At 57.3% G+C, this 49,153-nt stretch carries 56 protein-coding genes, 2 tRNA genes and 1 pseudogene; 47 read left to right on the forward strand and 12 right to left on the reverse strand.

Annotation, left to right across the window (positions count from 1 at the left end; translation table 11 throughout):
- The 5 genes and pseudogenes from Q0677_RS14730 to Q0677_RS14750 form a co-directional block, all read right to left on the reverse strand.
- Positions 1-77, reverse strand: a pseudogene (locus Q0677_RS14730) (electron transfer flavoprotein subunit beta/FixA family protein); the annotation flags it as partial.
- A gap of 258 nt (positions 78-335) precedes the next feature.
- Complete coding sequence (locus Q0677_RS14735; RefSeq protein WP_298911318.1) at positions 336-908, reverse strand: cob(I)yrinic acid a,c-diamide adenosyltransferase; 573 nt, start codon at positions 906-908, stop codon at positions 336-338.
- Positions 908-1,111, reverse strand: a complete 204-nt coding sequence (locus Q0677_RS14740) for a twin transmembrane helix small protein (RefSeq protein WP_133486108.1) — start codon at positions 1,109-1,111, stop codon at positions 908-910. Before Q0677_RS14740 ends, Q0677_RS14735 begins: the two co-directional genes overlap by 1 nt.
- Before the next feature lie 73 nt (positions 1,112-1,184).
- On the reverse strand, positions 1,185-2,015 hold the full coding sequence (locus Q0677_RS14745) for an SDR family NAD(P)-dependent oxidoreductase (RefSeq protein WP_298911320.1): 831 nt from the start codon (positions 2,013-2,015) through the stop codon (positions 1,185-1,187).
- Positions 2,016-2,128: 113 nt separating this feature from the next.
- Positions 2,129-2,689, reverse strand: a complete 561-nt coding sequence (locus Q0677_RS14750; protein WP_298911322.1) for an SH3 domain-containing protein — start codon at positions 2,687-2,689, stop codon at positions 2,129-2,131.
- Between the two features lie 132 nt (positions 2,690-2,821).
- Here Q0677_RS14750 and parC point away from each other — a divergent pair, with 132 nt between their 5' ends.
- From parC to Q0677_RS14775, 5 genes are all read left to right on the forward strand, one after another.
- Positions 2,822-5,155 (forward strand): DNA topoisomerase IV subunit A, encoded by a 2,334-nt coding sequence (parC, locus tag Q0677_RS14755; RefSeq protein ID WP_298911324.1) that lies wholly within the window; start codon positions 2,822-2,824, stop codon positions 5,153-5,155.
- A 6-nt stretch (positions 5,156-5,161) separates the two neighbouring features.
- The gene (locus Q0677_RS14760; RefSeq protein WP_298911326.1) at positions 5,162-6,337 is read left to right on the forward strand and encodes a DUF898 family protein; all 1,176 of its coding nucleotides are present in this window, start codon (positions 5,162-5,164) and stop codon (positions 6,335-6,337) included.
- Complete coding sequence (locus tag Q0677_RS14765) at positions 6,334-7,506, forward strand: M48 family metallopeptidase (RefSeq protein WP_298911328.1); 1,173 nt, start codon at positions 6,334-6,336, stop codon at positions 7,504-7,506. Before Q0677_RS14760 ends, Q0677_RS14765 begins: the two co-directional genes overlap by 4 nt.
- A 198-nt stretch (positions 7,507-7,704) precedes the next feature.
- Positions 7,705-8,880, forward strand: coding sequence for an elongation factor Tu (gene tuf / locus Q0677_RS14770; RefSeq protein WP_298911330.1), 1,176 nt, complete (start codon positions 7,705-7,707; stop codon positions 8,878-8,880).
- 190 nt (positions 8,881-9,070) lie between these two features.
- A complete protein-coding gene (locus Q0677_RS14775) occupies positions 9,071-9,688 on the forward strand; it encodes a hypothetical protein (protein ID WP_298911332.1) in 618 nt (205 codons plus the stop codon).
- A gap of 53 nt (positions 9,689-9,741) precedes the next feature.
- Here Q0677_RS14775 and Q0677_RS14780 read toward each other — a convergent pair whose 3' ends face one another.
- A complete protein-coding gene (locus Q0677_RS14780; protein ID WP_298911334.1) occupies positions 9,742-10,581 on the reverse strand; it encodes a hypothetical protein in 840 nt (279 codons plus the stop codon).
- A 101-nt stretch (positions 10,582-10,682) separates the two neighbouring features.
- On the opposite strand from Q0677_RS14780, the gene Q0677_RS14785 reads away from it, so the two are divergent.
- The 24 genes from Q0677_RS14785 to Q0677_RS14900 all read left to right on the forward strand — a co-directional run bounded on the left by Q0677_RS14785 (position 10,683) and on the right by Q0677_RS14900 (position 35,545).
- Positions 10,683-10,758: transfer RNA gene (locus Q0677_RS14785), tRNA-Trp, on the forward strand.
- Between the two features lie 92 nt (positions 10,759-10,850).
- Positions 10,851-11,510, forward strand: a complete 660-nt coding sequence (locus Q0677_RS14790; protein WP_298911336.1) for a DUF1007 family protein — start codon at positions 10,851-10,853, stop codon at positions 11,508-11,510.
- Positions 11,498-12,424: a hypothetical protein gene (locus tag Q0677_RS14795; protein WP_298911337.1), complete on the forward strand. Its 927-nt coding sequence runs from the start codon at positions 11,498-11,500 to the stop codon at positions 12,422-12,424. The genes Q0677_RS14790 and Q0677_RS14795 overlap by 13 nt, the downstream gene beginning before the upstream one ends.
- Before the next feature lie 69 nt (positions 12,425-12,493).
- Positions 12,494-12,685 carry a preprotein translocase subunit SecE gene (secE, locus tag Q0677_RS14800; RefSeq protein WP_133489713.1) on the forward strand — a complete coding sequence of 64 codons (192 nt, stop codon included), beginning with the start codon at positions 12,494-12,496 and terminating at the stop codon, positions 12,683-12,685.
- 155 nt (positions 12,686-12,840) lie between these two features.
- Positions 12,841-13,374, forward strand: coding sequence for a transcription termination/antitermination protein NusG (gene nusG, locus Q0677_RS14805; protein ID WP_133489712.1), 534 nt, complete (start codon positions 12,841-12,843; stop codon positions 13,372-13,374).
- Between the two features lie 164 nt (positions 13,375-13,538).
- Entirely contained in the window at positions 13,539-14,366 is an 828-nt protein-coding gene (locus tag Q0677_RS14810; protein WP_298911338.1) for a hypothetical protein, read from the forward strand.
- A 206-nt stretch (positions 14,367-14,572) separates the two neighbouring features.
- Positions 14,573-14,998, forward strand: a complete 426-nt coding sequence (gene rplK / locus Q0677_RS14815; RefSeq protein ID WP_133489711.1) for a 50S ribosomal protein L11 — start codon at positions 14,573-14,575, stop codon at positions 14,996-14,998.
- Between the two features lies 1 nt (position 14,999).
- A complete protein-coding gene (gene rplA / locus Q0677_RS14820) occupies positions 15,000-15,698 on the forward strand; it encodes a 50S ribosomal protein L1 (RefSeq protein ID WP_133489710.1) in 699 nt (232 codons plus the stop codon).
- Positions 15,699-16,151: 453 nt separating this feature from the next.
- The gene (gene rplJ / locus Q0677_RS14825) at positions 16,152-16,664 is read left to right on the forward strand and encodes a 50S ribosomal protein L10 (protein ID WP_298911342.1); all 513 of its coding nucleotides are present in this window, start codon (positions 16,152-16,154) and stop codon (positions 16,662-16,664) included.
- Between the two features lie 69 nt (positions 16,665-16,733).
- The gene (gene rplL, locus Q0677_RS14830; RefSeq protein ID WP_133489708.1) at positions 16,734-17,108 is read left to right on the forward strand and encodes a 50S ribosomal protein L7/L12; all 375 of its coding nucleotides are present in this window, start codon (positions 16,734-16,736) and stop codon (positions 17,106-17,108) included.
- Between the two features lie 245 nt (positions 17,109-17,353).
- A complete protein-coding gene (rpoB, locus tag Q0677_RS14835) occupies positions 17,354-21,490 on the forward strand; it encodes a DNA-directed RNA polymerase subunit beta (RefSeq protein ID WP_298911345.1) in 4,137 nt (1,378 codons plus the stop codon).
- Between the two features lie 50 nt (positions 21,491-21,540).
- Entirely contained in the window at positions 21,541-25,797 is a 4,257-nt protein-coding gene (gene rpoC / locus Q0677_RS14840; RefSeq protein ID WP_298911347.1) for a DNA-directed RNA polymerase subunit beta', read from the forward strand.
- Between the two features lie 101 nt (positions 25,798-25,898).
- Positions 25,899-25,997: transfer RNA gene (locus tag Q0677_RS14845), tRNA-OTHER, on the forward strand.
- Between the two features lie 111 nt (positions 25,998-26,108).
- Positions 26,109-26,975 carry a DMT family transporter gene (locus Q0677_RS14850; RefSeq protein ID WP_298911349.1) on the forward strand — a complete coding sequence of 289 codons (867 nt, stop codon included), beginning with the start codon at positions 26,109-26,111 and terminating at the stop codon, positions 26,973-26,975.
- Between the two features lie 310 nt (positions 26,976-27,285).
- Positions 27,286-27,657 (forward strand): 30S ribosomal protein S12, encoded by a 372-nt coding sequence (gene rpsL / locus Q0677_RS14855; RefSeq protein WP_008182915.1) that lies wholly within the window; start codon positions 27,286-27,288, stop codon positions 27,655-27,657.
- Between the two features lie 12 nt (positions 27,658-27,669).
- Positions 27,670-28,140, forward strand: coding sequence for a 30S ribosomal protein S7 (gene rpsG, locus Q0677_RS14860; RefSeq protein WP_133489703.1), 471 nt, complete (start codon positions 27,670-27,672; stop codon positions 28,138-28,140).
- Positions 28,141-28,161: 21 nt separating this feature from the next.
- Positions 28,162-30,279, forward strand: coding sequence for an elongation factor G (gene fusA, locus Q0677_RS14865; RefSeq protein ID WP_298911352.1), 2,118 nt, complete (start codon positions 28,162-28,164; stop codon positions 30,277-30,279).
- 60 nt (positions 30,280-30,339) lie between these two features.
- On the forward strand, positions 30,340-31,515 hold the full coding sequence (gene tuf / locus Q0677_RS14870; protein WP_298911354.1) for an elongation factor Tu: 1,176 nt from the start codon (positions 30,340-30,342) through the stop codon (positions 31,513-31,515).
- 180 nt (positions 31,516-31,695) lie between these two features.
- On the forward strand, positions 31,696-32,439 hold the full coding sequence (locus Q0677_RS14875) for a hypothetical protein (protein WP_298911356.1): 744 nt from the start codon (positions 31,696-31,698) through the stop codon (positions 32,437-32,439).
- Positions 32,440-32,702: 263 nt separating this feature from the next.
- A complete protein-coding gene (gene rpsJ / locus Q0677_RS14880; protein ID WP_085868478.1) occupies positions 32,703-33,011 on the forward strand; it encodes a 30S ribosomal protein S10 in 309 nt (102 codons plus the stop codon).
- 14 nt (positions 33,012-33,025) lie between these two features.
- Entirely contained in the window at positions 33,026-33,751 is a 726-nt protein-coding gene (gene rplC, locus Q0677_RS14885) for a 50S ribosomal protein L3 (RefSeq protein ID WP_298911361.1), read from the forward strand.
- Complete coding sequence (gene rplD, locus Q0677_RS14890) at positions 33,748-34,365, forward strand: 50S ribosomal protein L4 (RefSeq protein WP_163040950.1); 618 nt, start codon at positions 33,748-33,750, stop codon at positions 34,363-34,365. The genes rplC and rplD overlap by 4 nt, the downstream gene beginning before the upstream one ends.
- Entirely contained in the window at positions 34,362-34,658 is a 297-nt protein-coding gene (locus tag Q0677_RS14895) for a 50S ribosomal protein L23 (RefSeq protein WP_298911363.1), read from the forward strand. Before rplD ends, Q0677_RS14895 begins: the two co-directional genes overlap by 4 nt.
- 176 nt (positions 34,659-34,834) lie before the next feature.
- Positions 34,835-35,545 (forward strand): L,D-transpeptidase, encoded by a 711-nt coding sequence (locus tag Q0677_RS14900; RefSeq protein WP_298911365.1) that lies wholly within the window; start codon positions 34,835-34,837, stop codon positions 35,543-35,545.
- A 64-nt stretch (positions 35,546-35,609) separates the two neighbouring features.
- Here the strand turns inward: Q0677_RS14900 and Q0677_RS14905 are convergent, their stop codons facing one another.
- Together Q0677_RS14905 and Q0677_RS14910 are read right to left on the reverse strand one after the other, a co-directional pair.
- Positions 35,610-35,888 carry a hypothetical protein gene (locus Q0677_RS14905; RefSeq protein WP_298911367.1) on the reverse strand — a complete coding sequence of 93 codons (279 nt, stop codon included), beginning with the start codon at positions 35,886-35,888 and terminating at the stop codon, positions 35,610-35,612.
- Positions 35,889-35,988: 100 nt separating this feature from the next.
- Positions 35,989-36,804 (reverse strand): DUF2189 domain-containing protein, encoded by an 816-nt coding sequence (locus Q0677_RS14910; RefSeq protein WP_298911369.1) that lies wholly within the window; start codon positions 36,802-36,804, stop codon positions 35,989-35,991.
- Between the two features lie 348 nt (positions 36,805-37,152).
- Between Q0677_RS14910 and rplB the strand changes: the two genes are divergently transcribed.
- The 5 genes from rplB to rplP are packed head-to-tail and all read left to right on the forward strand — an operon-like array spanning position 37,153 to position 39,795.
- Positions 37,153-37,995, forward strand: a complete 843-nt coding sequence (gene rplB, locus Q0677_RS14915; protein WP_298911371.1) for a 50S ribosomal protein L2 — start codon at positions 37,153-37,155, stop codon at positions 37,993-37,995.
- A gap of 3 nt (positions 37,996-37,998) precedes the next feature.
- On the forward strand, positions 37,999-38,277 hold the full coding sequence (rpsS, locus tag Q0677_RS14920) for a 30S ribosomal protein S19 (RefSeq protein ID WP_108857556.1): 279 nt from the start codon (positions 37,999-38,001) through the stop codon (positions 38,275-38,277).
- A gap of 3 nt (positions 38,278-38,280) precedes the next feature.
- The gene (gene rplV / locus Q0677_RS14925) at positions 38,281-38,661 is read left to right on the forward strand and encodes a 50S ribosomal protein L22 (protein ID WP_133484953.1); all 381 of its coding nucleotides are present in this window, start codon (positions 38,281-38,283) and stop codon (positions 38,659-38,661) included.
- Entirely contained in the window at positions 38,661-39,368 is a 708-nt protein-coding gene (gene rpsC / locus Q0677_RS14930) for a 30S ribosomal protein S3 (RefSeq protein WP_108857554.1), read from the forward strand. The genes rplV and rpsC overlap by 1 nt, the downstream gene beginning before the upstream one ends.
- A 13-nt stretch (positions 39,369-39,381) precedes the next feature.
- Positions 39,382-39,795 (forward strand): 50S ribosomal protein L16, encoded by a 414-nt coding sequence (rplP, locus tag Q0677_RS14935; RefSeq protein ID WP_133484951.1) that lies wholly within the window; start codon positions 39,382-39,384, stop codon positions 39,793-39,795.
- Positions 39,796-39,915: 120 nt separating this feature from the next.
- Here the strand turns inward: rplP and Q0677_RS14940 are convergent, their stop codons facing one another.
- The 4 genes from Q0677_RS14940 to Q0677_RS14955 all read right to left on the reverse strand — a co-directional run bounded on the left by Q0677_RS14940 (position 39,916) and on the right by Q0677_RS14955 (position 42,344).
- The gene (locus tag Q0677_RS14940) at positions 39,916-40,398 is read right to left on the reverse strand and encodes a hypothetical protein (RefSeq protein WP_298911375.1); all 483 of its coding nucleotides are present in this window, start codon (positions 40,396-40,398) and stop codon (positions 39,916-39,918) included.
- A 181-nt stretch (positions 40,399-40,579) separates the two neighbouring features.
- Positions 40,580-41,161, reverse strand: a complete 582-nt coding sequence (locus Q0677_RS14945; RefSeq protein WP_298911377.1) for a hemerythrin domain-containing protein — start codon at positions 41,159-41,161, stop codon at positions 40,580-40,582.
- 57 nt (positions 41,162-41,218) lie between these two features.
- A complete protein-coding gene (locus Q0677_RS14950; protein WP_298911379.1) occupies positions 41,219-41,557 on the reverse strand; it encodes an excinuclease ABC subunit A in 339 nt (112 codons plus the stop codon).
- A 163-nt stretch (positions 41,558-41,720) separates the two neighbouring features.
- The gene (locus tag Q0677_RS14955) at positions 41,721-42,344 is read right to left on the reverse strand and encodes a TIGR02466 family protein (protein WP_298911381.1); all 624 of its coding nucleotides are present in this window, start codon (positions 42,342-42,344) and stop codon (positions 41,721-41,723) included.
- Positions 42,345-42,486: 142 nt separating this feature from the next.
- Here Q0677_RS14955 and Q0677_RS14960 point away from each other — a divergent pair, with 142 nt between their 5' ends.
- The 13 genes from Q0677_RS14960 (at position 42,487) to Q0677_RS15020 (ending at position 48,598) form a co-directional block, all read left to right on the forward strand.
- On the forward strand, positions 42,487-43,296 hold the full coding sequence (locus tag Q0677_RS14960; protein ID WP_298911383.1) for a restriction endonuclease: 810 nt from the start codon (positions 42,487-42,489) through the stop codon (positions 43,294-43,296).
- Between the two features lie 161 nt (positions 43,297-43,457).
- Positions 43,458-43,658, forward strand: a complete 201-nt coding sequence (rpmC, locus tag Q0677_RS14965; RefSeq protein ID WP_133484947.1) for a 50S ribosomal protein L29 — start codon at positions 43,458-43,460, stop codon at positions 43,656-43,658.
- 15 nt (positions 43,659-43,673) lie between these two features.
- Entirely contained in the window at positions 43,674-43,904 is a 231-nt protein-coding gene (gene rpsQ / locus Q0677_RS14970) for a 30S ribosomal protein S17 (protein ID WP_133484946.1), read from the forward strand.
- Positions 43,905-43,992: 88 nt separating this feature from the next.
- Positions 43,993-44,361, forward strand: a complete 369-nt coding sequence (rplN, locus tag Q0677_RS14975; protein ID WP_007118848.1) for a 50S ribosomal protein L14 — start codon at positions 43,993-43,995, stop codon at positions 44,359-44,361.
- A 1-nt stretch (position 44,362) separates the two neighbouring features.
- Complete coding sequence (gene rplX, locus Q0677_RS14980) at positions 44,363-44,668, forward strand: 50S ribosomal protein L24 (protein WP_298911384.1); 306 nt, start codon at positions 44,363-44,365, stop codon at positions 44,666-44,668.
- Positions 44,668-45,231: a 50S ribosomal protein L5 gene (rplE, locus tag Q0677_RS14985; RefSeq protein WP_298911386.1), complete on the forward strand. Its 564-nt coding sequence runs from the start codon at positions 44,668-44,670 to the stop codon at positions 45,229-45,231. The genes rplX and rplE overlap by 1 nt, the downstream gene beginning before the upstream one ends.
- Before the next feature lie 19 nt (positions 45,232-45,250).
- Positions 45,251-45,556 carry a 30S ribosomal protein S14 gene (rpsN, locus tag Q0677_RS14990; protein WP_247094563.1) on the forward strand — a complete coding sequence of 102 codons (306 nt, stop codon included), beginning with the start codon at positions 45,251-45,253 and terminating at the stop codon, positions 45,554-45,556.
- A 12-nt stretch (positions 45,557-45,568) separates the two neighbouring features.
- Complete coding sequence (rpsH, locus tag Q0677_RS14995) at positions 45,569-45,961, forward strand: 30S ribosomal protein S8 (RefSeq protein WP_133484942.1); 393 nt, start codon at positions 45,569-45,571, stop codon at positions 45,959-45,961.
- 10 nt (positions 45,962-45,971) lie between these two features.
- Complete coding sequence (gene rplF / locus Q0677_RS15000) at positions 45,972-46,505, forward strand: 50S ribosomal protein L6 (protein ID WP_298911388.1); 534 nt, start codon at positions 45,972-45,974, stop codon at positions 46,503-46,505.
- 12 nt (positions 46,506-46,517) lie between these two features.
- Positions 46,518-46,877 (forward strand): 50S ribosomal protein L18, encoded by a 360-nt coding sequence (gene rplR / locus Q0677_RS15005; RefSeq protein WP_298911390.1) that lies wholly within the window; start codon positions 46,518-46,520, stop codon positions 46,875-46,877.
- A 115-nt stretch (positions 46,878-46,992) separates the two neighbouring features.
- Positions 46,993-47,556 (forward strand): 30S ribosomal protein S5, encoded by a 564-nt coding sequence (gene rpsE / locus Q0677_RS15010; protein ID WP_133484939.1) that lies wholly within the window; start codon positions 46,993-46,995, stop codon positions 47,554-47,556.
- Positions 47,557-47,569: 13 nt separating this feature from the next.
- Positions 47,570-47,758 (forward strand): 50S ribosomal protein L30, encoded by a 189-nt coding sequence (gene rpmD, locus Q0677_RS15015; RefSeq protein ID WP_133484938.1) that lies wholly within the window; start codon positions 47,570-47,572, stop codon positions 47,756-47,758.
- 693 nt (positions 47,759-48,451) lie between these two features.
- Positions 48,452-48,598, forward strand: coding sequence for a hypothetical protein (locus Q0677_RS15020; protein WP_298911392.1), 147 nt, complete (start codon positions 48,452-48,454; stop codon positions 48,596-48,598).
- Positions 48,599-49,153 lie beyond the last annotated feature (555 nt).

Here is a 49,153-nt window from a genome sequence, read left to right on the forward strand (position 1 = left end):
ACACCGGTCCCGTCCGCTTTCACACGAACCTTCACGTTATAGTCGATCACGCGCTTCACAGGCACTAGCACCTTCATCAGCGGTATCTCCCAGTTATGCCCACGGGGGGCGGTAATGCTCTCGCGACACGTTTACCGAAATGCTGCATGTGAAAACAGCGCAAAATCGTCACGTCCGGGTCCACGGACGTCGCGTTCTTTCGTTTTGCGGGGGATTCTTTGCAAGAATGTTGCCGAGAGCACTAAGAGCGGGTGCTCGACGCCCATTGCGATCCGAGACCGGTCGGAATCGGTTTCTACTCTCTTTAATTGGGCCAGCCTAAGGGGCGCTGGGGGCTAGCGATTCGCCCCCGGAACCCACAGCACGTCCGCTTTGCCGCCGTCATTCGTCACGCGTGCGGCGACGAAGCACCAGTCGGACAGGCGATTCAGGTATTTGATGGCCACAGGGTTCACATCCTCAAACGTGGCCAGTTCAGTTGCCAGACGTTCGGCGCGGCGCGATACGGTGCGGGTCAGGTGCAGGTGGGCGGCAAGGGCCGAGCCGCCGGGCAGGATGAAGCTGCGCAGCGGTTCCAGCGCCTTGTTCATCGCGTCGATCTCGGCTTCCAGTCGATCCACCTGTTCTTGTGCCATACGCAGCGGCGGGTATTCGGCTTCGGCGTCTTTGGCCATGTCGGGGCGGCAGAGGTCCGCGCCCAGATCAAACAGGTCGTTCTGGATGCGGGCAAGTGCTGCGTCCATGTCACCGTCGGCGTGCAGGCGGGCCATCCCGATTGTGGCATTGGTTTCATCCACGGTGCCATAGGCGTCGACGCGCGCGTCATGCTTGGGGCGGCGCGAGCCATCACCCAACGCCGTTTCGCCTTTGTCGCCGGTTCGCGTGTAAATCTTGTTCAGAACAACCATCAGTTTCCTCCGCGCAGCCAGACAAACAGCAGGATCAGCGCGATGGCCACGGCCTGCGCCCCGATCCGCCAGCGCATCAGGCGATTCGAGTGTTTATGGGCAACTTTGCCACCGACCCCAAACGACCCAATGCCCAGCATCAGGATGATCAGAACGGCAGCGCAGGACAGCACTACGAGGATGAACAGGGGATCGTCGGCCATGATGTCTCTTTCTTACGTGTCCGCCATCAGATAGTCGCATTCCCCCCGATTTGCGAGGGGCATTTGGGCGCAGTCAGCCGTTGGGCGTCAGTCGGTCGCCCACGCGTGTCGACAGAAGTCGTCTGCCGATGCCTGCAATATAGGTGGCCGTGGTGACATAGTAGCGCGGCTTCGGCTTGGGGTGCTCCAGCGCGTGGATCAGCTTTTTTGTCACGGCAGACGGGGGCAGTTCGAACCTGTCCAAATCACCGCTGTCGTCATACAGGCGCTCGCGTAGTTTCGCATAAAGGTTCCGGCGTGGGCTGTTTTCCCAGTCGATCCAGCGCTCGAAATGCGGTTGGGCGTTTTGGCGGATCTTGGTGGTTACCGGGCCGGGCTCGATCAGGATGATGTCGATTGGCATGCCGCGCATTTCAAGCCGTAAGGTGTCCATCAATCCTTCAAGCGCGAATTTGGACGAGACATAGGCCCCGCGCCACGGCATTGCGGCAAAGCCCAGCACGGATGAGTTGTGGATCACGCGGCCATGCCCCTGCTTGCGCATGACGGGCAGGATCAGGCGAGTCAGGTGGTGATACCCGAAGAAGTTGGTCTCGAAGATGGTGCGCAGGGCGTCGGTGGGCAGATCCTCGACCGCGCCGGGGATGGCATAGGCGCCGTTGTTGAACAGCGCGTCCAGCGTGCCGCCAGTGCGCGACAGCACCTCGGTCACGGCAGCATCCATGCTGGCCTCGTCGGCGTGGTCCAGGCGCAGGCTTTCAAGCCCCTCATTGCGCAGCCGTTCGCAATCTTCTTCCTTGCGGCAGGTGGCAAAAACGCGCCAGCCGCGCTTGGCAAGTGTATAGGCTGCGTCGTGGCCGATGCCGGAAGAACATCCGGTGATCAGGATGGATTTCTGGGTCATATGTGTCTCCTGCCTCGCCCGGGAAGGGGTACGGGGTTGCTGCGGCGGGGGTCAACAAAAAAAGAGGCGCCACAAAGGGCGCCCAGTGGAACTCTTAAGGGAAGGGCCGCTTATTAAAGTTGCGGCTTCAGGAATTTCGAGGCGATGAACCCGCGCGTGCCGGTCTCGACCACTTTGATCTGGCTCCAGCCGTTTTCGGTCTGACCGGTTTCCAGCACTTCGGTGCCGCGGGTCAGGCGCGTCACCACGCCGAATTGGGTCGAAGGACCGCCACGCATATTCACGGTGCTGCCGCTGACGAACAGGGTGGGGAAGTCCGCGTCGTCTGTGGCCGCTTCGGGCGCAGTGGGTGTCGGGGCCGGGGCGCTGGCCGCCATCAGGCGCGCAGCTTCTTCGGCCTGCGCTGCGGGGCTGTTCGGGTCGCCGGCAACGGCGGCGGCTTTGATCACAAGGCTGGTCGGTGCAGGTGCTTCGACTGGTGCTGTGGCCACAATAGGCACAACAGCGCTGACGGGCGTTTCTGCCAGTTTCGCGGACACCGCAACGATGCTGTCTTGTTTCACGTCAGGCTCGCGGCCGATCCGATCGGTTGGCAGACCGTCGTCCCGTCCATAATGCATCATGGCGACGCCCATCACGCCGACCGTCAATAATGACATACGTACAATACCCATAGTATCCCCCTTAAATCATCACCAGTTAATATCTCGTGCTCATAAAATATCGCGGGGAATGTAATATGATTTTCCCCCAAGAAACCCGCATGGCAGCTTTACGCGAGTCCTCCTCAAGGATACACCAAATGCATGAATGACGTAACTGACAATTCCGAGATCAAGGGCAGCGAGCTGGCCGAACCGCTACGCCGCGCCATTGGTGATCGCTATCTGACTTATGCGCTGTCGACCATTATGCACCGCGCTTTGCCGGATGCTCGTGACGGCCTGAAACCTGTGCATCGCCGCATCCTGTATGCGATGAGCCGCCTGAAGCTGGCCTCGAATGGCAAGTTCCTGAAATCGGCTAAGATTTCCGGCGATACGATGGGGGATTTTCACCCGCACGGGGATGCCGCGATCTATGATGCGATGGCACGTTTGGCGCAGGATTTCGCAGTGCGCTATCCGCTGGTCGACGGGCAGGGGAACTTTGGCAATATCGACGGCGATAACCCTGCCGCCAGCCGCTATACGGAAGCGCGCATGACCTTCGTTGCCGAGGCAATGTTGCAAGGTCTGGACGAGAACGCGGTCGACTATCGCGATAACTATGATGGTCGCCTGACCGAGCCGGTTGTTTTACCGGCAGAGTTTCCGAATCTGTTGGCCAACGGTTCATCAGGCATCGCGGTGGGGATGGCGACCAACATTCCGCCGCATAATATCTCGGAACTGATCGATGCCTGTCTGCATCTGATCAAGACGCCGGACGCGCGCGACGACACGCTTCTGAACTATGTGCCCGGCCCGGACTTCCCGACCGGCGGCGTGATAGTCGAGCCAAAGGAAAACATCGCCACTGCCTATCGCACGGGCCGTGGTTCCTTCCGTCTGCGCTGTAAACACGAGATCGAGGATCTTGGCCGCGGGCAATGGCAGATCGTTGTGACCGAGATCCCGTATCAGGTTCAGAAGTCGAAGCTGATCGAGAAGATCGCCGAGTTGATCCAGACCAAGAAAGTTCCGATTCTGGGCGACATCCGTGACGAAAGTGCTGATGACATCCGTATCGTGCTTGAGCCAAAGTCCAAGAACGTCGATCCCGAGCTTCTGATGGGGCTGATGTATCGCAACTCGGACCTCGAGACGCGATTCAGCCTGAACATGAACGTGCTGATCGACGGGGTGACGCCGAAGGTCTGTTCGATGAAGGAAGTGCTGCGCGCGTTCCTTGATCACCGCCGCGATGTGTTGCAACGCCGATCGCGTCACCGGATGGACAAGATCGACCACCGTCTTGAAGTGCTTGAGGGCTTCATCGTTGCCTTCCTGAACCTTGACCGGGTGATCGACATTATCCGTTATGACGATGATCCCAAAGCCGCGTTGATGCGCGAAGATTGGGGGATCGAGCACGTCCGCGCCATGTCGGAAGACGACTATGTCAGCCCTGCCCCCGGCGAAGGCGAGCTGTCCGAGGTTCAGGCAGATGCGATCCTGAACATGCGTCTGCGCAGCTTGCGCCGCCTTGAAGAAATCGAGCTGGTCCGCGAGCGTGACACGCTGATGGAAGAACGTGCCGCGCTTGAGGATCTTCTGGACAATGAAGACCTGCAATGGGGCAAGATTTCTGAGCAGCTGAAAGAATCGAAGAAGCTGTTTGGCAAGGTCTTCGAGGGCGGCGCCCGTCGCACTCAGTTCGCCGAAGCCGGCGAAGTCGAAGAGGTGCCGCTTGAAGCCATGATCGAGCGCGAGCCGATTACCGTGGTCTGCTCGCAGATGGGCTGGATCCGCGCCATGTCAGGTCATATCGACCTGACTCGCGAGCTGAAATTCCGCGACGGCGACGGCCCGCGTTTCATCTTCCACGCGGAAACCACCGACCGTCTTCTGGCATTCGATTCCAACGGCAAGTTCTTCACCATTTCTTGCGCCAACCTGCCCGGCGGGCGCGGTATGGGCGAACCTCTGCGTCTGATGGTCGATCTGCCGAACGAGGCCGAGATCGTGGACCTGTTCATCCACACCCCAGATCGCAAGCTGCTGGTCGCCTCGAACGAGGGGAACGGGTTCATCGTCAACGAAAACGACGTGCTGGCCCAGACCAAAAACGGCAAGCAGGTTCTGAATGTGGGTGACGCGACCGCCAAGATCTGTGCGCCGATTGCTGGTGATCACGTGGCTATCATCTCGGAGAACCGGCGCCTGCTTGTCTTCCCGGTGGCCGAGATCAACGAGATGACGCGCGGCAAAGGCGTCCGGTTGCAGAAGTACAACTCGGCCCGTGGAAAGCAGGGGATATTGGAGCTGGACGGCGGTCTGTCGGATGTGAAGACTTTCAATCTGGAAGAGGGCCTGTCCTGGCCCGCCACCGGCGACCGCACCCGCACCGAAAGCGATATGTCGCCTTGGCTGGGTAAGCGTGCTGGTGTCGGCAAAGCGCCGCCCCACGGCTTCCCGCGTAACAACAAGTTCGAGTGATCCGGTGTGCCGCCCAGTACTCTGAAGATCTCATATGCAGGTGAAAAGGGGCCGGTATTCTGGCTGGCCCTGCGCACCGGCATCCTGACGGTTTTGACGCTTGGGTTTTATCGTTTCTGGGCCAAGACCCGCCTGCGCCGCTATTACTGGAGCGCCATTCGCCCGGGCGGGGCACCACTGGAATATGTTGGAGATCCGCTGGAGAAGCTTCTGGGCTTTCTGGTCGCCGTGGTCTTCATGGCCTTCTACATCGGGGTTGTGAACCTGATCCTGATGTATTTCAGCTTTGCGCTGCTTAATGCCAACTTCGCGGCCTATGGGCTCAGCTTTCTAGGCCTCACCCCGATCATCTTCTTCGCGCAGTATCGTGCCCGCCGCTATATTCTGGCCCGCACCCGCTGGCGCGGCATCCGCTTCGGGCTGGAGCCCGGCGCATGGGGCTATAGCTGGCGGTCGATGGTCCACTGGATCGCGACCCTTTGCACCGCGGGCCTGACATGGCCGCTGACAACGCTGTGGCTGGAAAAATACCGCGTCTCGCGCACCTTCTATGGGGATCGGCGGTTCGTGCAGGGCGGGTCTAAGGGTCTGCTGTTTGGGGCCATGCGTCATGTCTATTATGCGCTTGGACTAAGTGCCGCTGCGACGGTGATGCTTGCCCTTTATGAAAACCCGGCTTGGGTGCTTGTTTATCTGCTGTCTGGGCCGTGGCTGATTTATGGCTGGGCCTATTGGAGGGCCGAAAGCTTCAAGCGCATGACCGAGGCGAAACAGCTGGGCGACATGCAGTTCACCGCCAAGCCGCGCCCATGGCGGATCATCGGCATCTACGCGCTGGGCGGTTTGATGATGAACATCGTCCTGTCGGGGGTGTTCTTGGTCGCCTTCATGGCCCTAGGTCTTGCCGTCGGCACGACTGATCTGGAAAACATCAATCTTGACGACATGGACATGGCGGCAACCGCCTTGGTTCCAGTCGGGGTGCTGATCTATTTCCTGTTCATCATCCTGACCCGCGCTATGACGCATGCATGGATCACGCTGCCTCTTGCCCAACATTTCGCGGAAGTGACTGAGGTCGTAAACACGCAGAACATCGCACAGATCGTCCAGCGTGACCGTGACGAGTTCGCCGAGGCCGAGGGCTTTGCCGAGGCGCTGGATGTAGGGGCCGCGATATGACGGGGCAGGACGTGAACTGGGTCTTCGCCGATCTGGCGCGGGGCGAACGGGCTCATCTGACCCGTGTGCAGATCGCCTGCTATCCCGAGGCGTTGATCATCGGCATGCCCGATGGCGCGCAGATCACATGGGGCTGGAACACCCTGCGTCGTGTGCGCGATCAGGCGGACCGGCGCCTCATGGTGCTGTCGCATCAGGGGGACCCGCTGACGCGGCTCTATCTGGCGGATCAAGAGATGCAGAAGGTTGTAACCCGGAACGCCAAATCGCTGGGGAAACGCGATCACGCGACGCCTCTGTCCAAGGTGCTGCTGTGGGCTGGTGGGGCTGTCGCCTCGGTCGCAGTGATCATCTTCCTTCTGGTGCCGCTTATGGCGACACAGCTTGCGGAAATCCTGCCGCCCGAGGGCGAGAAAGCGCTGGGTGACACTACGTTCGAGCAAATCCGCGTGGCACTGGACGAGACCGGGTTGGGTGGCGTTCGCATCTGCGAGGATCCAGCGGGCACCGACGCGATGCAGGCCATGTATACGCGACTGAACCCCGACGCGGATCTGCCCTATGAGGTCAAGATCCACATTCTGGACCACCCGATGGTCAATGCCTTCGCACTGCCGGGTGGGCGGTTGGTCTTTTTCCGCGGGCTACTGGAAGAGGCAGAAAATCCAGACGAGGTCGCCGCGGTCTTGGCGCACGAGATCGGCCATGTGGTCTATCGCGATCCCACCCGAGACGCGCTGCGATCCGCCGGATCGCTTGGGGTGTTGGGGCTTCTCTTTGGGGATTTTGCGGGTGGCACCGTCGCGCTGTTCATCGCCAACCAGCTGATCAATGCGTCCTACAGTCAGGCGGCCGAGGCGCGGGCGGATGACTATGCCCATGACCTTTTGGCGCAGGCCAATATCTCACCCGAGGCGCTGGGCACTTTCTTTGAGCGTTTGCATGAAGAACACGGGGACGCCGAAGGGATCGTGGCACATTTCGCCTCGCACCCGCAGATGACGGACCGGATCTCGGCGGCGCAGGATGCGGTGGATCCCACCCGCGATTATGACACGATTCTGGATGCGCAATCGTGGCGCGATTTGCAGACTGTGTGCGGTGGCCGGGAAACTTCGTCGTCAGACGGCCCGGCGCCATCGAAAAAGCCGTGGCAAAAGCCTGATTGACAGGTGTTGGGCAGCGAAGGCCAACCCCTTGGCAACCCGACGAAAAAACCGCTGGTGCGATTTGCGGCTGCCGGATTGTTACATTTCCTTGCCTTGGGCCTTACGCAAGCCTTGATTTTCTTTCGCCAAAGCTATAGCTAGCGCGCGATATTGAACCACGGGGTCTGTGACCCCCTCAGACACGAGGCGTAGGGCTTTATGGCTAAGGAAAAGTTTGAACGCGGTAAACCGCACGTTAACATCGGCACGATTGGTCACGTTGACCACGGCAAGACGACGCTGACGGCAGCGATCACCAAGTATTTTGGTGACTTCAAAGCCTATGATCAGATTGACGGCGCGCCGGAAGAGAAAGCCCGCGGCATCACGATCTCGACCGCACACGTTGAGTACGAGACCGAGAACCGTCACTACGCACACGTTGACTGCCCCGGCCACGCCGACTACGTCAAGAACATGATCACCGGTGCGGCCCAGATGGACGGCGGCATTCTGGTTGTGAACGCAGCTGACGGCCCCATGCCGCAGACCCGCGAGCACATCCTGCTGGCGCGTCAGGTTGGTGTACCTGCGCTGGTTGTTTTCATGAACAAAGTTGACCAGGTTGACGACGAAGAGCTGCTCGAGCTGGTTGAGATGGAAGTTCGTGAACTGATGAACGAATACGACTTCCCGGGCGACGACATGCCGATCATCGCTGGTTCGGCTCTGGCCGCTATGGAAGGCAACAACCCGGAAATCGGTGAGAACAAAATCCGCGAGCTGATGGCTGCTGTGGACGAGTACATCCCGACCCCGGATCGTCCGGTTGACGGCGACTTCCTGCTGCCGATCGAAGACGTGTTCTCGATCTCGGGCCGCGGTACCGTTGTAACCGGCCGTGTTGAGCGTGGCGTTGTGAACGTTGGTGACGAGATCGAAATCGTTGGCATCAAAGACACTCAGAAAACCACCTGTACCGGTGTTGAAATGTTCCGCAAGCTGCTGGATCGCGGTGAAGCAGGCGACAACGTTGGTGTTCTGCTGCGCGGTATCGACCGTGAGAAAGTTGAGCGTGGCCAGGTTCTGTGTAAGCCGGGTTCGGTAACCCCGCACACCAAGTTCGAAGCCGAGGTCTACATCCTGACCAAGGAAGAAGGCGGCCGTCACACCCCGTTCTTCGCGAACTACCGTCCGCAGTTCTACTTCCGTACCACCGACGTGACCGGTACTGTTGAACTGCCTGCTGGCACCGAGATGGTCATGCCGGGCGACAACCTGAAGTTCAACGTTGAACTGATCGCTCCGATCGCCATGGAAGAGAAGCTGCGCTTCGCGATCCGTGAAGGCGGCCGCACCGTTGGTTCGGGCGTTGTCTCGAAAATCGTTGAATAAGAACGCCTAGCGTTCTTATGGCGACAGGGTATTCGCGCCTCGGCGCGAATGTCCCGAGAGCCTGAGAGACTGAAGACTAAGAAAGGGGCGCTCGCAGGAGCGCCCTTTTTGTGTTTGGGGGGCATTGAGAGATATTGAAACTTATAGGTGTTCAATTTAAGCGTGTTGGGAATTTTGAACGGACACGAATATGCAGAAGCTCTTTTTGACAATTTACTATGTCGCAACGGTGTTCTCCGGCCTTTTCACCCTCGCCACGTTTCTTTTCGCTGATTGGGCCGACTATCTGATCATCTCTGCGCCGGTATTCGCGGCAAGCCTGTTTGCGCTTCTAAGGACGCTGCAGTCGAAAGATGGGCGCGCAAAACGAACCTCGCCGCGGGCGAAGCGGCAAGTGAAGCCGCGTGTGGTCGTCGACGGCTCGAACGTGATGTATTGGAAGGATAACACCCCCAGCCCAAAGCCGCTTCGCGATGTTGTTGAGCACCTGACACAGCTTGGATATGCACCACGTTTCTTCTTCGATGCGAATGCAGGTTACCTGCTGCTGGGAAAATACATCGGCGAACGAGAGTTCGAGCAGAGGCTGGGGCTGCCGAAGAATTCCGTCATCGTCGTGCCCAAAGGGACGATCGCGGATGAGGCGATTTTACGGGCTGCGCGGAGTTATAGCTGCCAGATCGTCACGAATGATCGCTACCGGGATTGGGCTGAACGGTATCCAGAAGTTAGCAAGCCCGGATATTTGCGGCAGGGAAAGTACAGGTCGGACGAGCTTGTTTTGAAGCTTGATCCAGTTCCTGCATAAGTGGCGGCATGGGCGCGTAAGGGGCAGTCGCAACAGTTGCGCCGAACGCGGCTTCACGTCTTCTGGGGGATGTGTCGCGCGTGTTGCGCATGTGGGTTTTTGACTTGTGTTTCGATCAGCGCGTTCATTGGCTGTTCGACCTCAAAACCCGCGGTAATCAAGCGGTGTTTGGCGCGCTCTAGAAGCTCCAGTCGTTGCTCGTGGGACAGCGGCGCGACCATTCCCAGTTTCAGCGCAGTGTCGTCGATCTGCTTGGTGTTCAGAAAGACCAACGTGTGCCCGGGCACGCAGGCGACCGGAGTGAAATAGTCGGCCAGAAGCTCCATCTGGATTGCGATCCAAGGCAAGCGCCAGAACAGATAGTCCTGCTGTACCACCAGCGCACGACCGGGGATCAGCGACGGAAAGAAGGTGCGCGTCATCGCGTCCATCGTCCGCGTGGATTTTGAGGCATCCATGACGAGGATCTCGATCGGACCATCTTCCCAGATCTGGTCCTCGATCTGGCCCGGATGCAGCGAGATACGCTCGGTCCAAGGGGTCAGAAGGTCGATCGCCAAGTCCAGCGTTTTGGTGCCCTCAAATGGAGCGATCCCACGTGGGTACAGGAAGTGTTCTTTGGCGGCTTCGTTGACGCCGAACCGGTCAAAGGCGTGGATCAGGCCAGAGTGGCCCGCATGTTGGTGCCCTGCCGCCAATCGCGCGGTCGATCCGCCGACGTAGCAGCCCAGATCAACGACGGCGCCTTTGTCCAGCATCCATTCAGACGTGGCCCAGAAATAAAAGCGCTGCTCTGCCGGGGCCAACATGGTCGGCACCTTTGCCGCTTGCGCCAGCAGGGCCGGGTCAAGCGCGTCCCACGGGGCGTCTTTGAAAATTGCTGGATCGGTCATTGCGGAACCTGTTTTTGGACTTACGTGGAAGATAGCACCAAAAATGTCAACGAAAGCTCTTGATAATCCGGGCGCGCTGGCATAATCGCTGTCTCGGTCCTAGGGGTATAGCTCAGTTGGTAGAGCGACGGTCTCCAAAACCGTAGGTCGCGGGTTCGAACCCTGCTGCCCCTGCCACCACCTTCACCAACATAGACGATCCAGCGAAGCCTCGCTTAGCGGTCCTGTGGCTGTTGTCGAGCTGCGTGGTCCGCGCTACATGCCATAGTATGACTTTTCTGCGTTCGACCTGCCTGTCCCTTCCGGTGATTGCGGCCTCGGCTTTGCCATTGGCCAGCCACCCGCATGTGTTCATCGATGCCGGCGCGAATCTGTTGTTCGACGACGCGGGGCAACTGGCCGGGGTACGGGTGTTCTGGGCCTATGACGAGTTCTATTCGCTTCTGCTGGTCGAAGATAACGGTCTGGATGCGGACGGGGATGGCATTCCCGAACAGGCTGCGTTGGACGCCTATGCGGGTCAGGACGTGGACTGGGCGGCGGGTTTTCCCGGTGATCTCTATCTGAAGACTGCGGACGCTGACGTGGCGCTTTCCGGGCCGGTCGAGCATGGCATGCGCTACGAGGATGGGCGCGTGATCAGTTGGCATATCCGCCCGCTGGATACGCGTCTGACGGTCGGCGCTGATCCCCTGTTGGTACAGATCTACGACCCCACCTTTTTTGTGGCCTATGACGTGGTTCTGCCCGTCACCGTTCAGGGCCGGGATGACTGCACGGTCGAGCAGGTGCCAGCTGATCTGAACGCCGCCTACGACAAGGTTGAAAGCCTGCTTTATGGCCCAGACAGTGTTGAGTACTCGGAAGACAGCTATCCCGAAGTGGGCGATTTGTTTGCGGATCAGTTGTTGCTGACATGCTCCGAGTAATCTCGATCCTGTCCCTTGTCATTCTGGTGGTCGGTGTCGCGCTGTGGGCCACCGGCGCGTTGGAGGGTGTGTCGGCATGGGCCGCAGATTGGCAGCGGCAAGTGCAGACCTCGATGGCACGCGGATTGCGCGCACTCAGGGCAGGGGAGCCGGGCGCGTTGCTTGCGCTTTTGACCATCTGCTTTTCCTACGGGTTCTTTCACGCAGTCGGGCCGGGGCACGGTAAGGTGTTGATCGGCGGGTATTCTCTGGCCTCGCGCGCGACCATGTGGCGGATGTCGACGGTGGCTCTGCTGTCCTCGCTTGCGCAGGGACTCAGCGCCATATTGTTGGTGTTTGCGGGCGTACTGGTCTTGAACCTAACGCGTCAGCAAATGGTCGGACTGGCCGAGGAGTGGTTTGCAGATGCGAGCTATGCGGCGATTGCTTTGATTGGCGTCTATCTGCTGGTGCGCGGGGCGCGGAAGCTGTACCGGGTATCTAGAAACGAAGCTCATTCGCATGACCATTCGCATAGCCATGACCGCCATGACGAACACACCCATTGCCACGACTGCGGCCACGCGCATGCGCCGGGTCTGCATGACGTGGAAGCCGCTGGAAACTGGCGCGAGTTAGCCGTTCTGATCGCAGGCGTCGCCATTCGTCCCTGCACCGGTGCGCTGTTCCTTCTGGTGCTGACATGGCAGATGGGACTGGTCTGGCAGGGCATCCTTGGCGTCGTCGCGATGGCGCTGGGAACTGCCAGCGTCACTATCGTGACCGCCATGGCGGCCGTTGGCCTGCGCGGAGGGCTTCTGGCGGGGCTTCTTGAGGGTGGCGGAACAATGGCCGCACGCGCGGTCCCACTGCTGGAAATCGCTGCTGGCGCGCTGGTTGTGATCGTCGCTTTGGGCCTTTTAGGCGTGGTTTGACGGTGAAGGCTTGAAAACCCCGTGCGCATTGCGTAATTGACCGGCTATCATATGAAAGGCCGAAAACAGATGACCAATCCGTTGCAATTCATCCAGCAAGTGCGCGCCGAGGTGTCCAAAGTCACCTGGCCGACCCGCCGTGAGGTTATGTTGACCACCGGCATGGTGTTCGTGCTGGCTGCTCTTACGGCATTGTTCTTTTCGCTTGTGGACCTTGGCATCCGCAGCGGTCTGTCCGCGGTGCTGGGCTACTTCGGCTAACGCTCGGTCTTTGCCCTTGAAATGAGCGTATTTCGGGGGTAGTTCGGGCATCACTTCGGGAAGGGCGTGTGGCGAATCAAGTTGCACGCCGATTTTTTGTTCCCGGAAACGAAATTGAAAATGTCCCTTCGGGGCGCAGGAATGCAGAGGCTGACATGGCGAAACGGTGGTATTCGGTAAGCGTGCTGTCGAACTTCGAGAAGAAGATCGCAGAGGCAATCCGTGCTTCGGTCGAAGAAAAAGGTCTTGAGGACCAAATCGACGAAGTGCTGGTGCCGACCGAAGAGGTCATCGAGGTGCGCCGCGGCAAGAAGGTCACGACCGAGCGTCGCTTCATGCCGGGTTACGTTCTGGTCCACATGGAAATGTCGGACGAGGGCTATCACCTGATCATGTCGATCAACCGCGTCACTGGCTTCCTGGGTCCGCAGGGCCGTCCGATGCCGATGCGCGATGCCGAAGTACAGGGCATTCTGGGCCGCGTCGAAGAAGGTGCGGAAGCGCCGAAACTGATGATCAGCTTCGAGATTGGCGAGAAAGTCGCCGTGACCGACGGCGCGTTCGAAGGCTTCGACGGTCTGGTCGAAGAAGTGGACGAAGAAGGCCAGCGCCTGAAGGTGGCTGTGTCGATCTTTGGTCGGGAAACCCCGGTCGAACTGGATTACACGCAGGTCTCGAAGCAGGGCTGATCTAACTTTTCGGAGAATTAAAAAAACGCGGCGAGGACATTGGTCTTCGTCGCGTTTTTTGTTTCAGCTGGAGGATGAATCAGATGTTTGGCCATGCGTTGACATTACGCTTCTACGCCGTACTTATGACCCTAAGTATAGGTCGCTATAGATAGGAGTATTTTATGCTGCAGGTCCATTCTCTAAGGGCAGCTCTTTCACTTGTTTGTATTTTAGCTTTTGTTGGAATTGCCGATGCTGATTCAGGGACGTTTGCGTCACAGGTGGAGGGGCTGAGTGCCGTGGCTCTTGCTGAATTACCAGATGGAAAAGCTCGGTCAGATGATCCAGCGAGCGAACATTGTACCATGCCGGAGAAAGAATTGCTTACTCCTGCGGGCCAATTAGTTGCTACGCGAAATTGGTTGGTAACTGCAGAGATCGAGCACGCAGGTTACACGTTTGTTAGTTTTGTCGGGCATGCTGAGAGTGGCACGAGTGGTTCCTGTTATTTGAGAGATGGGAATGTTGCGGTCTTTCAGGGAACAAAGATTCTCGGGGTTGTTTATGCGAACAATATGGCAACGCGTGACATAGGTTTGGTCCACGCGCTTGAAGGTGATCGTTTGCGTATATTTGATGGTGGATACCCCAATATGCCACTCGCTGATTTGCAGGTCATTGACGACGATCTGATAATTGTTGGAAACGTCTCGGATCGTGACAGTTTTTGTGGTGGTAGGGTCAGTGTTCCGAATATTCGTGATCTGGAGATACACGATGCACGGCGCGTTCTTTTTTCGGAAGGATGGACCGTAGACCCAACTCTTAGTGAAGGCGATGATAGGGGGAGCGGTCTCTTTCCCCACCCGCTTCCTGAGACGGATTCCTGCATGGGAACCGGTTTGGGGTTTTGTTCCTTTGGCTATGTGAAGCACGGCTCTGAACACCTTAGGGTCGGAACCGTTGGCGAAGGTTATCGCGTAACTGACTTCTCGGCTTGGTGCGAGTGATGTGTTCACTTCACAATGCAAGTAGGAGTTTGGGTAGGTTTGAGGCGAACGTCTTGCCAAAGGCAGTTAACAGGCGTAAACGCCTTCCATCGCCTTCGGGCGAGATTCTTTCGTGGGAGGGGCGGCGATCGCGATCGCCAAACCAGACCACGGCAATGAGAAGGCGAAGGGACGCGTCCCCGAGCTGTTGTTAAAGGAGAAGCCAAATGGCTAAGAAACTCGCTGGCACGATGAAACTGCAGGTTCCTGCAGGTCAAGCCAACCCCAGCCCGCCCGTCGGCCCCGCACTGGGTCAGCGCGGCATCAACATCATGGAATTCTGCAAGGCGTTCAACGCCAAGACGCAGGATCTGGAGCCCGGCGCGCCGTGCCCGACCGTGATCACCTATTACCAGGACAAGTCCTTCTCGATGGACATCAAGACGCCCCCCGCGTCGTACTTCCTGCGTAAGGCTGCCAAGCTGAAGTCGGGTGCAAACAACCCCGGTCGCGAGACCGTTGGCACCGTGACCGCTGCTCAGGTGAAAGAAATCGCTGAAGCAAAAATGAAAGATCTGAACGCAAACGACATCGACGCTGCGATGCAGATCATCCTGGGCTCGGCCCGCTCTATGGGCATTGAGGTGAAGTAAGATGGCAAAACTGGGTAAACGTACCGCTGCCGCTCGCGAAGCCTTCGCCGGCAAAGAAAACCTGAGCGTTGAAGACGCTGTTGCGCTGGTAAAGGGCAACGCTAACGCCAAGTTCGACGAAACCATCGAAATCGCAATGGCGCTGGGTGTTGACACCCGTCACGCTGACCAAATGGTCCGCGGCGTTATCGGCCTGCCGAACGGCACCGGTAAAACCATGCGCGTTGCTGTTTTCGCTCGTGGCCCGAAAGCTGAAGAAGCTCAGGCTGCTGGTGCAGACATCGTTGGTGCAGAAGACCTGATGGAAACCATTCAGGGCGGCACCATCGAATTCGATCGCTGCATTGCCACCCCTGACATGATGCCGATCGTTGGCCGTCTGGGTAAAGTTCTGGGTCCGCGCAACCTGATGCCGAACCCCAAAGTGGGCACCGTGACCATGGACGTCAAAGCGGCTGTTGAAGCTGCCAAGGGCGGCGAAGTTCAGTTCAAGGCTGAAAAAGGTGGCGTGGTTCACGCTGGCCTGGGCAAAGCCTCGTTCGACGAAGCCAAGCTGGTTGAAAACGTGCGCGCCTTCGTGGACGCCGTTCAGAAAGCCAAGCCCTCGGGCGCCAAAGGCACCTACATGAAGAAAATCTCGCTGAGCTCGACCATGGGCCCGGGCGTAACGCTGGACGTGGACAACGCCACAGGTAACTGAGTTTCTTCAGTGTGAATTCAGAAAAGGGCGTCCTGATTGGGCGCCCTTTTTGCATGTGATTTGTGTGCGCATTTTGAGAAGTCTGAATTCTGTGCTAGGGTCGGCTTGTTAAGGCTGCCGGAGTTTCTTGACCGAGCGCCCTGTTAGGGGTTGGAAAACCCCTCGAAACATTCTACATAGACCGAGCATTCCAGCGTGCGATTCGTCGTGCGCTGTTTTGCGTTTCGTCCGAGACGGTGGGTGACGCCGGTGGGCCAAGCTGAAAAGCGACCGCGCGCAAGTGTCATAATTCCTGCCTGAGATGGGAAATGGACAAAAGAATTCTCTCGGCCGCTTGGCCTTGGGGCGATTTTGCGAAGGACCCTTATCGCGGACCCGATTGCCGGGTTTTCCTTGAAAACTCGGTAAAATATGAGCCGGAGGGGTCAAACCCTCCATACTTGGAGTGAAACTGTGGATAGAGCACAAAAAGAAAAAGTGGTCGAGGAACTCGGCCAAATCTTTGAAAGCTCTGGCGTCGTTGTGGTTGCCCACTACGCCGGTCTCACGGTTGCTGAAATGCAGGACCTGCGTTCGCAAATGCGCGAAGCTGGTGGGTCTGTACGCGTTGCCAAGAACAAGCTCGCCAAAATCGCCCTTGAAGGTAAGCCGGCCGCTTCGATCGCCGACTATCTGACGGGTATGACTGTTCTTGCCTATTCCGAAGATCCTGTGGCTGCGGCCAAGGTCATGGATAAGTACGCCAAAGACAACGAGAAGCTCGTGATCCTTGGTGGTGCTATGGGCGAGGACGCTCTGGACCCTGCTGGTGTTAAAGCCGTTGCTGCTATGCCGTCGCGTGAAGAGCTCATTGCTTCGATCGCTGGCTGTATTGGCGCACCTGCTTCGAACATCGCTGGTGCCATTGGCGCGCCTGCTTCGAACATCGCATCCATCTTGTCTACTATTGAAGACAAGGCTGCTTAAGCAATCTGAGACCAGCGGAGCGGATAATCGCCTCACGTTGGAACACATCTAAATACGGAAAGAAGTCAAATGGCTGATCTGAAAAAACTTGCTGAAGAGATCGTGGGTCTGACCCTTCTCGAAGCACAAGAACTGAAAACCATCCTCAAAGACGAGTATGGCATCGAGCCCGCCGCTGGCGGCGCAGTTGTAATGGCAGCTGGCGGCGACGCCGGTGGCGCAGCAGCTGAAGAAAAAACCGAGTTTGACGTTGTTCTGAAGAACGCCGGCGCCTCGAAAATCAACGTGATCAAAGAAGTTCGCGGCATCACCGGTCTTGGCCTGAAAGAAGCCAAAGAGCTGGTTGAAGCTGGCGGCAAGATCAAAGAAGGCGTTGACAAAGCAGAAGCAGAAGACGTGAAAGCCAAGCTGGAAGCAGCTGGCGCAGAAGTCGAACTGGCTTAAGCTTTACGCTTTTGGGCCCACGGTGGCCCACAAAATCAAGGCTGGGCCCGGAGAAAATCCGGGTCCAGCCGAACCTGTCTTGAAGAGGGCCTGAATGCGGGCGTTGTTCTGGGAAAGGTTCAATGGATCGGGAGGGAACCCTTGGGCGGGTTTCCATGAATTGGTTCGAACCCCCGTCTCGGACGAGGTGTCGCCGGCGACCCAACGGTTGGCGCCTCAGTTGAGAAATGAAAGGTAAATACCTTATGGCGCAGACCTATCTTGGCCAGAAACGCTTGCGTAAGTATTACGGCAAAATCCGTGAAGTTCTGGAAATGCCGAACCTGATCGAGGTTCAGAAAAGCTCGTATGATCTTTTCCTGAACTCTGGCGATCAGCCCGAGCCGATGGACGGCGAAGGCATCAATGCTGTTTTCCAGTCGGTTTTCCCGATTAAAGATTTTAACGAAACCTCGATCCTCGAGTTCGTGAAATACGAGCTGGAAGAGCCGAAATTCGACGTTGAAGAATGCCAACAGCGCGACCTGACCTATTCGGCTCCGCTGAAGGTTACCCTGCGTCTGATCGTGTTTGATGTAGACGAAGACACTGGCGCGAAGTCGGTAAAAGACATCAAAGAACAAGACGTGTTCATGGGCGACATGCCCCTGATGACGCCGAACGGCACCTTTGTCGTCAACGGCACCGAGCGCGTGATCGTTTCCCAGATGCACCGTTCGCCGGGCGTGTTCTTTGACCACGACAAGGGCAAGACGCACTCGTCGGGCAAACTGCTGTTCGCTTGCCGCATCATTCCGTACCGTGGCTCGTGGCTGGACTTCGAATTCGACGCCAAAGACATCGTCTTTGCCCGTATCGACCGTCGCCGCAAGCTGCCTGTGACCACCCTGCTGTATGCGCTGGGTCTGGACCAGGAAGGCATCTGTGACGCGTATTACGACACCGTTCAGTTCAAGCTGAAGAAGAACAAAGGTTGGGTCACCAAGTTCTTCCCCGAGCGTGTTGCCGGCACCCGTCCGGTACAGGATCTGATCGACGCCAAAACCGGTGAAGTGATTGCCGAAGCTGGCAAGAAGGTCACCCCGCGCGCCGTCAAGAAGCTGATGGAATCGGGCGAAGTTACCGATCTTCTGGTGCCGTTCGACAGCATCGTTGGTCGTTTTGTCGCCAAAGACATCATCAACGAAGAAACCGGCGCGATCTATGTCGAAGCCGGTGACGAGCTGACGCTTGAGCACGATAAAGACGGCGAGCTGATCGGTGGTTCGCTGAAAGAGCTGCTGGATGCGGGCATCACCGACATCCCGGTTCTGGACATCGACAACGTGAACGTGGGCGCCTACATCCGCAACACGATGGCCGCTGACAAGAACATGGGTCGCGACACCGCGCTGATGGACATCTACCGCGTCATGCGCCCGGGCGAGCCGCCCACGGTCGAAGCTGCGTCGGCCCTGTTCGACACGCTGTTCTTCGACTCAGAGCGTTACGACCTGTCGGCTGTTGGTCGCGTGAAAATGAACATGCGTCTGGCTCTGGATGCGGAAGACACTCAGCGCACCCTGCGTCGCGAAGACATCATCGCCTGTATCAAGGCGCTGGTGGATCTGCGTGATGGCCGTGGCGACGTGGACGACATTGACCACCTGGGCAACCGTCGTGTGCGCTCGGTCGGCGAGCTGATGGAAAACCAGTACCGCGTCGGCCTGCTGCGCATGGAGCGTGCGATCAAGGAACGTATGTCCTCGGTCGAGATCGACACCGTGATGCCGCAAGACCTGATCAACGCGAAGCCGGCTGCTGCCGCTGTTCGCGAGTTCTTCGGCTCGTCGCAGCTGTCGCAGTTCATGGACCAAACCAACCCGCTGTCGGAAGTCACCCACAAACGCCGCCTGTCGGCGCTTGGGCCGGGTGGTCTGACCCGCGAACGTGCTGGCTTCGAGGTGCGTGACGTTCACGCAACTCACTATGGCCGTATGTGTCCGATTGAAACGCCGGAAGGGCCGAACATTGGTCTGATCAACTCGCTGGCCACCTTTGCCCGCGTGAACAAGTACGGCTTCATCGAAACGCCTTATCGTAAGGTTGTGGATGGCAAGGTCACGGACGAAGTGAACTATATGTCCGCCACCGAAGAGATGCGTCACACCGTGGCTCAGGCCAACGCGCATCTGGATGCCGATGGTCGCTTCGAGAACGATCTGGTGAACACCCGTCAGTCGGGCGAATACACCATGGCGCCGCGCGACAACGTTGACCTGATCGACGTATCGCCGAAACAGCTGGTCTCGGTCGCTGCATCGCTGATCCCGTTCCTTGAAAACGACGATGCTAACCGCGCTCTGATGGGCTCGAACATGCAACGTCAGGCTGTGCCGCTGCTGCGTGCCGAGGCTCCGTTCGTGGGCACCGGTATCGAAGGCAAGGTCGCCATCGACTCGGGTGCGGCCATTCAGGCCAAACGCGGCGGTGTGATCGACCAAGTGGACGCAACCCGTATCGTTGTACGCGCCACCGAAGACCTTGGTCTGGGTGATGCGGGCGTAGATATCTACCGTCTGCGCAAGTTCCAGCGCTCGAACCAGAACACCTGCATCAACCAGCGTCCGCTGGTGAAAGTGGGTCAGAAGGTTTCGAAAGGCGAAGTGGTTGCCGATGGTCCGTCGACCGATATGGGTGAACTGGCCTTGGGTAAGAACGTGGTCGTCGCGTTCATGCCGTGGAACGGCTACAACTACGAAGACTCGATCCTGATCTCGGAACGTATTGCACGTGATGACGTCTTCACTTCGGTTCACATCGAAGAGTTCGAAGTCGCTGCTCGTGACACCAAGCTTGGGCCGGAAGAAATCACCCGCGACATTCCGAACGTCGGTGAAGAAGCGCTGCGTAACCTCGATGAGGCTGGCGTTGTGTACATCGGTGCGGACGTAGAACCGGGCGATATTCTGGTCGGTAAGATCACCCCGAAAGGCGAAAGCCCGATGACGCCGGAAGAAAAGCTTCTGCGCGCCATCTTCGGTGAAAAAGCTTCGGACGTTCGCGATACTTCGCTGCGCGTGAAGCCGGGTGACTTCGGTACTGTTGTTGAGGTCCGCGTCTTCAACCGCCACGGCGTTGAGAAAGACGAACGTGCCCTTCAGATCGAGCGTGAAGAGGTCGAAAGCCTTGCCCGCGACCGTGATGACGAGCTGCACATTCTGGAGCGCAACATCTATGCCCGCCTGAAGGACATGATCCTGGGCAAAGTGGCTGTCAAAGGCCCGAAAGGCGTGAAAGCCGGTTCGACCATCTCGGAAGAGCTGCTGGAAGGTCTGTCGCGCGGTCAGTGGTGGCAACTGGCGCTTGAGGACGAAGACGATGCGAAAATCGTTGAAGCCCTGAACGAACAGTTCGAAGCCCAGAAACGTGCGTTGGATGCGCGTTTTGAAGACAAGGTCGAAAAAGTCCGTCGTGGCGACGACCTGCCGCCGGGTGTGATGAAGATGGTCAAAGTCTTCGTTGCCGTGAAGCGTAAGCTTCAGCCGGGCGACAAGATGGCCGGTCGTCACGGGAACAAAGGTGTTATTTCCAAGGTTGTTCCGATGGAAGACATGCCGTTCCTTGCCGATGGTACTCCGGTTGACTTCTGTCTGAACCCGCTGGGCGTTCCGTCGCGTATGAACGTTGGTCAGATCCTTGAAACCCACATGGGTTGGGCCGCACGCGGTCTGGGTCTGAACATCGACGAAGCTCTGGGCGAGTATCGTCGTTCGGGCGACCTGACTCCGGTTCGCGAAGCCATGCGCATCGCCTATGGCGACGATGTCTATGAAGAAGGCATCACCGGCATGGACGAAGACGAGCTGGTAGACGCAGCATCGAACGTCACCCGCGGTGTGCCGATTGCCACCCCGGTCTTCGACGGCGCCAAAGAGGCTGATGTAAACGACGCGCTGACGCGTGCCGGTTTCGACACCTCGGGTCAGTCGGTTCTGTTCGACGGTCGCACCGGTGAGCAGTTCTCGCGCGAAGTTACCGTTGGCGTGAAGTACCTGCTGAAACTGCACCACCTGGTCGACGACAAGATCCACGCGCGTTCGACCGGTCCGTACTCGCTTGTTACCCAGCAGCCGCTGGGTGGTAAGGCGCAGTTCGGTGGTCAGCGCTTCGGTGAGATGGAAGTCTGGGCTCTGGAAGCATATGGCGCGGCATACACGCTGCAAGAGATGCTTACCGTCAAGTCGGATGACGTTGCTGGCCGTACCAAAGTGTACGAGAGCATCGTCAAAGGCGAGGACAACTTCGAAGCCGGTGTACCGGAATCGTTCAACGTTCTTGTCAAAGAAGTCCGCGGCCTCGGCCTCAACATGGAACTCCTGGATGCGGAGGGCGAGGAGTAAGGCGCCCGCCTTACCCCTCCCACCCTTCCCCTGATTAAAGGAAACGCAAAATGAACCAGGAACTGACAACCAACCCGTTCAACCCGCTGGCCGCCCCCAAGGTGTTCGACGAGATCAAAGTCTCGCTCGCCAGCCCGGAACGGATCCTTTCGTGGTCCTATGGCGAAATCAAAAAGCCCGAGACCATCAACTATCGTACCTTCAAGCCCGAGCGTGACGGCCTGTTCTGTGCCCGTATCTTTGGCCCGGTCAAAGATTACGAATGTCTGTGCGGCAAATATAAGCGCATGAAGTATCGCGGCGTTGTCTGCGAGAAATGTGGTGTTGAAGTTACCCTTCAGAAAGTACGCCGCGAGCGTATGGGCCATATCGAGCTGGCAGCCCCTGTCGCTCACATCTGGTTCCTGAAGTCGCTGCCGTCGCGCATCGGCCTCATGCTGGACATGACCCTGCGTGATCTGGAACGCATCCTGTACTTCGAAAACTACGTTGTGATCGAGCCGGGCCTGACGGACCTTCAGTATGGTCAGCTGATGACCGAAGAAGAGTTCATGGACGCCCAGGACACCTATGGCATGGACGCCTTCACCGCCAATATTGGTGCTGAAGCGATCCGCGAAATGCTGTCGGCGATCGATCTGGAAGCCGAAGCCGAGCAGCTGCGCGCTGATCTGGCCGAAGCAACCGGTGAACTGAAGCCCAAGAAGATCATCAAGCGTCTGAAGATCGTTGAGTCGTTCATCGAGTCGGGCAACCGTCCTGAATGGATGATCCTGACCGTGATCCCGGTCATCCCGCCCGAGCTGCGCCCGCTGGTGCCGCTGGATGGTGGCCGTTTCGCGACCTCGGATCTGAACGATCTGTATCGCCGCGTGATCAACCGGAACAACCGTCTGAAGCGTCTGATCGAGCTTCGCGCCCCTGACATCATCGTCCGCAACGAAAAGCGGATGCTGCAGGAATCCGTGGATGCTCTGTTCGACAACGGCCGTCGTGGCCGCGTGATCACCGGCGCCAACAAGCGTCCGCTGAAATCGCTGTCGGACATGCTGAAAGGTAAGCAGGGTCGTTTCCGTCAAAACCTTTTGGGTAAGCGCGTCGACTTCTCGGGCCGTTCGGTCATTGTGACCGGCCCGGAACTGAAGCTGCACCAATGTGGTTTGCCGAAGAAGATGGCGCTGGAGCTGTTCAAGCCGTTCATCTATTCGCGTCTTGAAGCCAAGGGCCTGTCTTCCACCGTGAAGCAAGCCAAGAAACTGGTGGAAAAAGAGCGTCCCGAAGTGTGGGATATCTTGGACGAAGTGATCCGCGAACACCCGGTTATGCTGAACCGTGCACCTACGCTGCACCGTCTTGGCATTCAGGCGTTCGAGCCGGTTCTGATCGAAGGTAAAGCCATCCAGCTGCACCCGCTTGTCTGTTCGGCGTTCAACGCTGACTTCGACGGTGACCAGATGGCTGTGCACGTACCGCTGTCGCTGGAAGCCCAGCTGGAAGCACGCGTCCTGATGATGTCGACGAACAACGTTCTGTCGCCGGCCAACGGCGCACCGATCATCGTTCCGTCGCAGGATATGATCCTTGGCCTTTACTACATCTCGATGGAGCGTGAAGGCATGAAGGGCGAGGGCATGGTGTTCTCGGATGTGGACGAAGTGATCCACGCCTTGGACGCTGGCGAAGTGCACCTGCACGCCAAGGTTCAGGCGCGTCTGCCGCAGATCGATGCCGAAGGCAACGTTGTCATGCAGCGTTTCGAAACCACGCCGGGCCGTATCCGTCTGGGCGCGCTTCTGCCGCAGAACAACAAGGCGCCGTTTAGCCTTGTGAACCGTCTGCTGCGTAAGAAAGAAGTGCAGCAGGTCATCGACACCGTCTACCGTTACTGCGGTCAGAAAGAGTCGGTTATCTTCTGTGACCAGATCATGTCGATGGGCTTCAAAGAAGCGTTCAAGGCTGGCATCTCGTTCGGTAAGGACGACATGGTTATTCCGGACACCAAATGGCCAATCGTGGACGAAACCCGCGATCAGGTTAAAGGGTTCGAACAGCAGTACATGGACGGTCTGATCACGCTGGGCGAGAAGTACAACAAAGTTGTCGACGCCTGGTCGAAGTGTAACGACAAAGTCACCGACGCCATGATGGACACCATCTCGGCGAACAAGCGCGACGAAAATGGCGCCGAAATGGAACCGAACTCGGTTTACATGATGGCCCACTCGGGTGCGCGTGGCTCGGTTACGCAGATGAAACAGCTGGGCGGCATGCGCGGCCTGATGGCCAAGCCTTCGGGTGAGATTATCGAAACGCCGATTATCTCGAACTTTAAAGAAGGCCTGACCGTGCTCGAGTACTTCAACTCGACCCACGGTGCCCGTAAGGGTCTGTCGGATACCGCTCTGAAAACTGCGAACTCGGGTTACCTGACCCGTCGTCTGGTTGACGTGGCACAGGACTGCATCGTGCGCGAGCAGGACTGCGGCACCGAAAACTCGATCACCGCAGAAGCTGCTGTGAACGACGGTGAAGTTGTGGCATCGCTGGCGGAGCGCATTCTGGGTCGTGTTGCGGCCGAGGACGTTCTGGTTCCGGGCACCGAAGAAGTTCTGGTTGCCAAGAACGAGATCATCGACGAACGCAAAGCCGATGCTGTGGAAGAGGCTGGCCTGACCGCCATCCGTATCCGCAGCCCGCTGACCTGTGAAAGCGAAGAAGGCGTCTGCGCCAACTGCTATGGTCGTGACCTGGCCCGCGGTACCAAGGTGAACATCGGTGAAGCTGTCGGCATTATCGCTGCGCAATCGATCGGTGAACCCGGCACGCAGCTGACCATGCGTACGTTCCACATTGGTGGTGTTGCGCAAGGTGGCCAGCAGTCGTTCCAGGAAGCCAACCAAGAAGGCAAGATCGAGTATCGCAACGCGTCGGTACTGGAAAACCGTGACGGCGAAATCGTCGTTATGGGCCGCAACATGGTTATGGCCATCATGGGCGACAACGGTGAAGAGCGTGCTTCGTTCAAGATCGGCTACGGTTCGAAGCTGTTTGTCAAAGACGGTGCCGATGTGGCTCGTGGCGACAAGCTGTTCGAATGGGACCCGTTCACTCTGCCGATCATCGCCGAGAAAGACGGTACCGCGAAGTTCGTTGACCTTGTCAGCGGCATCTCGGTTCGTGACGAAACCGATGACGCAACTGGCATGACACAGAAGATCGTGTCGGACTGGCGTTCGGCGCCGAAAGGCAACGAGCTGAAGCCGGAAGTGATCTTGGTCGCAGAAGATGGCGAGCCGGTCCGCAACGATGCGGGCAACCCGGTTCACTATCCGATGTCGGTTGACGCCATTCTGTCGGTCGAAGACGGTCAAGGCGTGAAAGCTGGTGACGTTGTTGCGCGTATCCCGCGTGAAGGTGCGAAGACGAAAGACATCACCGGTGGTCTGCCGCGTGTTGCTGAACTGTTCGAAGCCCGTCGTCCGAAAGATCACGCGATCATCGCTGAAATCGATGGTTACGTGCGCTTTGGCCGCGACTACAAGAACAAGCGTCGCATCTCGATCGAGCCGGCAGATGAGTCGATGGAAACCGTGGAATACATGGTGCCCAAAGGCAAACACATCCCGGTTGCCGAAGGTGATTTCATCCAGAAGGGTGAATACATCATGGACGGTAACCCGGCGCCGCACGACATCCTGTCCATCATGGGTGTCGAGGCGCTGGCTGACTATATGATCGACGAAGTTCAGGACGTGTATCGTCTGCAGGGCGTGAAGATCAACGACAAGCACATCGAAGTGATCGTGCGCCAGATGCTGCAGAAATGGGAGATCCTGGATTCGGGTGAAACCACGCTGCTGAAAGGCGAGCACGTCGATAAGGCCGAATACATGGCTGCGAACGAAAAAGCCGCCGCCGAAGGGCGTCGTCTGGCCTCGGCCGAGCCGATCCTTCTGGGGATCACCAAGGCTTCGCTGCAGACCCGTTCGTTCATCTCGGCTGCGTCGTTCCAGGAAACCACCCGCGTTCTGACCGAAGCTTCGGTTCAGGGCAAACGCGACAAGCTGGTTGGCCTGAAAGAGAACGTGATCGTGGGTCGTCTGATCCCGGCCGGTACTGGTGGGGCAACCCAGCAGGTTCGCGCCATCGCTCAGAAACGCGACCAGAAGGTGATCGAAGAAGCCCGTGCCGAGGCCGAAGCCGCAGCTGCACTGGCTGCTCCGGTCGAGGACGTGTTTGGCGATGCACCCGAAGACGATCTGGGTCTGGTCGACACCCCGGAAATGGGTGGCGACGAGCAGCCCTGATCGGCACTGACATAAGTTATGGAAAGCCCCGCGTTTTGCGGGGCTTTTCTTTTGGCGATCGTATATTTGACAAACCCGTATATCTCGCGGCACTTGTACTCTGTGCGGTAGCTTAATCGGATAGAGCACGCCCGTCTGCCGGCGGGACAGGAGATCAGAAGCATTTCCCCGAGATGCGGGTTCGAGTCCCGTCCGCACACACCTAATTATCGCCTGCTGGTGTTTTTCGCCCGGCTTTTACTCACCAACTTCTTGAGGCGTTCCTCGAAACGCTTATGGTGTCCGGACGCATTCAAGGAATTTACTCCACCATGCCCTCGGACAATTTCAAAGCCGCCGCGCTGATGACCGGCTCGATGGCCGGCTACACGTTCAATGACGCCTGCATGAAAGTGATGTCGACAACTATGCCGCTAGAGCAGGCGGTGTTCTTGCGCGGTGTTTTGACCTGCGTACTGCTCTACGTTTTGGGGCGCTACCTAGGCACATTGAGGTTCAACCTTACGCGCCGGGAATGGAAGCTGATCGGGTTGCGTTGTGTCGGAGAGATCGGGGCGACTTACTGCTTTTTGACGGCGCTGTTTCACATGCCCATCGCCAATGTCACCGCGATCCTGCAGGTCTTGCCGTTGGTCATCGCACTTGCCGCTTGGGTCTTCCTATCCGAGCCTTTGGGCTGGCGGCGGTTGGCAGCGATCGGTGTGGGCTTCATCGGCGTGCTTTTGATCATCCAACCCGGCGCAGGCTTCTCGGTCTGGTCGCTTTATGCGCTGGCCGCGGTCGGTTTCATCACCTTCCGCGATCTGGTGGTGCGGAAACTGTCGCCCGAAACGCCGTCGATGACCGTGGCAATCATGGCGGCGTTGTCGATCACCATAGGATTTGGTGTCGCATCTGTTGGCGTGGACTGGGCGCCCGTTGATGGCTGGTCGGCGACCATGCTGGGTATGGCGGCTTTCTTTGTTTTCTTGGGTTACCTCTTCTCGGTCATGGTGATGCGCGTCGGGGACATCGCCTTCGCGGCGCCCTTCCGCTATACGGGTCTGATCTGGGCGCTGATCCTTGGGCTGGTCTTGTTCAATGAATGGCCAAACCAACTGACCTTGATCGGCGCAGCGATTGTTGTTGGCACCGGCCTGTTCACCCTGTTTCGTGAGCGCAAAGCTGCGCAGCGCTGAATGGGCAGGGGCAAAGGCCTTGTATTTCAGGGCCTCCTGTTGACAGGCGCATCGACTCCGCTTATACGCGCGAGCATCCAGCTGGGTGTACCCCGGCTATCCAAGTATTGAGGGATCAAGTTCGGGCTACTTTGAAGCACCGATCCTCTGTGAACCAACCGCGACGTTTGCCTCGGAATGGAAACGCTCGCGGGTTTTCGTTTTGCGGGCGCGTGTGGGGCAACCTGTCACAATCCTGTAACGCGAAACAGATTTAACCGCGTGGGGGCTTCCCTGCGTAGACTGAGTTGAGAAACGGGAAAAGAGCCCTATGCCAACGATCCAACAGCTGATCCGCAAGCCGCGTCAGCCCAAAGTCAAGCGTTCCAAGTCGCAGCACCTGGAATCTTGCCCCCAGAAGCGCGGTGTATGTACCCGCGTTTACACCACGACCCCGAAAAAGCCGAACTCGGCTATGCGTAAAGTTGCGAAGGTTCGCCTGACCAACGGTTTCGAGGTTATCTCCTACATCCCCGGTGAAAGCCACAACCTTCAGGAGCACTCGGTGGTTCTGATCCGTGGCGGTCGTGTAAAAGACCTTCCGGGTGTCCGCTACCACATCCTGCGTGGTGTTCTGGATACCCAGGGCGTCAAAGACCGTAAGCAACGTCGTTCGAAATACGGCGCTAAGCGTCCGAAGTAAGGAGAGTCAGATATGTCTCGTCGTCACGCCGCTGAGAAGCGCCAGGTCCTGCCCGATGCCAAATTTGGTGATGTGGTTCTGACCAAATTCATGAACAACCTGATGATCGATGGTAAGAAATCGGTTGCAGAAAAAATCGTTTACAACGCGCTGGATCGCGTTGAAGACAAAGTCAAGCGTGCCCCCGTGGAAGTTTTCCACGAAGCGCTGGACAACGTAAAACCGTCGGTCGAAGTTCGCTCGCGCCGCGTAGGTGGTGCCACCTACCAGGTTCCGGTTGAAGTTCGCCCCGAGCGTCGCGAAGCTCTGGCCATCCGCTGGCTGATCTCGGCTGCTCGTAACCGCAACGAGAACACCATGGAAGAGCGTCTTGCCGGCGAACTTCTGGACGCTGTGAACTCGCGCGGTACTGCCGTTAAGAAACGCGAAGACACTCACAAAATGGCCGACGCGAACAAAGCGTTCAGCCATTACCGCTGGTAACGCCAAGGAAGGACGAACACCATGGCACGCGAATATCCGCTCGAGCTGTACCGCAACTTCGGTATTATGGCTCACATCGACGCAGGTAAAACCACCTGCTCCGAGCGTATCCTGTACTACACCGGCAAATCCCACAACATCGGTGAGGTGCACGATGGTGCAGCCACCATGGACTGGATGGAGCAGGAGCAGGAACGCGGCATCACCATCACCTCGGCTGCGACGACCACTTTCTGGGAACGCACCGAAGACGGTGAAACCGCTCAGACGCCCAAGCACCGCATGAACATCATCGACACCCCCGGCCACGTTGACTTCACCATTGAAGTTGAGCGTTCGCTGGCGGTTCTCGACGGTGCTGTTTGTGTTCTGGACGCCAACGCTGGTGTTGAACCCCAGACCGAAACCGTGTGGCGTCAGGCTGACCGCTACAAGGTTCCGCGCATGGTGTTCGTCAACAAGATGGACAAAATCGGCGCTGACTTCTTCAACTGTGTGAACATGATCGAAGACCGCACCGGCGCACGTGCTGTTCCGGTTGGTATTCCGATCGGCGCAGAGTCGGAGCTGGAAGGCCTGATCGATCTGGTCAACATGGAAGAGTGGCTGTGGCAGGGTGAAGACCTTGGCGCATCGTGGATCAAAGCACCGATCCGTGACAGCCTGTCGGACATGGCCAACGAGTGGCGCGAGAAGATGATCGAAGCCGCCGTCGAGCAAGACGACGACGCGATGGAAGCCTATCTGGAAGGGAACGAGCCCGATGCAGATACCCTGCGCAAACTGCTGCGCAAAGGTACTCTGGCACTGGACTTCGTTCCGGTTCTGGGTGGTTCGGCTTTCAAAAACAAAGGTGTCCAGCCGCTGCTGAACGCTGTGATCGACTATCTGCCCAGCCCGCTGGACGTTGTTGATTACATGGGCTTCAAACCCGGTGACGAAGAAGAAACCCGTGACATCGCCCGCCGTGCGGACGACGACATGGCCTTCTCGGCTCTGGCGTTCAAAATCATGAACGACCCCTTCGTTGGCTCGCTGACCTTCACCCGTATCTACTCGGGCGTTCTGAACAAGGGCGACAGCATCCTGAACTCGACCAAAGGCAAAAAAGAACGCGTTGGTCGTATGATGATGATGCACTCGAACGATCGTGAAGAGATCGAAGAAGCATTCGCAGGCGACATCATCGCGCTGGCCGGTCTGAAAGACACGACCACCGGTGACACCCTGTGTGACGCGAAAGATCCGGTTGTTCTGGAAACCATGACCTTCCCCGATCCGGTTATCGAGATCGCGGTTGAGCCGAAGACCAAAGGCGACCAAGAAAAAATGTCGCAAGGTCTGGCACGTCTGGCTGCTGAAGACCCCTCGTTCCGCGTGGAAACTGACATCGAAAGCGGTCAGACCATCATGAAGGGCATGGGCGAACTTCACCTGGACATCCTGGTGGACCGTCTGAAGCGCGAGTTCAAAGTGGAAGCCAACATCGGTGCCCCGCAGGTTGCTTACCGCGAGACCATCTCGAAAGCGGTCGAGCACACCTACACCCACAAGAAACAGTCGGGTGGTTCGGGTCAGTACGCTGAAGTCAAAATGGAAATCATGCCGACTGAAGCTGGTGAAGGTTATTCGTTCGAAAGCCGCATCGTTGGTGGTGCTGTTCCGAAGGAATACATCCCGGGTGTTGAAAAAGGCATCAACTCGGTTATGGACAGCGGCCCCCTGGCTGGCTTCCCCGTGATCGACTTCAAGGTTGCCCTGAACGACGGTAAATTCCACGACGTTGACTCGTCGGTTCTGGCCTTCGAAATCGCTGCCCGTATGTGTATGCGTGAAGGCATGCGTTTGGCTGGCGCCAAGCTGCTTGAGCCCATCATGAAAGTGGAAGTTATCACGCCCGAGGAATACACCGGTGGCATCATCGGCGACCTGACCTCGCGTCGTGGTCAAGTGGCAGGCCAAGAGCCGCGCGGCAACGCCGTTGCGATCGACGCCAACGTTCCGTTGGCCAACATGTTCGGTTACATCAACACGCTGCGTTCCATGTCTTCGGGCCGTGCGCAGTTCACGATGCAGTTCTCGCACTACGATCCGGTTCCGCAGAACATCTCGGACGAAATTCAGGCGAAATACGCCTAATCGAAATAGCCGGGCAGTGACCCATTGCTGCCCGGCCCCTTAGATTAACAGGAGGCCATTATGGCTAAGGAAAAGTTTGAACGCGGTAAACCGCACGTAAACATCGGCACGATTGGTCACGTTGACCACGGCAAGACCACTCTGACGGCAGCGATCACCAAATTCTTTGGTGACTTCAAAGCCTACGACGAGATCGACGGTGCACCGGAAGAGAAAGCCCGCGGCATCACCATCTCGACCGCACACGTTGAGTACGAGACCGAGAACCGTCACTACGCACACGTTGACTGCCCCGGCCACGCCGACTACGTCAAGAACATGATCACCGGTGCGGCCCAGATGGACGGCGGCATTCTGGTTGTGAACGCAGCTGACGGCCCCATGCCGCAGACCCGCGAGCACATCCTGCTGGCACGTCAGGTTGGTGTACCTGCGCTGGTTGTTTTCATGAACAAAGTTGACCAGGTAGACGACGAAGAGCTGCTCGAGCTGGTTGAGATGGAAGTTCGTGAACTGATGAACGAATACGACTTCCCGGGCGACGACATGCCGATCATCGCTGGTTCGGCTCTGGCCGCTATGGAAGGCAACAACCCGGAAATCGGTGAGAACAAAATCCGCGAGCTGATGGCAGCTGTGGACGAGTACATCCCGACCCCGGATCGTCCGGTTGACGGCGACTTCCTGCTGCCGATCGAAGACGTGTTCTCGATCTCGGGTCGCGGTACTGTTGTAACCGGCCGTGTTGAGCGTGGTGTTGTGAACGTTGGCGACGAGATCGAAATCGTTGGCATCAAGGACACGCAGAAAACCACCTGTACCGGTGTTGAAATGTTCCGCAAGCTGCTGGACCGCGGTGAAGCAGGCGACAACGTTGGTGTTCTGCTGCGCGGTATCGACCGTGACAAAGTTGAGCGTGGCCAGGTTCTGTGTAAGCCGGGTTCGGTTAACCCGCACACCAAGTTCGAAGCCGAGGTCTACATCCTGACCAAGGAAGAAGGCGGCCGTCACACCCCGTTCTTCGCGAACTACCGTCCGCAGTTCTACTTCCGTACCACCGACGTGACCGGTACTGTTGAACTGCCTGCTGGCACCGAGATGGTCATGCCGGGCGACAACCTGAAGTTCAACGTTGAACTGATCGCTCCGATCGCCATGGAAGAAAAGCTGCGCTTCGCGATCCGCGAAGGCGGCCGCACCGTTGGTTCGGGCGTTGTCTCGAAAATCATCGACTAAGAACGCTAAGCGTTCTTAGGGCGACAGGTGAATTGGCCCAGCCAGTTCACCGAGAGCCTGAGAGATAGAAGATCAGAAAAGGGCTGCCGACAGGCGGCCCTTTTTTGCGTTGGGGCGGGCTCTTCTGGTCGCTCCCATTCAATTTCTGCTTGTGCCTCGGCCGCAATTAGATACTAGTTCGTGGATCAATGCGCAGGTATCACTTTGTTTAGTAAGCACATTTTCAACCGTTCACCCTGGTGGCTGTTTGCGATGGTTTTTCTGGGGACCGTTCCCCTATCCATCGGTTTGCTGACCAAGGCCGTCACATCACAGATCGCGATGGAGGAAGTTCGGAAGAACCCACCAACCGAAACAGTGATATTGCAGGATTTCACGCCCGATCAGGTGGTCAATGCCTACGGCGAAACTCGCCTTGAAGGACACTATACAGGAATCGAGGCAGTCATTTCCAAAAGCAAAGCGGACATTCACTATGTCCTTGTCCTTCCCAAAAATGGGATTGGTCCCGGCCTGATCGTTCAGGATCTGGCACTTAATCGTGAGGAGACACTTGGGCAATTGACCTCTCGGCTGCAACCGGACGGGCGTGTGATCCTGTCGGGGTTTGTCCGGGATGATATCGACTGGGAAGACGTGATCCGCGCGGATCTGGAGTACCAGAATATCCATTTTCCGGATCAGCTCTTTCAATTGGACGCTTATTGGGGGTCACGGGATGCGGCGCTGAGGGAATTTCTGGTGGAGCAATGGGGGATGGCGGGCGTGTCAGCTGTCTTGGCCCTGATCCTTGGCTATGCAACGCGGACGCGACACCGCGCGGCCAAACAAAAGAAACTGGAGCGCAAGCGGCGTGCTGAGGCTGCGGCAGAGGCAGCGTGGAACGACAGCCCAATTCAAACCCAAAAAGGATGGTTCGGCTAAGCCGATACGGTCTGTTGCATCGCGCAGGAACCCACATAAGGTGATCAGCGAGTGACATATCCAAGGCCGCCGTTGTTTCACGCCTTTTCTTCTTGCCACCTCACCTATTCCCCCGTATATCGCGCGAGTTCGCATTGTGAATTTGCAATGGGGAAGATTCGGTTATGCCTGATGACGCTCTAGATTCACTTTGGGTTCGACGAGGGTCGGGGGAATGAGCCCCTGATCGTCCTATCAACTCCAAGCCTGAAAGGGCGAATGCTATGCAAAGCCAAAACATTCGTATCCGTCTGAAGGCGTTTGACTATCGTGTGCTGGATGCCTCCACACAGGAAATCGTCAACACCGCCAAACGCACGGGTGCTCAGGTGCGCGGTCCCATTCCGCTGCCCAACAAGATTGAGAAGTTCACGGTTCTTCGTGGTCCTCACATCGACAAGAAATCCCGCGACCAGTTCGAGATCCGCACGCACAAGCGTCTGCTCGACATCGTTGACCCGACCCCGCAGACCGTAGACGCGCTGATGAAGCTCGACCTGGCTGCTGGCGTTGACGTTCAGATCTCGGTCTAAGGAGGGTATCACAGATGCGCTCTGGTATTATCGCGAAAAAAGTGGGCATGACCCGCTTGTTCATGGAAGACGGCAAGCAGATCCCTGTAACCGTTCTTCAACTGGAAAACCTGCAGGTTGTTGCCAACCGCACCGAAGAGACCGACGGTTACACCGCCGTTCAGCTGGGTGCTGGTGACGCAAAAGCCAAACGCACCTCGAAGCCGATGCGCGGCTACTTCGCCAAAGCTGGCGTTGCCCCCAAGCGCAAACTGGTCGAGTTCCGCGTTCCTGCTGAGAACCTGATTGCCGTTGGCGAAGAGATCTCGGCCGAGCACTATGTTGCCGGTCAGAAGGTCGACGTTGCTGGTACTTCGATTGGTAAAGGCTTTGCCGGTGCCATGAAGCGTCACAACTTCGGCGGTCTGCGCGCCACGCACGGTGTTTCGATCAGCCACCGTTCGCACGGTTCGACTGGTCAGTGTCAGGACCCCGGTAAGGTTTTCAAAGGCAAGAAAATGGCCGGCCACATGGGTTCGGTTCGTGTGACCACTCAAAACCTGGAAGTCGTGAAGACCGACGCCGATCGCGGCCTGGTGTTCATCAAGGGCGCTGTCCCCGGCTCGAAAGGTGGCTGGGTCACCGTTAAGGACGCCGTGAAAAAGAAGCTGCCCGAGAACGTCCCGTTCCCGGCTGCTCTGAAATCGGCTGCAACCGAAGCACCGGCTGAAGAAGCCCCTGCGGAAGGTGGTGAAGCATGAAACTTGATGTAATCAAACTTGACGGCGGCAAAGCCGGTTCGGTTGATCTGGACGAGGCCCTGTTCGGCCTTGAGCCGCGCGCAGATATTCTGCACCGTGTGGTCCGCTGGCAGCGCAACAACGCGCAGGCTGGTACCCACAAGGTAAAGACGCGTTCGGAAACTTCCTATTCGACCAAGAAGATCTATCGCCAGAAGGGCACCGGCGGCGCACGTCACGGTGACCGTAACGCACCGATCTTCCGCAAAGGTGGTATCTACAAAGGTCCGACCCCGCGTTCGCACGGCCACGACCTGACCAAGAAATTCCGCAAGCTGGGTCTGAAGCACGCCCTGTCCGCCAAAGCGCAAGCTGGCGAACTGGTTGTGATCGAAGACGCTGCCTCGGAAGGTAAAACCGCCGCACTGGCCAAACAGGTCAAAGACCTGGGCTGGAAACGTGCTCTGGTTATCGACGGTGCCGAGGTGAACGAGAACTTTGCACGTGCTGCAAAGAACATCGAAGGCCTGGACATCCTGCCGACCATGGGCGCCAACGTCTATGACATCCTGAAGCGTGACACCCTGGTGCTCACCAAAGCAGGTGTCGAAGCTCTGGAGGCTCGCCTGAAATGACCGATAAAGCTGCACTCTATGACGTGATCCGCAAGCCGATCATCACCGAAAAAGCCACCATGGCTTCGGAGAACGGCGCCGTGGTTTTCGAAGTCGCTATCGACTCGAACAAGCCGCAGATCAAAGAAGCTGTTGAAGCCCTGTTTGGCGTGAAGGTGAAAGCCGTCAACACGACCATCACCAAGGGTAAAGTCAAGCGCTTCCGCGGTCAGATCGGTAAGCGTAAAGACGTCAAGAAAGCCTATGTGACCCTGGAAGAGGGCAACACGATCGACGTGACCACTGGTCTGTGATCGTCGGCTTGACCCGATAAAGAAAGCCCCCGCCGCAAGGTGGGGGCTTTTTTCGTTTCGATGGGCCTCGGCGTGAAGCTGTTCGGGGCAACACGCGTTTTTGACTCGTGTTACCTGAAACCCTAGGTAGTGTGGGACTATTCGACGAGTGATTCATACTGATACGAGGACTGCTAATGCTAACCCGCCGCCATTTCGTCATCACGACGGCCACGATGTTTTCCGGCCCCATCGCGTCGCCCTTGCTGGCGCAAGAGACCGCGACGGCTGAGGTCACACCTGACCCCGCCGCACCGGTAGAGCCGGTTAAGGTCAAGCGCCGCCCGGTGTCCAACTCGGCCATGTGGAACAGATATGACGCGCGGGTGACGCCTGCGAATTACGATCCCATGACCTCGAACCCGTGGGGTCTGAAGCCGCGCTTTCTGCCGCAAATCGTGCAGGCGAATGACGGGTTGAAGCCCGGTGACATTCACGTGGATGCGGTGGCGCGGTACCTCTATCACATCCGCGATGACGGCACGGCGATGCGCTATGGCGTCGCGATCGGTCGCAGCGGTCTTTACGAGCCCGGTGTCTATACCGTGGGACGCAAAACCAAATGGCCGACCTGGATTCCAACCAAGGACATGATCGAGCGCGAGCCGCACAAGTATAAGAAATACGAAGACGGCATGGACGGAGGCCCGTCGAACCCGCTCGGATCTCGTGCGCTGTATTTGTACGAAGGTCGTCGCGACACCTATCTGCGCATCCACGGCTCGCCGCAGCCACGCTCGATCGGGTCGCGTGCTAGCTCGGGCTGCGTGCGGATGGTCATGGCGCATATTATCGGACTGTATGATCAGGTCGAAACCGGCGTGACCGCGCACCTGTACCCAGCCTGATCCGGATCCCATAAACGAAAACGGGCGGCCCATCTGGCCGCCCGTTTCTGTTTTGGGTCAGGGCTTATGCGTCCTGCTTTATGCAGATCGCGCGACCTTGCTTGGTGCGCAGTGGGATGTAGGTCGTCTCGACCGGTCCGATGTGCCGATACATCAGACAACCATCCCGCGCATCCACGCGAAGGTCGCTGGTATCCTGCCCCGGCGCCACGGTCTCGGCCACATCGGGCGGCAGAGTTACGCGTTTCTTCAGATTGGGATCCATATTCACCGCACCCGAGGGCGTCACACAGCCCGACAGCCCAAACGCGGCAACGCCTGCCAAAATAACTAGGTTCTTCATTACGCTCTTCTCAAAGTTCTGTTGGCGAGAGGATGGGGGATTTTGCGGTGGAAGGGAAGGGGCCTCGTTTGCGTTATGGGGCATGGGAGTGGGGGAGCGTTTAAGATCCCGCCCCCACCGGTGACACTGCTCGCTGATACAGGTGCCATGTCGTGTGACCAAGGATCGGTAGCGTGAAGATCAGGCCGAAGAACGCGGAGGCCAGTGACAGCAGGATGGTGACCGAGATGATCGCCGCCCATGTCAGCATGGTCACCGGGTTTTCCGTGACGACGCGCACGGATGTCAGCATTGCGGTCACGAAATCAACCTCGCGGTCCAGCAGCATGGGCATGGCGACCACGGTGACCGAGAAGAGGACCGCCGACAAGATCGCGCCTGCGCCTGTGCCGATGGCAAGGAAGGTCCAGCCCTCGGGTGTGAAGAATACCGCAGTCAGGAACCCATCCATGCTTGAGAACGAGGCGTCCTGCAGGATGATCGCCAGCCACAGCCGGATTTGATACATCCACACCCAGAAGACGAAGAGGGTGACAAAGGCCATCCAGCCCATCTCGCGTTTGCTTTGACGGGCCATGACGGTCAAGATATCGGACCAGCCGAAGCATTCGCCTTTCTGTCGGCGGCGCGACATTTCATAAAGCCCGGCGGCGGCGAAGGGGGCGACCAGCGGGAAGCCGACCATGGCCGGGATGATCATCCAGATGTAGCCCAGCCAGACCAGACACCAGACGAACAGAATGCCGAAGACCGCGTAGAATAGGCCGAAGAAACCGCTCATGACCGGGCGGGCCATAAAGTCCGAGAAGCCTGCCTTCAGTGATGCAGTGATATCCGCGGCGGTCACGGTGTTGACCTCAATCTCGGCCGGTGAATGCGGGGCAGGTGGTGTGGTGTCTGTGGCCTTGGATGTCATAGCGCAGTCCTCCCTTTAAGGGCTCCGCGCTGACCGCCTGTTGGTAGGTCCGGCTGCGAAACGGAACCCCCTCGTATGGATACATGTTTGCATAGCCATAGGTTTCGGGGCAAGAGAGGGCTAGGGCTGCGCCAAGGGCCGCGCGCAGAGCCTTACGATAAAGGGCGATCGGTGCGAAATGAATCCGCCTTGGCCCTTGCCACATCCCCTCAACCCTGATAGATCGCGCAAGTCTTATGGCCTCGGATTCGTTCCGGGGCCTGTGATATTTTGAACTTGGGGACCTTCGGGGCCCTATAACATCCGGGCAAATCATTTGCCCGCACATGCAAACGGAAGACAGTAAACATGGCACTTAAGTCGTACAAACCGACGACGCCGGGCCAGCGTGGGCTGGTTCTGATCGACCGTTCGGAGCTGTGGAAAGGACGTCCTGTTAAATCCTTGACCGAGGGTTTGACCAAGTCGGGCGGCCGGAACAACACCGGACGGATCACGTCGCGCCGCCGAGGTGGTGGTGCGAAGCGTCTCTATCGTATCGTTGACTTCAAACGTAACAAACTTGACGTCGCAGCCACGGTTGAACGGATCGAATATGACCCCAACCGTACCGCTTTCATCGCACTGATCAAGTACGAAGACGGCGAGCAGGCCTACATCCTGGCACCGCAGCGTCTGGCTGTTGGTGACACCATCGTCGCATCGGCCAAAGCCGACGTGAAGCCGGGCAACGCAATGCCGTTCTCGGGCATGCCGATCGGTACCATCATCCACAACATCGAACTGAAACCGGGCAAGGGCGGCCAGATCGCTCGTGCAGCTGGTACCTATGCTCAGTTCGTTGGTCGTGACGGTGGCTACGCTCAGATCCGCCTGTCGTCGGGCGAACTGCGCATGGTCCGTCAGGAATGCATGGCCACCGTTGGTGCCGTGTCGAACCCCGACAACTCGAACCAGAACTTCGGTAAAGCCGGTCGTATGCGCCACAAAGGCATCCGCCCGTCGGTCCGTGGTGTTGTTATGAACCCGGTCGATCACCCGCACGGTGGTGGTGAGGGTCGTACCTCTGGTGGTCGTCACCCGGTAACCCCGTGGGGCAAGCCGACCAAAGGTGCACGTACCCGCAACAAGAACAAGGCGTCGTCGAAGCTGATCATCCGCTCGCGTCACGCCAAGAAGAAGGGCCGCTAAGATATGGCACGTTCTGTATGGAAAGGCCCTTTTGTTGACGCTTACGTCCTCAAAAAGGCTGAAAAGACCCGCGAGTCGGGCAAAAACGAGGTCATCAAGATCTGGTCGCGTCGTTCGACCATTCTGCCCCAGTTCGTGGGTCTGACCTTTGGCGTCTATAACGGCCAGAAGCACGTTCCCGTGCTGGTGACCGAAGACATGATCGGCCAGAAGTTCGGTGAATACTCGCCGACCCGTACCTACTACGGTCACGCCGCTGACAAAAAAGCGAAGAGGAAATAAGCCATGGGTAAGGATAAGAATCCCCGCCGCGTGGCCGAGAACGAAGCAATGGCGAAAACCCGCATGCTTCGTACGTCCCCGCAGAAACTGAACCTGGTCGCGCAAATGATCCGTGGCAAGAAAGTTGATCGTGCACTGACCGATCTGACTTTCTCGAACAAGCGGATTGCTCAGGACGTGAAGAAATGCCTTCAGTCCGCGATTGCGAACGCCGAGAACAACCACAACCTGGACGTCGATGAACTGATCGTCGCCGAGGCCTATGTGGGCAAGAACCTGACCATGAAACGCGGTCGTCCGCGCGCCCGTGGTCGTTTCGGCAAAATCATGAAGCCGTTCTCGGAGCTCACCATCAAGGTGCGTCAAATTGAGGAGCAAGCCTAATGGGTCATAAGGTAAATCCGATCGGCATGCGTCTTCAGGTCAACCGCACCTGGGATAGCCGCTGGTACGCAGACACGAAAGATTACGGTGATCTTCTTCTGGAAGACCTGAAAATTCGTGACTTCATCAAGACCGAATGCAAGCAGGCTGGTATCAGCCGTGTGATCATCGAACGTCCGCACAAAAAGTGCCGCGTGACGATCCACACTGCTCGTCCCGGTGTGATCATTGGCAAGAAAGGCGCAGACATCGAAACCCTGCGCAAGAAAATCGCCAACATCACCGACTCGGAACTGCACCTGAACATCGTCGAAGTTCGCAAGCCCGAACTGGACGCTGCCCTGGTTGCAGAATCGATCGCTCAGCAGCTGGAACGTCGTGTGTCCTTCCGTCGTGCCATGAAGCGCGGCGTGCAGAACGCCATGCGTATGGGCGCCCTGGGCATCCGTATCAACGTTGCTGGCCGTCTTGGCGGTGCTGAAATCGCGCGTACCGAATGGTATCGCGAAGGTCGTGTGCCGCTGCACACCCTGCGCGCTGACATCGACTATGCACATGCAGAAGCTATGACGCCTTACGGCATCATCGGTATCAAAACCTGGATCTTCAAAGGCGAAATCATGGAGCACGATCCTGCTGCTCGTGACCGTCGTCAAGCTGAGCTCCAGGAAGGTCCCGCGCCCCGTGGCGCCGGCGGCCGTCGCTAAGGAGATATGATCAATGCTTCAGCCTAAGCGTACAAAATTCCGCAAGATGCACAAAGGTCGGATCAAAGGTCTGGCCAAGGGTGGTTCGGATCTGAACTTCGGTTCGTATGGTCTGAAAGCTCTCGAGCCTGAGCGTGTGACTGCACGTCAGATCGAAGCTGCCCGTCGTGCCATGACGCGTCACATGAAGCGTCAGGGTCGTGTATGGATCCGCATCTTCCCGGACACCCCGGTAACCGCTAAGCCCATCGAAGTTCGTATGGGTAAAGGTAAAGGTTCCGTGGACCGTTGGACCTGCAAAGTTAAGCCGGGCCGCGTTATGTTCGAGATCGACGGCGTCAACGACGACGTTGCTCGCGAAGCTCTGCGCCTTGCTGCCATGAAACTGCCGATCAAATCGCGCGTTGTGGTTCGTGAGGACTGGTAAACCTCGAATTTGCTGAAAGCAAAATCGAGGCGTGCGGTGTAGCGAATTTCCAAAGGAAACTCGCGGGCCGCACCCGGTAGAAAATAAAAACCCCCGTCGTGAAATCGGCGGGGGTTTTGTTTAGGTGTTAGATTTGAGGTGCTTGATAGCCATCTCGACTAATGTGGCGAGGTCAAGTAATTCTGACTGTTGCATCAAATGACAAGTGGCGCCATCAGCGTCGATAGCAGCATGGATACGACCACCTTCAGTATTGAAGATTACTATGCGCAATTCATCCACAGTTGCCTCTACCTCGGTTAGAGCAAAGCGCTCGGTGGAAATGCTCGCGCTAGCCATTTGTTCAAGTGAGGCGACCAACATTTCCGCATTCTCAATTGGTACTGTGGCAATACCGTTTGGTGCATACTCATCATCAGGCACAACCTCGAACCGAACGCCGTGAAACGCCACATCTTTTGCTGGAATCAATGCCTCAAAGGCCGACACTGAGACGGATCCATTGCCGCTAATCACCCCGATTGGCATGAAGCCTTTGACAATTGGTTGAGCCGGTTCCCTGTCACTGGAGTCGATATCTGCAAAAGCTTTGGCAAGTTTCATTGTTGATTTCCTTTGGACTAGATGATTTGAGAATCTTTTCCACTTTTAGGGGTTTTTGAAATCGAAGAAAATGGAGAGGATAGGGCGGTTTTGGTGAACGCCAAAGCGAAGCTATCGGGAAAATACCTGTTCGTCTAATTTGATGTTGAAACGTCAGCTCCACCCAGGGTCGGGCGTGGCCCTAAACCCCAATCCCCAAAACCCCAATCGCCTCTTCCAACTGGGTCTCTTCATAGCCGAAATGCGACTGCACCACGATTTCCAACTGCCGGAACACCGCGCGGGCCTCGTTGAACTTGTCGGCGTCCACCTCGAACATCAGCGCCATTGCGGCGCGTTCCAGTCGGACCAGCAGCTCGTGCACGACTTTGTGCTCTTCCATCAGTCGGTCGATCACGGCGCGCAGGGCGTCGTTGCCTTTCCCGGTCAGTTGCGGGAACAGGCTGTATTCCTCGGCGTCGTGGTGAAAATTCAGCACCTTGCATTCCCGCCCGCACAGCGACCCGAACTGCCGGACGTTCTGCGCAAACTCGGCCGACATCACGGCGTCGGACAGGTCTTGGCCCGAGGCCTCGCCCGCTTCGATCCGATCCAGCACGATTCCGATCCGGCCCACATCGTTCAGATGCATCCGGTGGATTGCCGCCAGCCGCCGCCCCATGCGCCGATCCGCGTCCGTGGCCTCGGGCATTGTGGGCATGGTCGGGCGGGTGCCGTAGTCGACCGTCAGGTCGGAAAGGGGAGTGTTGTGAAGTGTGCTCATGGTGTCCTCGGGCGCGGCGCAATGCAGAGCAGATAGGTGTCGCGCCGAGGATTGCAACTAGCGCAGAAGCTCGTCCATCAGGCCGATGATCTCGAGAATCTGGAAGGTGGTGGGGTCCGCGCGATAGATCATTTCGCCCACGCGGTAATAGCTGTACTGCGGATCCAGCCGATAGCGGTCGTAATCCGTGATGCGGCGATAGTCGTAATTATGTACGTAGTCGCCCTCTTTCGGTTTCGCCAATCCGGGCGGGACGCAGGGCGGGTTCTTCTTGGCCAGGCCCGGCGGGCAGCCACCGTTTCCGACGCCATTGCCTTTCCCATTCCCGGCGAAAGAGGCACCTGCCATCAGGGGCAGAAGCGATAGGATCAGGGCGGCTTTCAGGGGTGCTTTCATGGTCGTTCTCATCATGCAGATTGTATCGCGTGTTGAGCATGATGCTATCCGCGTGGCCAGTGTTATCCAATATCACCGGGATCCGGCGCGGGGATTTGCCGATTTCTAAGGGCTAAAAGCAAAACCGCGCCGAGTGGGCGCGGTTTGTGGTTTCTCGCAGGGGTCACTCACCCCATTTGTAATTAAAGCTCACCGACAGGCGCTCTTCCTCGCCGGTGTTCTGCATCACCTCGTGGCGCAGCCAGCTTTCCCACAGCAGCACGTCCCCTTCGGCCGGGCGCTTGGTGATGAAGCTTTGCAGTTCTTCACGGGCGTTCTTGCGGCGGGGCGGGGCGGCCATCATGCGGGCGTGGCGCGGGTCTTCGTACCGTAGCGCGCCGGCGCCTTCGGGCAGGGCCAGATAGGTGGTGCCAGAGATGACCGAATGCGGGTGGATATGCGCCGAGTGATAGCCACCGGGCGGCAGGATATTGATCCAGATGTCTTCAAGCTCCAGCTTGCGATCATCCAGATTGAACTCCAGATCCTCGGCAAAGGCGGCGACGTGCTTGTCCAGACTGTCGACCAGATCCTTGAAGATTGGGAAACGCCAGGGCAGGTCGGTCAGGGACGCGTAAGAGGTGTAGCCGGGATACCCCTCGGCCTCGCACCATTCCTGCCCCGCCTCGTCATCCTCGGCGATGGAATAGCAGCTGTCATAAAGCTCGTCCTGGCTGACCTTGGGGTCAAACTCGGACAGTTGAGCATGGTAAAGGCGGGTCACGAAGAGGGAAGAGATATTGGCCATGGGGCAGGGATAGCGGATTCGCGTGGGAAGGGCGAGGGGGGCTGAGTTTTGCGAGGCCTTATAAATTGATTGGGGTTGTGAAGGCTGTTCGTCGTTGGTATTTCTCATTCAGATGCAACCAAAGATTTAAAGGCGTGTTGATTTGAAACCATTTGCATCGGCAACACTGTTGTTTTTTGTTGGATTGGTGCTTTTAGGAGCGGGTGCGGAAAACACTGGGGCGATGTTTATGATCGGTAGTCCTGTATGGGGTTTGCTCTATCATGATCGTCTTAGTGAGCGGGAAGCCACAAAAAAGCAAAAGCGAAAAAGATGGAAAGATAAAATAGTAGCTGAACGCAGACTCGAAGAGCTTAAGCTGCTGGAAGGACTAGAGCGGCATATTCATGTGCTGCAGCGTAAGCTTGCTCAATCCAGACAAGAAAACGACTATGGTTTCGTAGTTGCAGACAAAACGGATGAGATTCTTGAAGAGTTTTTTCGAAGCTGCCATCTGAACCATGATCTTGTAAGTTTTTCCGCAGCGCGAGAAATTGCGTTGGAAGCCGTTGAAGCCCATAAGGCTAAACAAAACCGCGCTGGTTTCGACCCTACGTCCTTTCCGCATGACGGACATGAGTTTGAACATTGGGTGGCTGCTGAGCTTGGGAAACTCGGGTGGAAAGCTAATGTAACAGTTGGATCAGGGGATCAGGGAATTGACGTTATTGCTGAGCGTTCGAAGAAACGACTTGGAATTCAGTGCAAACGTTCATCGAGGCCAATAGGCAATTCTGCCGTACAGGAAGCTTACTCAGGGAAGGCATACTATAGCTTGGATGCAGTTTGTGTCTTGTCCAATCAGACATATACAAATAGCGCAAAGACAATTGCAGACCAAACAGGTGTGTGCTTGGTATCACAATATGATATCCCCGCGTTGCACAGTTTGGTTTTTGGCGCGCGAAAATAGCCAAACTTTCCCTTGCCCCCACCCCCTAATCCCCCTATAGACGCACATCTCGCGGATTCCCGGCAACGGGATTCGTGTGTATTGCATATAACCCACCAGACATAGGGTGACCTTCCGCTAAGACGGGAAGAGCTCTCTGGTGCAAGGAAAGGAAAAGGCGAATGAACGCCAAGGAACTGCGTGATCAGTCTCCTGACCAGCTGCGTGAAAAGCTGGCAGAGCTGAAAAAGGAAAGCTTCAACCTGCGTTTTCAGCAGGCCACCGGCGCCCTCGAAAACACTGCTCAGATGCGCAAAGTACGCCGCGACGCCGCGCGCGTAAAAACCATCCTGAGCGAACAAGCCAAAGCTGCGGCTGAGTAAGAGGAGCCCACGAGTATGCCCAAACGTATCCTGAATGGTGTTGTAACCAGCGCCGCAAACGAGCAAACCGTGACTGTTTCGGTTGAACGCCGCTTCAAGCACCCGCTGCTTCAGAAAACCGTTCGTAAGTCGAAGAAATATCGCGCTCACGACGAAAAGAATGCCTACAAGGCAGGCGATAAGGTTCGCATCATCGAATGTGCACCGAAGTCGAAAACCAAGCGTTGGGAAGTTCTGGAAGGCTAAGTTCTACTTACCTTCCCGGACGACTTAACAAGTCGAAACCCTGGGGGTTCCGCCATGCATCGGCGCCCCAAAGGTCGGGAGAAACCACATGATCCAGATGCAAACCAATCTGGATGTAGCTGACAACAGCGGCGCTCGCCGTGTTCAGTGCATCAAGGTTCTGGGTGGTTCCAAGCGTAAATACGCATCCGTTGGCGACATCATTGTTGTCTCGGTTAAGGAAGCCATCCCGCGCGGTCGCGTAAAGAAAGGTGACGTCCGTAAGGCCGTCGTCGTTCGCACCGCCAAAGAGGTCCGTCGTGACGACGGCACCGCAATCCGTTTTGACCGCAACGCTGCTGTCATCCTGAACAACAACAACGAGCCCGTGGGCACCCGTATCTTCGGACCGGTTGTTCGCGAACTGCGCGCGAAGAACTTCATGAAGATCATCTCGCTGGCTCCGGAGGTGCTGTAAGATGGCTGCTAAGTTGAGAAAAGGCGACAAGGTTGTCGTTCTGGCCGGCAAAGACAAGGGCAAGCAAGGTGAGATCACCTCGGTTGACCCGAAAGCTGGCAAAGCCGTTGTTGACGGCGTGAACATCGCAATCCGCCACACCCGTCAGAGCCAGAACAGCCAAGGTGGCCGCATCCCGCAAGCGATGCCGATCCAGCTGTCGAACCTGGCCCTTCTGGACAAGAACGGCAAAGCAACGCGCGTTGGCTTCCGCGAGGAAGACGGCAAGAAAGTGCGTTTCGCCAAAACCACCGGGGAGACTGTCTGATGCTGGATACCGCAAACTACACCCCCCGTCTGAAGACCGTATATCAGGACAGCATCCGTGCCGCCCTGAAAGAGGAATTCGGCTATAAGAACGACATGCAGATCCCGCGTCTGGACAAAATCGTTCTGAACATTGGTTGTGGCGCTGAAGCTGTTCGCGACTCGAAAAAAGCCAAGTCGGCAATCGAAGATCTGACCAAAATCGCCGGCCAGCAGGCCGTTGGTACGAAAGCGCGCAAGTCGCACGCTCCGTTCCGTCTGCGTGAAGGTATGATCATCGGCGCAAAGGTGACCCTGCGCGGCGACCGGATGTATGAATTCCTGGACCGCCTGATCACCATCGCGATGCCCCGTATCCGCGACTTCCGCGGCGTATCGGGTACCTCGTTCGACGGTCGTGGCAACTATGCCACCGGCCTGAAAGAGCACATCGTGTTCCCGGAAATCGACTTTGATAAAGTTGATGAAACCTGGGGCATGGACATCGTGATTGCCACCACCGCTGAAACCGACGCGGAAGCAAAGAGCCTGTTGAAGCACTTCAACATGCCCTTCAACAGCTGATCCGCGGGAAGGAAAAGACATGGCTAAAAAAGCAATGATCGAACGCGAGAAGAAGCGCGAAAAGCTGGTGGCAAAATATGCTGCTAAGCGTGCTGCGCTGAAAGAGATCGCAAACGACGAAAGCAAGTCGATGGAAGAGCGTTTCAAAGCGCGCCTGAAACTTGCAAAACTGCCGCGCAACTCGTCGGCCACCCGCTTGCACAACCGCTGCCAGCTGACCGGTCGTCCTCACGCTTACTATCGTAAGCTGAAAGTTTCGCGTATCGCGCTGCGGGAACTTGGCTCTGCTGGCCAGATCCCCGGCATGGTGAAATCGAGCTGGTAAGGGAGAGAAGATATGAACGATCCTATCGGCGATATGCTCACCCGTATCCGCAACGCTCACATGCGTGGCAAGTCGACCGTTTCGACCCCTGCGTCGAAACTGCGCGGCTGGGTTCTGGATGTACTGGCTGACGAAGGCTACATCCGCGGCTACGAAAAAGGCACTGACGAGCGTGGCCACGCCACCCTTGAAATCAGCCTGAAATACTATGACGGTGCGCCCGTTATCCGCGAACTGAAGCGGGTTTCGAAGCCGGGCCGTCGCGTCTACATGGGTTCGAAAGACATCCCGCAGGTCCGTCAGGGTCTGGGTGTGTCGATCGTTTCGACCCCGAAAGGCGTCATGTCCGATGCAAACGCTCGCAACCAGAATGTTGGTGGCGAAGTGCTTTGCACCGTCTTCTAAGGAGGTCTCTATGTCTCGTATTGGTAAACGACCGGTCGAGCTGCCCTCTGGCGTAACTGCCAGCCTGTCGGGCCAGACCGTAGAAGTGAAGGGTCCCAAGGGCACCCGCACTTTCACCGCCACGGATGACGTGACCATCACCGTTGAAGACAATGCTGTGTCGGTTGAACCGCGCGGCAAGTCGAAGCGTGCACGTCAGCAGTGGGGCATGAGCCGCACTATGGTTTCCAACATGGTAACCGGTGTAACCGAAGGCTTCAAAAAAGAGCTGGAAATCAACGGTGTTGGTTATCGTGCTCAGATGCAGGGCAACACCCTGAAGCTGAACCTTGGTTACTCGCACGACGTTGACTACGTCGCTCCGGAGGGCGTCACCGTGACCGCTCCGAAGCCGACCGTCATCATCGTTGAAGGCATCGACCAACAACTCGTCGGCCAAGCCGCGGCCAACATCCGCGAATGGCGTAAGCCCGAGCCCTACAAAGGCAAAGGCATCAAATACAAAGACGAGTATATCTTCCGCAAGGAAGGTAAGAAGAAGTAAAGGACCAGACAGATGGCAAACAGCAAACGGACCCTGTTCCTCAAGCGCCGCCTGCGCGTCCGGAACAAACTTCGCAAGCACAATGTCGGCAAGCTGCGCCTTTCGGTGCACCGCTCGTCGAAAAACATCAGTGTTCAGATCATCGACGACGTTCAAGGGACCACCCTTGCTTCGGCTTCGTCGCTGGAAAAAGCACTGGGCGTTGTGGGCAAGAACAACGTGGAGGCCGCTTCGAAAGTGGGCGCCGCGATTGCCGAGCGTGCGAAAAAAGCCGGGATCGAAGAATGCTACTTCGATCGTGGCGGCTTCCTGTTCCACGGCAAAGTCAAGGCTCTGGCCGACGCTGCCCGTGAAGGTGGCCTGAAGTTCTAAGAACTTTGAGAGGGGCAGTGGTGATCCGCTGCCCCTCCGATGATCCGGGGATGCAGTCGCATTCACTGGGATTGAGTTAAACGGCGCAAGACGCCGCCTATGAAAGGATGTTCTGATGGCAGAACGTGAGAACCGCCGGAACCGCCGCGAACGCGACGAAGCTCCGGAATTTGCAGATCGCCTGGTTGCGATCAACCGCGTGTCGAAAACCACCAAAGGTGGTAAAAACTTCGGCTTCGCAGCTCTGGTAGTTGTTGGCGACCAGAAAGGCCGCGTCGGCTTTGGTAAAGGTAAAGCGAAAGAAGTGCCCGAGGCCATTCGCAAAGCCACCGAGCAAGCCAAGCGCCAGATGATCCGCGTACCTCTGAAAGAGGGCCGCACCCTGCACCACGACGCCGAAGGTCGTCACGGCGCTGGTAAAGTGATCATGCGTACCGCACCTGAAGGTACCGGAATCATCGCCGGTGGTCCGATGCGTGCCGTATTCGAGATGCTGGGCATCAAGGACGTTGTGTCGAAGTCGATCGGCTCGCAGAACCCCTATAACATGATCCGCGCCACCATCGACGGTCTGAAAAAAGAAGCCAGCCCCCGCCAGGTCGCTCAGCGCCGTGGCAAAAAGGTTGCTGACATTCTGGGCGCAAAGTCGGACGCTCCGGCTGAAGCCGCAGACGCGTAAGGAGATCTGACCAATGGCTAAAACCATCGTTGTAAAACAGGTCGGCTCGCCGATCCGTCGCCCCCAAGACCAGCGCGCTACGCTGATCGGCCTGGGCCTGAACAAGATGCACAAAACCCGCGAGCTGGAAGACACCCCGGCCGTGCGCGGCATGATCGCCAAGATCCCGCATATGGTTGAGATCATCGAGGAAAAAGGCTGAGCCTCGGCTTAGACTCTCCTTAGAAGATTTAGAGCACCCCGGTCAGAAATGGCCGGGGTGTTTTTGTCTGACTAGGGAAGACCCTGCAGAGATGATTGGCACCGCCCGAAGCAAGGACGGAGCACTACAAGAATCACGGGTATCGATGAATAATTTCTGGGGAAAAAGGAGCCTTAGACCCTTGCGCCGACTGTGATGATTGCCTGAAAATAGATTTATCCAAGTGGAGGATCACACTTGATCTAGGAGTTTGCCTAGTCGCCGACATTATACAGAACCTATCGACCTATTTGCTAGATGCTGAGCTAACGCTCGGATTTGCCAAAGGAGAGGGTTTGGGAGCCATATTGCTCACTGTGATTTTTCTTGCATTCATTCTTCGGTCCAAGCCCAGCAGATTGTCAGATATTGTAGCAGCGTGGAGAAATAGCAGGTAGATTGCCCGGCACCGCCGGGCAGCGCCCGACCCTCCCCACGGGAGGGCGCTTTTGATAGGTTTCAACACTCACCCACGTTTCGGCTCACAGGCGTCCCTCATCACAGATCCCAAACCTGCGCCCACCCAGGGTCGGGCGCTGCCCTCACAACCCATGCATCCCTTGCAACCCGGGCTTTCCGATTCAGCGGTGGTTGTTTGACCCGACCCCTCCTATCACGGCGGCAACTGATATACTCCTGTTAAGGACCGCTAAGATGAACGCTCTGATCAATCCCGTGACCCCGCTGGCCAGCGCAATCGCAGATCTCTTCGTTGCTGCGCAGACCGCGGTTCGTCGTTTCATGAACTCGGAATGCACCCCGACCTGGACCGAGTTCCTGAAGGACTGCAACAAAGGCTAAGCGCTTTTGACATTCTCCCGGACAAACCCTCGGTGGCATCTGCCCCCGGGGGTTTTTCTTTTTTGGGTTGGTCCCGGTGCATAATGTGGGTCACGCGCGAGTAGCTGGCGAGCTTCCCAAGTACTCCTGATTTGCAGGGGCGGTATTTCGTTCCTTTTGATGACGGGCCAGACGGTATCGCTATAGCCTAGTGAATCGAAAACAAGGGCGCGGCAGAGGAATCGCAGGCTGTATTTGGCGCGCGACTCGACGAGTCGCTGGTCGAGTCGCGCGATTCCGCCCCGATTCAGGGAAATCCTTTGCCGAGTCTCTCCAAATTTCGGGTTTGTGGCCTGCTTTGGCCCTGTTTGACCCCGTGATTCCTGCTCTGATCACCGGTGATGTCGCCAATGCCGAAGTGTGGTGAAAGAAATTTCACGTTCAAAACCCCTTATTTATAAGGCTCTACGAAGAAAAATCGCCTAATATGACATTTTTCTGAAAAAAGCGCTTGCGGCTGTCGGTGAGTAACCTTAGAACCCACTTCACCGGCGGCGCTGAGGCGCACAACGGGAC

This window comes from uncultured Aliiroseovarius sp. (genome assembly GCF_947492455.1).
Taxonomy (GTDB): domain Bacteria; phylum Pseudomonadota; class Alphaproteobacteria; order Rhodobacterales; family Rhodobacteraceae; genus Aliiroseovarius.

Coding starts and splice junctions, on each gene's coding strand:
- rplE (WP_298911386.1), top strand. CDS start 44,668: ATGCTGGATACCGCAAACTACACCCCCCGTCTGAAGACCGTATATCAG.
- rplK (WP_133489711.1), top strand. CDS start 14,573: ATGGCTAAGAAACTCGCTGGCACGATGAAACTGCAGGTTCCTGCAGGT.
- Q0677_RS14765 (WP_298911328.1), top strand. CDS start 6,334: ATGACGGGGCAGGACGTGAACTGGGTCTTCGCCGATCTGGCGCGGGGC.
- tuf (WP_298911330.1), top strand. CDS start 7,705: ATGGCTAAGGAAAAGTTTGAACGCGGTAAACCGCACGTTAACATCGGC.
- Q0677_RS14790 (WP_298911336.1), top strand. CDS start 10,851: ATGACTTTTCTGCGTTCGACCTGCCTGTCCCTTCCGGTGATTGCGGCC.
- rpoB (WP_298911345.1), top strand. CDS start 17,354: ATGGCGCAGACCTATCTTGGCCAGAAACGCTTGCGTAAGTATTACGGC.
- secE (WP_133489713.1), top strand. CDS start 12,494: ATGACCAATCCGTTGCAATTCATCCAGCAAGTGCGCGCCGAGGTGTCC.
- nusG (WP_133489712.1), top strand. CDS start 12,841: ATGGCGAAACGGTGGTATTCGGTAAGCGTGCTGTCGAACTTCGAGAAG.
- rplF (WP_298911388.1), top strand. CDS start 45,972: ATGTCTCGTATTGGTAAACGACCGGTCGAGCTGCCCTCTGGCGTAACT.
- rpsE (WP_133484939.1), top strand. CDS start 46,993: ATGGCAGAACGTGAGAACCGCCGGAACCGCCGCGAACGCGACGAAGCT.
- rpsL (WP_008182915.1), top strand. CDS start 27,286: ATGCCAACGATCCAACAGCTGATCCGCAAGCCGCGTCAGCCCAAAGTC.
- Q0677_RS14940 (WP_298911375.1), bottom strand. CDS start 40,398: ATGAAACTTGCCAAAGCTTTTGCAGATATCGACTCCAGTGACAGGGAA.
- Q0677_RS14775 (WP_298911332.1), top strand. CDS start 9,071: ATGCAGAAGCTCTTTTTGACAATTTACTATGTCGCAACGGTGTTCTCC.
- rpoC (WP_298911347.1), top strand. CDS start 21,541: ATGAACCAGGAACTGACAACCAACCCGTTCAACCCGCTGGCCGCCCCC.
- rpsC (WP_108857554.1), top strand. CDS start 38,661: ATGGGTCATAAGGTAAATCCGATCGGCATGCGTCTTCAGGTCAACCGC.
- rplL (WP_133489708.1), top strand. CDS start 16,734: ATGGCTGATCTGAAAAAACTTGCTGAAGAGATCGTGGGTCTGACCCTT.
- Q0677_RS14955 (WP_298911381.1), bottom strand. CDS start 42,344: ATGGCCAATATCTCTTCCCTCTTCGTGACCCGCCTTTACCATGCTCAA.
- rpmD (WP_133484938.1), top strand. CDS start 47,570: ATGGCTAAAACCATCGTTGTAAAACAGGTCGGCTCGCCGATCCGTCGC.
- rpmC (WP_133484947.1), top strand. CDS start 43,458: ATGAACGCCAAGGAACTGCGTGATCAGTCTCCTGACCAGCTGCGTGAA.
- Q0677_RS14895 (WP_298911363.1), top strand. CDS start 34,362: ATGACCGATAAAGCTGCACTCTATGACGTGATCCGCAAGCCGATCATC.
- rplP (WP_133484951.1), top strand. CDS start 39,382: ATGCTTCAGCCTAAGCGTACAAAATTCCGCAAGATGCACAAAGGTCGG.
- Q0677_RS14740 (WP_133486108.1), bottom strand. CDS start 1,111: ATGGCCGACGATCCCCTGTTCATCCTCGTAGTGCTGTCCTGCGCTGCC.
- Q0677_RS14810 (WP_298911338.1), top strand. CDS start 13,539: ATGCTGCAGGTCCATTCTCTAAGGGCAGCTCTTTCACTTGTTTGTATT.
- Q0677_RS15020 (WP_298911392.1), top strand. CDS start 48,452: ATGAACGCTCTGATCAATCCCGTGACCCCGCTGGCCAGCGCAATCGCA.
- rplR (WP_298911390.1), top strand. CDS start 46,518: ATGGCAAACAGCAAACGGACCCTGTTCCTCAAGCGCCGCCTGCGCGTC.
- rpsS (WP_108857556.1), top strand. CDS start 37,999: ATGGCACGTTCTGTATGGAAAGGCCCTTTTGTTGACGCTTACGTCCTC.
- fusA (WP_298911352.1), top strand. CDS start 28,162: ATGGCACGCGAATATCCGCTCGAGCTGTACCGCAACTTCGGTATTATG.
- Q0677_RS14945 (WP_298911377.1), bottom strand. CDS start 41,161: ATGAGCACACTTCACAACACTCCCCTTTCCGACCTGACGGTCGACTAC.
- rplV (WP_133484953.1), top strand. CDS start 38,281: ATGGGTAAGGATAAGAATCCCCGCCGCGTGGCCGAGAACGAAGCAATG.
- Q0677_RS14850 (WP_298911349.1), top strand. CDS start 26,109: ATGCCCTCGGACAATTTCAAAGCCGCCGCGCTGATGACCGGCTCGATG.
- Q0677_RS14905 (WP_298911367.1), bottom strand. CDS start 35,888: ATGAAGAACCTAGTTATTTTGGCAGGCGTTGCCGCGTTTGGGCTGTCG.
- rplX (WP_298911384.1), top strand. CDS start 44,363: ATGGCTGCTAAGTTGAGAAAAGGCGACAAGGTTGTCGTTCTGGCCGGC.
- rplD (WP_163040950.1), top strand. CDS start 33,748: ATGAAACTTGATGTAATCAAACTTGACGGCGGCAAAGCCGGTTCGGTT.
- rplN (WP_007118848.1), top strand. CDS start 43,993: ATGATCCAGATGCAAACCAATCTGGATGTAGCTGACAACAGCGGCGCT.
- parC (WP_298911324.1), top strand. CDS start 2,822: ATGAATGACGTAACTGACAATTCCGAGATCAAGGGCAGCGAGCTGGCC.
- Q0677_RS14795 (WP_298911337.1), top strand. CDS start 11,498: ATGCTCCGAGTAATCTCGATCCTGTCCCTTGTCATTCTGGTGGTCGGT.
- Q0677_RS14735 (WP_298911318.1), bottom strand. CDS start 908: ATGGTTGTTCTGAACAAGATTTACACGCGAACCGGCGACAAAGGCGAA.
- Q0677_RS14750 (WP_298911322.1), bottom strand. CDS start 2,689: ATGGGTATTGTACGTATGTCATTATTGACGGTCGGCGTGATGGGCGTC.
- Q0677_RS14780 (WP_298911334.1), bottom strand. CDS start 10,581: ATGACCGATCCAGCAATTTTCAAAGACGCCCCGTGGGACGCGCTTGAC.
- rpsH (WP_133484942.1), top strand. CDS start 45,569: ATGAACGATCCTATCGGCGATATGCTCACCCGTATCCGCAACGCTCAC.
- rplA (WP_133489710.1), top strand. CDS start 15,000: ATGGCAAAACTGGGTAAACGTACCGCTGCCGCTCGCGAAGCCTTCGCC.
- rpsG (WP_133489703.1), top strand. CDS start 27,670: ATGTCTCGTCGTCACGCCGCTGAGAAGCGCCAGGTCCTGCCCGATGCC.
- Q0677_RS14745 (WP_298911320.1), bottom strand. CDS start 2,015: ATGACCCAGAAATCCATCCTGATCACCGGATGTTCTTCCGGCATCGGC.
- rpsJ (WP_085868478.1), top strand. CDS start 32,703: ATGCAAAGCCAAAACATTCGTATCCGTCTGAAGGCGTTTGACTATCGT.
- rplB (WP_298911371.1), top strand. CDS start 37,153: ATGGCACTTAAGTCGTACAAACCGACGACGCCGGGCCAGCGTGGGCTG.
- Q0677_RS14910 (WP_298911369.1), bottom strand. CDS start 36,804: ATGACATCCAAGGCCACAGACACCACACCACCTGCCCCGCATTCACCG.
- rpsN (WP_247094563.1), top strand. CDS start 45,251: ATGGCTAAAAAAGCAATGATCGAACGCGAGAAGAAGCGCGAAAAGCTG.
- Q0677_RS14950 (WP_298911379.1), bottom strand. CDS start 41,557: ATGAAAGCACCCCTGAAAGCCGCCCTGATCCTATCGCTTCTGCCCCTG.
- tuf (WP_298911354.1), top strand. CDS start 30,340: ATGGCTAAGGAAAAGTTTGAACGCGGTAAACCGCACGTAAACATCGGC.
- Q0677_RS14900 (WP_298911365.1), top strand. CDS start 34,835: ATGCTAACCCGCCGCCATTTCGTCATCACGACGGCCACGATGTTTTCC.
- rpsQ (WP_133484946.1), top strand. CDS start 43,674: ATGCCCAAACGTATCCTGAATGGTGTTGTAACCAGCGCCGCAAACGAG.
- rplC (WP_298911361.1), top strand. CDS start 33,026: ATGCGCTCTGGTATTATCGCGAAAAAAGTGGGCATGACCCGCTTGTTC.